The 55,576-nt window shown below is 71.9% G+C and carries 54 protein-coding genes (1 of these 54 only partly in view); 38 read left to right on the top strand and 16 right to left on the bottom strand.

Translation table 11 applies throughout. The annotated features are described in order from the left end of the window. Nucleotides 1–1,182, top strand: partial view of a type VII secretion-associated serine protease mycosin gene (gene mycP / locus IE107_RS11590; RefSeq protein ID WP_189543639.1) — the 3' portion only. 6 nt of this gene lie to the left of the window's left edge; only the last 1,182 of its 1,188 coding nucleotides appear in the window; its start codon lies beyond the left edge, outside the window; it ends in the stop codon at nt 1,180–1,182. A 98-nt stretch (nt 1,183–1,280) separates the two neighbouring features. On the opposite strand, the gene IE107_RS11595 is transcribed toward mycP, so the two are convergent. Next, nucleotides 1,281–1,445, bottom strand: coding sequence for a hypothetical protein (locus tag IE107_RS11595; protein WP_189543640.1), 165 nt, complete (start codon nt 1,443–1,445; stop codon nt 1,281–1,283). Between the two features lie 12 nt (nt 1,446–1,457). Here IE107_RS11595 and IE107_RS11600 point away from each other — a divergent pair, with 12 nt between their 5' ends. Continuing rightward, nucleotides 1,458–2,234, top strand: coding sequence for an SseB family protein (locus IE107_RS11600; RefSeq protein WP_189543641.1), 777 nt, complete (start codon nt 1,458–1,460; stop codon nt 2,232–2,234). 70 nt (nt 2,235–2,304) lie between these two features. Here IE107_RS11600 and IE107_RS11605 read toward each other — a convergent pair whose 3' ends face one another. After that, nucleotides 2,305–2,667 (bottom strand): DUF1844 domain-containing protein, encoded by a 363-nt coding sequence (locus IE107_RS11605; protein WP_189543642.1) that lies wholly within the window; start codon nt 2,665–2,667, stop codon nt 2,305–2,307. A gap of 353 nt (nt 2,668–3,020) precedes the next feature. Between IE107_RS11605 and infC the strand changes: the two genes are divergently transcribed. The 9 genes from infC to IE107_RS11650 all read left to right on the top strand — a co-directional run bounded on the left by infC (nt 3,021) and on the right by IE107_RS11650 (nt 12,985). Next, on the top strand, nt 3,021–3,707 hold the full coding sequence (gene infC / locus IE107_RS11610) for a translation initiation factor IF-3 (RefSeq protein WP_229866850.1): 687 nt from the start codon (nt 3,021–3,023) through the stop codon (nt 3,705–3,707). Nucleotides 3,708–3,827: 120 nt separating this feature from the next. After that, entirely contained in the window at nt 3,828–4,022 is a 195-nt protein-coding gene (gene rpmI / locus IE107_RS11615; RefSeq protein WP_189543644.1) for a 50S ribosomal protein L35, read from the top strand. Nucleotides 4,023–4,129: 107 nt separating this feature from the next. Further along, the gene (rplT, locus tag IE107_RS11620; RefSeq protein WP_189543645.1) at nt 4,130–4,513 is read left to right on the top strand and encodes a 50S ribosomal protein L20; all 384 of its coding nucleotides are present in this window, start codon (nt 4,130–4,132) and stop codon (nt 4,511–4,513) included. Between the two features lie 128 nt (nt 4,514–4,641). Beyond that, nucleotides 4,642–5,472 (top strand): TrmH family RNA methyltransferase, encoded by an 831-nt coding sequence (locus IE107_RS11625; protein WP_189543646.1) that lies wholly within the window; start codon nt 4,642–4,644, stop codon nt 5,470–5,472. A 103-nt stretch (nt 5,473–5,575) separates the two neighbouring features. Beyond that, nucleotides 5,576–6,739, top strand: coding sequence for a sensor histidine kinase (locus IE107_RS11630; RefSeq protein WP_189543647.1), 1,164 nt, complete (start codon nt 5,576–5,578; stop codon nt 6,737–6,739). Between the two features lie 143 nt (nt 6,740–6,882). Continuing rightward, the gene (pheS, locus tag IE107_RS11635) at nt 6,883–8,010 is read left to right on the top strand and encodes a phenylalanine--tRNA ligase subunit alpha (protein WP_189543648.1); all 1,128 of its coding nucleotides are present in this window, start codon (nt 6,883–6,885) and stop codon (nt 8,008–8,010) included. Further along, nucleotides 8,010–10,523 carry a phenylalanine--tRNA ligase subunit beta gene (gene pheT, locus IE107_RS11640; RefSeq protein WP_189543649.1) on the top strand — a complete coding sequence of 838 codons (2,514 nt, stop codon included), beginning with the start codon at nt 8,010–8,012 and terminating at the stop codon, nt 10,521–10,523. Before pheS ends, pheT begins: the two co-directional genes overlap by 1 nt. A gap of 425 nt (nt 10,524–10,948) precedes the next feature. Beyond that, nucleotides 10,949–12,298 (top strand): NsdA family TPR-like regulatory protein, encoded by a 1,350-nt coding sequence (locus IE107_RS11645; RefSeq protein WP_189543650.1) that lies wholly within the window; start codon nt 10,949–10,951, stop codon nt 12,296–12,298. A gap of 156 nt (nt 12,299–12,454) precedes the next feature. Then, nucleotides 12,455–12,985 (top strand): NUDIX domain-containing protein, encoded by a 531-nt coding sequence (locus tag IE107_RS11650; RefSeq protein WP_189543651.1) that lies wholly within the window; start codon nt 12,455–12,457, stop codon nt 12,983–12,985. Nucleotides 12,986–13,056: 71 nt separating this feature from the next. On the opposite strand, the gene IE107_RS11655 is transcribed toward IE107_RS11650, so the two are convergent. Continuing rightward, nucleotides 13,057–13,917 carry a 3-hydroxybutyryl-CoA dehydrogenase gene (locus IE107_RS11655; protein WP_189543652.1) on the bottom strand — a complete coding sequence of 287 codons (861 nt, stop codon included), beginning with the start codon at nt 13,915–13,917 and terminating at the stop codon, nt 13,057–13,059. 189 nt (nt 13,918–14,106) lie between these two features. Between IE107_RS11655 and IE107_RS11660 the strand changes: the two genes are divergently transcribed. After that, entirely contained in the window at nt 14,107–15,399 is a 1,293-nt protein-coding gene (locus tag IE107_RS11660) for a glycoside hydrolase family 10-like protein (RefSeq protein WP_189543653.1), read from the top strand. A 98-nt stretch (nt 15,400–15,497) separates the two neighbouring features. Here the strand turns inward: IE107_RS11660 and IE107_RS11665 are convergent, their stop codons facing one another. Both IE107_RS11665 and IE107_RS11670 read right to left on the bottom strand, forming a co-directional pair. Further along, a complete protein-coding gene (locus IE107_RS11665) occupies nt 15,498–15,710 on the bottom strand; it encodes a DUF1918 domain-containing protein (protein WP_189543654.1) in 213 nt (70 codons plus the stop codon). A gap of 85 nt (nt 15,711–15,795) precedes the next feature. Then, nucleotides 15,796–16,794 carry a DMT family transporter gene (locus tag IE107_RS11670; RefSeq protein WP_189543655.1) on the bottom strand — a complete coding sequence of 333 codons (999 nt, stop codon included), beginning with the start codon at nt 16,792–16,794 and terminating at the stop codon, nt 15,796–15,798. On the opposite strand from IE107_RS11670, the gene IE107_RS11675 reads away from it, so the two are divergent. Both IE107_RS11675 and IE107_RS11680 read left to right on the top strand, forming a co-directional pair. Beyond that, on the top strand, nt 16,793–18,262 hold the full coding sequence (locus IE107_RS11675) for an aminotransferase-like domain-containing protein (protein WP_189543656.1): 1,470 nt from the start codon (nt 16,793–16,795) through the stop codon (nt 18,260–18,262). The two genes, IE107_RS11670 and IE107_RS11675, sit on opposite strands and share 2 nt — an antisense overlap. A 145-nt stretch (nt 18,263–18,407) precedes the next feature. Further along, nucleotides 18,408–18,983, top strand: a complete 576-nt coding sequence (locus IE107_RS11680) for a histidine phosphatase family protein (protein ID WP_189543657.1) — start codon at nt 18,408–18,410, stop codon at nt 18,981–18,983. A gap of 322 nt (nt 18,984–19,305) precedes the next feature. On the opposite strand, the gene IE107_RS11685 is transcribed toward IE107_RS11680, so the two are convergent. From IE107_RS11685 to IE107_RS11700, 4 genes are all read right to left on the bottom strand, one after another. After that, nucleotides 19,306–20,049, bottom strand: coding sequence for a Clp protease N-terminal domain-containing protein (locus IE107_RS11685; RefSeq protein ID WP_189543658.1), 744 nt, complete (start codon nt 20,047–20,049; stop codon nt 19,306–19,308). A gap of 78 nt (nt 20,050–20,127) precedes the next feature. Continuing rightward, nucleotides 20,128–20,637, bottom strand: a complete 510-nt coding sequence (locus tag IE107_RS11690) for a hypothetical protein (protein WP_189543659.1) — start codon at nt 20,635–20,637, stop codon at nt 20,128–20,130. Between the two features lie 106 nt (nt 20,638–20,743). Then, nucleotides 20,744–21,241, bottom strand: coding sequence for a peptidylprolyl isomerase (locus tag IE107_RS11695; RefSeq protein ID WP_189543660.1), 498 nt, complete (start codon nt 21,239–21,241; stop codon nt 20,744–20,746). A gap of 256 nt (nt 21,242–21,497) precedes the next feature. Continuing rightward, nucleotides 21,498–22,238 carry a VOC family protein gene (locus tag IE107_RS11700; RefSeq protein ID WP_189543661.1) on the bottom strand — a complete coding sequence of 247 codons (741 nt, stop codon included), beginning with the start codon at nt 22,236–22,238 and terminating at the stop codon, nt 21,498–21,500. Between the two features lie 124 nt (nt 22,239–22,362). Here IE107_RS11700 and IE107_RS11705 point away from each other — a divergent pair, with 124 nt between their 5' ends. The 7 genes from IE107_RS11705 to IE107_RS11735 all read left to right on the top strand — a co-directional run bounded on the left by IE107_RS11705 (nt 22,363) and on the right by IE107_RS11735 (nt 29,362). After that, nucleotides 22,363–22,959, top strand: coding sequence for an ArsR/SmtB family transcription factor (locus tag IE107_RS11705; protein WP_189543662.1), 597 nt, complete (start codon nt 22,363–22,365; stop codon nt 22,957–22,959). Beyond that, nucleotides 22,959–24,293: an MFS transporter gene (locus tag IE107_RS11710; protein ID WP_189543663.1), complete on the top strand. Its 1,335-nt coding sequence runs from the start codon at nt 22,959–22,961 to the stop codon at nt 24,291–24,293. Before IE107_RS11705 ends, IE107_RS11710 begins: the two co-directional genes overlap by 1 nt. A gap of 238 nt (nt 24,294–24,531) precedes the next feature. Next, entirely contained in the window at nt 24,532–25,560 is a 1,029-nt protein-coding gene (argC, locus tag IE107_RS11715; RefSeq protein ID WP_189543664.1) for an N-acetyl-gamma-glutamyl-phosphate reductase, read from the top strand. Beyond that, nucleotides 25,557–26,711 (top strand): bifunctional glutamate N-acetyltransferase/amino-acid acetyltransferase ArgJ, encoded by a 1,155-nt coding sequence (gene argJ, locus IE107_RS11720; protein ID WP_189543665.1) that lies wholly within the window; start codon nt 25,557–25,559, stop codon nt 26,709–26,711. The genes argC and argJ overlap by 4 nt, the downstream gene beginning before the upstream one ends. After that, nucleotides 26,708–27,622, top strand: coding sequence for an acetylglutamate kinase (gene argB / locus IE107_RS11725; protein WP_189543666.1), 915 nt, complete (start codon nt 26,708–26,710; stop codon nt 27,620–27,622). Before argJ ends, argB begins: the two co-directional genes overlap by 4 nt. Then, on the top strand, nt 27,619–28,815 hold the full coding sequence (locus IE107_RS11730) for an acetylornithine transaminase (protein ID WP_189543667.1): 1,197 nt from the start codon (nt 27,619–27,621) through the stop codon (nt 28,813–28,815). Before argB ends, IE107_RS11730 begins: the two co-directional genes overlap by 4 nt. A gap of 10 nt (nt 28,816–28,825) precedes the next feature. After that, complete coding sequence (locus IE107_RS11735; protein WP_072484461.1) at nt 28,826–29,362, top strand: arginine repressor; 537 nt, start codon at nt 28,826–28,828, stop codon at nt 29,360–29,362. Between the two features lie 24 nt (nt 29,363–29,386). On the opposite strand, the gene IE107_RS11740 is transcribed toward IE107_RS11735, so the two are convergent. After that, nucleotides 29,387–30,088 (bottom strand): L,D-transpeptidase family protein, encoded by a 702-nt coding sequence (locus IE107_RS11740; protein ID WP_189543668.1) that lies wholly within the window; start codon nt 30,086–30,088, stop codon nt 29,387–29,389. Nucleotides 30,089–30,144: 56 nt separating this feature from the next. Beyond that, on the bottom strand, nt 30,145–30,753 hold the full coding sequence (locus IE107_RS11745) for a pyridoxamine 5'-phosphate oxidase family protein (RefSeq protein ID WP_189543669.1): 609 nt from the start codon (nt 30,751–30,753) through the stop codon (nt 30,145–30,147). A gap of 284 nt (nt 30,754–31,037) precedes the next feature. On the opposite strand from IE107_RS11745, the gene argH reads away from it, so the two are divergent. The 3 genes from argH (at nt 31,038) to IE107_RS11760 (ending at nt 34,540) form a co-directional block, all read left to right on the top strand. Continuing rightward, on the top strand, nt 31,038–32,471 hold the full coding sequence (gene argH, locus IE107_RS11750; protein WP_189543670.1) for an argininosuccinate lyase: 1,434 nt from the start codon (nt 31,038–31,040) through the stop codon (nt 32,469–32,471). 113 nt (nt 32,472–32,584) lie between these two features. Beyond that, nucleotides 32,585–33,556, top strand: coding sequence for an aldo/keto reductase (locus IE107_RS11755; RefSeq protein ID WP_189543671.1), 972 nt, complete (start codon nt 32,585–32,587; stop codon nt 33,554–33,556). Between the two features lie 84 nt (nt 33,557–33,640). After that, nucleotides 33,641–34,540: a sigma-70 family RNA polymerase sigma factor gene (locus tag IE107_RS11760; RefSeq protein ID WP_189543672.1), complete on the top strand. Its 900-nt coding sequence runs from the start codon at nt 33,641–33,643 to the stop codon at nt 34,538–34,540. Here IE107_RS11760 and IE107_RS11765 read toward each other — a convergent pair. Beyond that, nucleotides 34,530–35,063, bottom strand: a complete 534-nt coding sequence (locus IE107_RS11765) for an HAD domain-containing protein (RefSeq protein WP_189543673.1) — start codon at nt 35,061–35,063, stop codon at nt 34,530–34,532. The genes IE107_RS11760 and IE107_RS11765 overlap by 11 nt on opposite strands. A gap of 83 nt (nt 35,064–35,146) precedes the next feature. Here IE107_RS11765 and IE107_RS11770 point away from each other — a divergent pair, with 83 nt between their 5' ends. Both IE107_RS11770 and IE107_RS11775 read left to right on the top strand, forming a co-directional pair. Continuing rightward, on the top strand, nt 35,147–35,698 hold the full coding sequence (locus tag IE107_RS11770) for a TetR/AcrR family transcriptional regulator (RefSeq protein WP_189543674.1): 552 nt from the start codon (nt 35,147–35,149) through the stop codon (nt 35,696–35,698). Next, nucleotides 35,695–37,239, top strand: coding sequence for an MFS transporter (locus tag IE107_RS11775; RefSeq protein ID WP_189543675.1), 1,545 nt, complete (start codon nt 35,695–35,697; stop codon nt 37,237–37,239). Before IE107_RS11770 ends, IE107_RS11775 begins: the two co-directional genes overlap by 4 nt. 92 nt (nt 37,240–37,331) lie before the next feature. Here IE107_RS11775 and IE107_RS11780 read toward each other — a convergent pair whose 3' ends face one another. Beyond that, nucleotides 37,332–38,003 carry a lysophospholipid acyltransferase family protein gene (locus tag IE107_RS11780; protein WP_124718788.1) on the bottom strand — a complete coding sequence of 224 codons (672 nt, stop codon included), beginning with the start codon at nt 38,001–38,003 and terminating at the stop codon, nt 37,332–37,334. Between the two features lie 234 nt (nt 38,004–38,237). On the opposite strand from IE107_RS11780, the gene IE107_RS11785 reads away from it, so the two are divergent. From IE107_RS11785 to IE107_RS11795, 3 genes are all read left to right on the top strand, one after another. Then, nucleotides 38,238–39,410: a glycerophosphodiester phosphodiesterase gene (locus IE107_RS11785; RefSeq protein WP_189543676.1), complete on the top strand. Its 1,173-nt coding sequence runs from the start codon at nt 38,238–38,240 to the stop codon at nt 39,408–39,410. A 94-nt stretch (nt 39,411–39,504) separates the two neighbouring features. Further along, complete coding sequence (locus tag IE107_RS11790) at nt 39,505–40,083, top strand: sigma-70 family RNA polymerase sigma factor (protein ID WP_189543677.1); 579 nt, start codon at nt 39,505–39,507, stop codon at nt 40,081–40,083. A gap of 36 nt (nt 40,084–40,119) precedes the next feature. After that, nucleotides 40,120–40,623 carry a GNAT family N-acetyltransferase gene (locus tag IE107_RS11795; protein ID WP_189543678.1) on the top strand — a complete coding sequence of 168 codons (504 nt, stop codon included), beginning with the start codon at nt 40,120–40,122 and terminating at the stop codon, nt 40,621–40,623. Nucleotides 40,624–40,705: 82 nt separating this feature from the next. Here the strand turns inward: IE107_RS11795 and IE107_RS11800 are convergent, their stop codons facing one another. Next, nucleotides 40,706–41,143: a hypothetical protein gene (locus IE107_RS11800; RefSeq protein WP_189543679.1), complete on the bottom strand. Its 438-nt coding sequence runs from the start codon at nt 41,141–41,143 to the stop codon at nt 40,706–40,708. A gap of 2 nt (nt 41,144–41,145) precedes the next feature. After that, nucleotides 41,146–41,505 carry a hypothetical protein gene (locus IE107_RS11805; protein ID WP_189543680.1) on the bottom strand — a complete coding sequence of 120 codons (360 nt, stop codon included), beginning with the start codon at nt 41,503–41,505 and terminating at the stop codon, nt 41,146–41,148. 598 nt (nt 41,506–42,103) lie between these two features. On the opposite strand from IE107_RS11805, the gene IE107_RS11810 reads away from it, so the two are divergent. The 8 genes from IE107_RS11810 to IE107_RS11845 all read left to right on the top strand — a co-directional run bounded on the left by IE107_RS11810 (nt 42,104) and on the right by IE107_RS11845 (nt 53,405). Further along, complete coding sequence (locus IE107_RS11810) at nt 42,104–43,162, top strand: methionine ABC transporter ATP-binding protein (RefSeq protein ID WP_189543681.1); 1,059 nt, start codon at nt 42,104–42,106, stop codon at nt 43,160–43,162. Beyond that, nucleotides 43,159–43,830, top strand: a complete 672-nt coding sequence (locus IE107_RS11815) for a methionine ABC transporter permease (RefSeq protein ID WP_189543682.1) — start codon at nt 43,159–43,161, stop codon at nt 43,828–43,830. Before IE107_RS11810 ends, IE107_RS11815 begins: the two co-directional genes overlap by 4 nt. Nucleotides 43,831–43,903: 73 nt before the next feature. Then, complete coding sequence (locus tag IE107_RS11820) at nt 43,904–44,770, top strand: MetQ/NlpA family ABC transporter substrate-binding protein (protein WP_189543683.1); 867 nt, start codon at nt 43,904–43,906, stop codon at nt 44,768–44,770. A 141-nt stretch (nt 44,771–44,911) separates the two neighbouring features. Beyond that, entirely contained in the window at nt 44,912–45,559 is a 648-nt protein-coding gene (locus tag IE107_RS11825) for a GNAT family N-acetyltransferase (RefSeq protein ID WP_189543684.1), read from the top strand. Between the two features lie 107 nt (nt 45,560–45,666). Then, on the top strand, nt 45,667–46,905 hold the full coding sequence (cbiE, locus tag IE107_RS11830; protein ID WP_189543685.1) for a precorrin-6y C5,15-methyltransferase (decarboxylating) subunit CbiE: 1,239 nt from the start codon (nt 45,667–45,669) through the stop codon (nt 46,903–46,905). Nucleotides 46,906–47,238: 333 nt separating this feature from the next. Next, nucleotides 47,239–50,946 (top strand): nicotinate-nucleotide--dimethylbenzimidazole phosphoribosyltransferase, encoded by a 3,708-nt coding sequence (gene cobT, locus IE107_RS11835; RefSeq protein WP_189543686.1) that lies wholly within the window; start codon nt 47,239–47,241, stop codon nt 50,944–50,946. Between the two features lie 289 nt (nt 50,947–51,235). After that, the gene (cobA, locus tag IE107_RS11840) at nt 51,236–52,486 is read left to right on the top strand and encodes a uroporphyrinogen-III C-methyltransferase (RefSeq protein ID WP_189543687.1); all 1,251 of its coding nucleotides are present in this window, start codon (nt 51,236–51,238) and stop codon (nt 52,484–52,486) included. A 100-nt stretch (nt 52,487–52,586) separates the two neighbouring features. Continuing rightward, a complete protein-coding gene (locus IE107_RS11845; protein ID WP_189543688.1) occupies nt 52,587–53,405 on the top strand; it encodes a TrmH family RNA methyltransferase in 819 nt (272 codons plus the stop codon). Between the two features lie 4 nt (nt 53,406–53,409). Here the strand turns inward: IE107_RS11845 and IE107_RS11850 are convergent, their stop codons facing one another. Then, a complete protein-coding gene (locus IE107_RS11850) occupies nt 53,410–54,747 on the bottom strand; it encodes a serine/threonine-protein kinase (protein ID WP_189543689.1) in 1,338 nt (445 codons plus the stop codon). A gap of 592 nt (nt 54,748–55,339) precedes the next feature. Between IE107_RS11850 and IE107_RS11855 the strand changes: the two genes are divergently transcribed. Then, on the top strand, nt 55,340–55,546 hold the full coding sequence (locus IE107_RS11855) for a hypothetical protein (protein ID WP_189543690.1): 207 nt from the start codon (nt 55,340–55,342) through the stop codon (nt 55,544–55,546). Nucleotides 55,547–55,576: the final 30 nt, after the last annotated feature.

A 55,576-nucleotide genomic window follows, 5' to 3' on the forward strand; every position in this document is an offset into this window, starting at 1 on the left:
CGCCGCCACCGCGCCCTGGGCGCGGTCTGCGCCGCCACCGCGTTCGCGCTCCTGCCCGCGCTGCCCGCCAGGGCCGATGCCATCCGGGACCAGCAGTGGGGCCTCCAGGCGCTCCACACCGACAAGGCGTGGCAGACCACGAAGGGCCGCGGGATCACCGTCGCCGTCGTCGACACCGGAGTCGACGGCAGCCTCCCCGACCTGGCCGGCCAGGTGCTCCCCGGCAAGGACATGATCGGTTTCGGCGCCCGCCGCGGCGACCGCTCCTGGGCCCGGCACGGCACCGCCATGGCGGGCATCATCGCCGGCCACGGCCATGGAGCGGGGCGCGACGACGGAGTGCTCGGCATCGCGCCCGAGGCGAAGATCCTCCCGGTCCGGGTCATCCTCGAAGCCTCCGACCCGGCCCGCGCCAAGGCCCGCGCGTCACGCGGCACGGCCCTCGCCGACGGCATCCGCTGGGCCGCCGACCACGGCGCCGACGTCATCAACCTCTCCCTCGGCGACGACAGCAAGTCCGCACACCCCGAGCCGGGCGAGGATGCCGCCATCCAGTACGCGCTGAAGAAGGGCGCCGTGGTCGTCGCCTCCGCCGGCAACGGGGGCGAGAAGGGCGACCACATTTCGTACCCCGCCGCCTACCCCGGCGTGATCGCGGTCACCGCCGTCGACCGGTACGGCACCCACGCGGCGTTCTCGACCCGCCGCTGGTACGCCACCGTCAGCGCCCCCGGGGTCGACATCGTCGTCGCCGCACCCGACCACCAGTACTACGTGGAGTGGGGCACCTCCGCCGCCTCCGCGTTCGTCTCGGGCGCGGTCGCGCTGGTCCGCGCCGCGCACCCGGGACTGACCCCCGTCCAGATCAAGCAACTCCTCACGGAGACCGCTCGCAGCGCCCCGGCGTCCGGCCGCGACGATGCCCGGGGGTACGGAATCGTCGACCCCGCCGCGGCGATCGAGGCCGGAGCCGCGCCGAGCCGAGCCGGTCTGAGCGCCGAATCCGCCGAGACCGGCTACCGGAAGCGGTACTTCGGCACCGGCCCGGCTCCCGAGCGCCACGAAAGCAGCCCCGCGGGCTGGCTCGCCGTCGGCGCGGGCGGCCTCGGAGCGGTGCTGCTGGCCCTGGCCGTGGTGCTCTGGCGCGACAGGGGCCGAGGCCCGGCCGCCGTACGGGGCTGAACGGGCCCGGACCGCGCCGGCCTGACGAGGCCCGGACCACCTCTCCGCACTCCCGGCGCCCCGCGTCCGCGCCGCGCGGTGGTGCCCGCCGCGCCCGCTCACCGTGCGGTGCCGAGCACTCCCACCGCGACCTTCGCCACCGCCTCGACCAGCGCGGTCCCCGACACTCCTCGTCGCTCCTCGTCGCCGGGGCCGACGATACGGACCCGGTCGCGGGGCCGGCCCGATGCCGACCTGTCGGCGGGGCGGGAAAGCCCAGGCACTACGCTCGCCCTGTGGCGCAGAAGAACATTCCGGACCCCGGATACTCCGACGACGACGGCACGGCCGACCCGGCACTGACCGAGGCGCTGGCCGCCTGGGCCGAGGACCGCGAGGCCGTCGGCCCGGTACTCGAAGCCCTCAAGGGCACCAGGCTCCTGGTCCCGGTCGTCGCCGTGCTCGGGGAGGTGGAGGAGGACGACGGGGCGAGCCGCGAAGCGTCCGGCAAGGGCGGCGGTGGGAGACGGGGGAGCGGACTGCGTCGCGAGAAGACCAGCGACATGGCGGTTCCCACCCTCCAGGCAGGGGACCGCCGAGCCCTGCCCGCCTTCACCTCGACCGAATCACTGGCCCGCTGGGACCCGCAGGCCCGCCCCGTCGCCGTACCCCTGCACCAGGCGCTGCAGGCCGCCGCGCACGAGAAGGCGGACACGGTCGTCCTCGATCTCGCAGGGCCGGTCGCCTTCGAGCTGACCGGCCCCGCACTGCTCGCCCTCGCCGAGGGCCGCACCAGCGCCGACCCGCTGGACGACCCGGCCGTCACCTCGGCGGTGCGGAACGCGGTCGCCGCCGAGCCGGCCGTGCTCCGGGCCCACCTCGGCCCCGGCCGGGCCGACGGCACCCTCGCCCTCGTCCTCGCCCCCGGCGCGGACCCCGCCGAAGCGGCCCGCCGGGTCGCGGAACTGCTGGCGGCCGACGAGGTCCTGCGCGCCCGCCTGGTGCGCGGACTGGACCTGGCGCTGCTGCCGGCCGACGCCGCCGCGCCGGGCGAGCCCCTGTTCACCCGCTGAGCGCGGTACTACGCGGTGAGCCCCCTGCCCGGACCGGGCAGGGGGCTCACTCGTGGGGACGGGGAGGCGCTCAGCCGAAGACCGGGCCGGTGTACTTCTCGCCGGGGCCCTGACCGGGCTCGTCCGGCACCAGCGAGGCCTCGCGGAAGGCGAGCTGCAGCGACTTCAGGCCGTCCCGCAGCGGGGCCGCGTGGAAGGAGCTGATCTCGGTGGCGCTGGCGTCCAGCAGGCCGGCCAGTGCATGGACCAGCTTGCGGGCCTCGTCGAGGTCCTTGTGGTCGTCGCCGTCCTCGGTCAGCCCGAGCTTCACGGCGGCGGCGCTCATCAGATTGACCGCGACCGTCACGATCACCTCGACCGCGGGCACCTCCGCGATGTCGCGGGCCATGTCGTCGAAGCCGGGGGAATCACTGGTGGGGGTCGCGTCACTCATGCGCCATACGATAGGCCCACGCCGGAGCCTTCCCGCGCGCGGGAACGGTCACGGACGGCGAGGAGACAGCGGGTTAGCGCACGCCCGGGGGAGCTGCTAGCCTTGTGTAACGACCGGCTGGGCAGCTATGTGCCTGGCCCACAAGTGGAGGCTCCGATCTCCCACCTGGCCGTCCTTCAGGGCGGCGGGTCATCCGGTCAGGCGGTGACCATCGTTCCGTACGGACGATGGGACCGCCCGATGCGCCCCGCGGTTGACCGCGGTGGTTCCGGTTGTTCCAGGAGCCCCGCCTGTGTCCCGTCCGGGGCATTTTTCTTGCGCTGGTGCGGTTGGTCTCACGAAACAGACGTTACGTGGCTGTCCGCCAGGCGGCCGCGTGGTGCTACCGAGGAGGATCCATCAGCGCCGAGCCCCGCATCAACGACCGGATTCGCGTTCCCGAGGTGCGACTTGTCGGTCCCAGCGGCGAGCAGGTCGGGATTGTTCCGCTTGCCAAGGCCCTGGAACTCGCACAGGAGTACGACCTCGACCTGGTCGAGGTGGCGGCGACCGCCCGTCCGCCCGTGTGCAAGCTCATGGACTACGGGAAGTTCAAGTACGAGTCGGCCATGAAGGCCCGTGAGGCGCGCAAGAACCAGGCGCACACGGTCATCAAGGAGATGAAGCTCCGGCCGAAGATCGACCCGCACGACTATGACACCAAGAAGGGTCATGTCGTCCGGTTCCTCAAGCAGGGCGACAAGGTCAAGATCACGATCATGTTCCGTGGTCGTGAGCAGTCCCGCCCTGAGCTGGGCTTCCGACTGCTCCAGCGTCTGGCTTCGGACGTGGAGGAACTCGGCTTCATCGAGTCCAACCCGAAGCAGGACGGCCGGAACATGATCATGGTTCTGGGCCCGCACAAGAAGAAGACCGAAGCCATGGCCGAGGCCCGCGAGGCCCAGGCCGCCCGCAAGGCGGGGCGTCAGGGTTCCACCCCCGACGCCGAGGCTGCGCAGGCCCAGCCCGAGGCTCCGGCCGAGACACCTTCCGAGGCGTGACCTCAAGGGGCCGCCATCCAGGCGGCCCCGGGTCCCCCCGGAAATCCACCAAGATCTGACGCCCCTGCTGCCCGGTGCCCGCACCGCGAGGGGCGCCACTGACGAGGAGAGAACGGCGCGATGCCGAAGAACAAGACGCACAGCGGTGCCAGCAAGCGCTTCAAGGTCACCGGCTCCGGCAAGGTGCTCCGTGAGCGCGCAGGCAAGCGCCACCTTCTTGAGCACAAGTCGTCCAAGAAGACCCGCTCGCTGACCGGCACGGTCGTAGTGGCTCCGTCCGACGCCAAGAAGATCAAGAAGCTTCTCGGCAAGTGAGTCCGCGGCCCGCGGTGAACCCGTGGGCGGCGCACTCGACAGACCGGGACCAATTCGTTTCCGGGCCGTGTGAGTCCAACCACGGCCCCGCTACAAGGAGTTAAAAAGTGGCACGCGTCAAGCGGGCAGTAAACGCTCACAAGAAGCGCCGGGCAATCCTCGAGCAGGCCAGCGGTTACCGGGGTCAGCGCTCCCGCCTGTACCGCAAGGCGAAGGAGCAGGTCACCCACTCCCTCGTCTACAACTACAACGACCGCAAGAAGCGCAAGGGCGACTTCCGTCAGCTGTGGATCCAGCGCATCAACGCCGCTGCCCGTCAGAACGGCATGACGTACAACCGCCTCATCCAGGGTCTGAAGGCCGCCAACATCGAGGTGGACCGCAAGATGCTGGCCGAGCTCGCGGTCAACGACAGCAACGCGTTCGCCGCCCTCGTCGAGGTTGCCCAGAAGGCCCTCCCGAGCGACGTCAACGCCCCGAAGGCCGCCTGATCCAGGTCGCACTTCCTGTCTTCTGAGCCGGACCCGCAGGCGCTCGCCGTCTGCGGGTCCGGTGCGTTGCACGACACATTTCCGCAACTCCGTCACCTCCGTACGCGCAGAGAGGCTCGCCGCCGACCATGGGCACCCCCGAACTGATCTCCCCGCGATCACCGCGCGTCGCCGCCGCCCGGCGGCTGGCCAAGCGCAACTTCCGCGGCAAGGAGCGCAGGTTCATCGCCGAGGGGCCGCAGGCCGTGCGCGAGGCCGCCGAGCACCGCGGCAGCGACGGCGGGCCGACACTGATCGAGCTGTTCGCCACTGTCGAGGCGGCCGAGCGGTACGCCGACATCGTCGCCGCCGCCCACGCGGCCGGCGCCCGGGTGCACCTCGCCGACAGCGATGTGCTCGCCGATGTGTCGCAGACCGTCACCCCGCAAGGCCTGATCGGCGTCTGCCGCTTCCTCGACTCGCCGTTCGACGCGATCCTCGCCGCCAAGCCGAAACTCGTCGCCGTCCTCGCCCACGTACGCGACCCCGGGAACGCCGGTACGGTGCTGCGCTGCGCCGACGCCGCGGGGGCCGACGCCGTCGTGCTCACCGATGCCTCGGTGGACCTCTACAACCCGAAGTCCGTGCGGGCCTCGGTCGGTTCGCTCTTCCATCTGCCGGTGGCCGTCGGCGTTCCGGTCGAGCAGGCCGTGCAGGGTCTGCGGGCGGTGGGCGTACGGATTCTCGCCGCCGACGGCGCGGGCGACGACGACCTCGACGACGAGCTCGACGCGGGCACCATGGGCGGTCCGACCGCCTGGGTCTTCGGCAACGAGGCCTGGGGCCTGCCGGAGGAGACCCGGGCGCTGGCCGACGCCGTCGTACGAGTGCCCATCCACGGCAAGGCGGAGAGCCTCAACCTCGCGACGGCCGCGGCGGTCTGTCTGTACGCCTCCGCGAGGGCCCAGCGCCCGAGGTGATCGCGCCTCCGCGCCACCGCAGGGTGTCGCTCCGTCACCGACGACTAGTAGGGTGGCGAACTCGGGGGCCCACTGCACCGGTTCGAGAGGTGGGGTACGGGATATGGCTGTCGGCATGAGCAGGCCGCGCGAGGCACATGCGGCCGTCGTGCGCGCCTGTGAACCCCCTGGCACGGCCGGTGAACCGGACGGGAGCCGGGAGCTCGGAGCCGTCGGCACGGGCATCGATCCCGACGACCTGCCCGACGGCCTGGTCGTCGCCGACGAGACGGGCCGGGTCATCTGCTTCAACTCCGCCGCCGCCCGGATCACCGCGGTGCCCCGGGCCGCGGCCCTCGGCCGTTCCCTGGAGCACGCACTGCCGCTGGAGGACCTCAAGGGCCGCCGCTGGTGGCCCCTGACCGATCCCTACGGCGGCCTCGCCACCCGGGTCGGCCAGCCCGAACGCAATCTGCTGCTGCCCGGCGGCCGGGAGGTCCTGGTCTCCGCCCGCTACGTGCGCGAGCACCCGACCGGTCCGGTGCGCCGCGTGGTGATCTCGCTGCGCGGCACCGAGGCCCGCCGCCGCAACGAGCGCAGCCACGCCGAGCTGATCGCGACGGTCGCCCATGAGCTCCGCTCCCCGCTGACCTCCGTCAAGGGCTTCACCGCGACCCTCCTCGCCAAATGGGAGCGGTTCACCGACGACCAGAAGCGCCTGATGCTGGAGACGGTCGACGCCGACGCCGGCCGTGTCACCCGGCTCATCGCCGAGCTGCTGGACATCTCCCGGATCGACTCCGGACGCCTGGAGCTGCGCCGCCAGCCCGTGGACCTCTCCGCCGCGGTCGAACGCCACATCCAGGCCCTCACCGCGAGCGGTCAGACCCCCGACCGCTTCCTCGTCCGCACCTGCCAGCCGCTGCCCACGGTCTGGGCCGACCCGGACAAGGTCGACCAGGTGCTCGGCAACCTGCTGGAAAACGCGGTGCGCCACGGCGAGGGAACCGTCACCATCGAAGTCGCACCCGCACCCGCGAAGAGCGACGAGAAGGGAACGGCCGTCACCGTGAGCGACGAAGGCCCCGGCATCCCCGAGGAGTCGATGGGCCGTGTCTTCACCCGCTTCTGGCGGGGGAGCAAGCGCGGTGGCACGGGCCTGGGCCTCTACATCGTCAAGGGCATCGTCGAGGCGCACGGCGGTACGATCACGGTCGGGCGCGGCCCCGGCGGCGGCGCGGAATTCCGATTTATCCTGCCCGTGAGTGCGCCGGCCTACATGGTCTGAGCGGCCCACGGGCCTCCACACATCCTCCGGCCCTTAGACTCGACCTTTGGCACCTTTGCGTCCTCCAGTCGTCGATCGGGGCCATGGGGGTCCGGGGCATCCCCGGTAAGCGCAGTACCAGCCAATCGGAAGCACGGGAAGAGATGTCGGCACCGAACAAGTCGTACGACCCAGTCGAGGTCGAGGCACTGAAACCGGAAGAGATCGAGCGCATGCGGGACGAGGCGTTCGCCGCCTTCGCCGCCGCCGGTGACCTCGACGCGCTCGCCCAGGCGAAGACCGCGCACACCGGGGGCACCTCGCCGCTGTCGCTCGCCAACCGCGAGATCGGCGCGCTGCCGCCGCAGGCCAAGGCCGAGGCCGGCAAGCGCGTGGGCCAGGCCCGCGGCGCCGTCGGCAAGGCCCTCGCCGCCCGCCAGGCGGAGCTGGAGGCCGAGCGGGACGCCCGCGTGCTGGTCGAGGAGGCGGTGGACGTCACGCTGCCCCACGACCGCACCCCGGCCGGTGCCCGCCACCCGCTGACGACCATCATGGAGCGCGTCGCCGACGTCTTCGTGGCCATGGGCTACGAGATCGCCGAGGGCCCCGAGGTCGAGGCGGAGTGGTTCAACTTCGACGCCCTGAACTTCGTGCCCGACCACCCGGCCCGGCAGATGCAGGACACCTTCTTCGTCCAGGGTGCCGACGGCGCCAGGAACGACGAGTCCGGTGTCGTGCTGCGCACCCACACCTCGCCGGTCCAGGCCCGTTCCCTGCTCGACCGCGAGCCGCCCGTCTACGTCGTCTGCCCCGGCCGCGTCTACCGCACCGACGAGCTCGACGCGACGCACACCCCGGTCTTCCACCAGATCGAGCTGCTGGCCGTCGACGAGGGCCTCACCATGGCCGACCTCAAGGGCACCCTCGACCACATGGTCCAGGCGCTCTTCGGCCCGGACATGAAGACCCGGCTGCGGCCGAACTTCTTCCCGTTCACCGAGCCGTCCGCCGAGATGGACATGGTCTGCTTCGTCTGCCGCGGCGCGTCCGTCGGCAACCCGGACCGTCCCTGCCGCACCTGCGGCAGCGAGGGCTGGATCGAGCTCGGCGGCTGCGGCATGGTCAACCCCAAGGTGCTCATCGCCTGCGGCGTCGACCCCCAGAAGTACAGCGGATTCGCCTTCGGGTTCGGCATCGAACGGATGCTGATGTTCCGCCACAACGTAGAAGACATGCGAGACATGGTCGAGGGTGACGTCCGGTTCACCCGGCCGTTCGGGATGGAGATCTGATGCGCGTCCCGCTTTCCTGGCTGCGGGAGTACGTCGACCTGCCGGCGACGGAGACCGGCCGTGACGTACAGGCCAAGCTCGTCGCCGTGGGGCTGGAGGTCGAGACCGTCGAGCAGATCGGCGCCGGCCTCAAGGGCCCGCTGGTCGTCGGACAGGTACTGACCATCGAGGAGCTGGAGGGCTTCAAGAAGCCCATCCGCTTCTGCACGGTCGACGTCGGCGACGCCAACGGCACCGGCGAGCCGCAGGAGATCGTCTGCGGCGCCCGCAACTTCGCCGTCGGCGACAAGGTCGTCGTGGTCCTCCCGGGCGCCGTGCTGCCCGGCGACTTCGCGATCGCCGCACGCAAGACGTACGGCAAGACCTCGCACGGCATGATCTGCTCCACCGACGAGCTCGGCATGGGCGACGACGGCACGCACGGCATCATCGTGCTGCCGCCGGAGCACGAGGCCGGCACCGACGCGATCGAGCTGCTCCAGCTCGTCGACGAGGTCCTCGACATCGCCGTCACGCCCGACCGCGGCTACTGCCTCTCCATGCGCGGCGTCGCCCGCGAGACCGCCATCGCGTACGGGCTGCCGCTGCGCGACCCGGCGCTGCTGGACGTGCCCGCGCCGAACGCGTACGGCTACCCGGTCAAGGTCGGCGACCCGATCGGCTGCGACCGGTTCACCGCCCGCACCGTCGTCGGCCTGGACCCCGAGGCCCGGTCCCCGATCTGGCTGCAGCGCCGGCTGCAGAAGGCCGGGATGCGCCCGATCTCGCTCACCGTCGACATCACCAACTACGTGATGCTGGAGCTCGGCCAGCCGCTGCACGCCTACGACCGCACCCGGATCGACGGGCCGATCGGGGTGCGCCGCGCCCAGCAGGGCGAGAAGCTCACCACCCTCGACGGCACGGTCCGCGTCCTGGACGGCGAGGACCTGGTCATCACGGACAACCGCGGTCCGATCGGCCTCGCGGGCGTCATGGGCGGTGCCGACACCGAGATCGCGGACATCCAGGACGGCGAGCACCGCACCACCGAGGTCGTCATCGAGGCCGCGCACTTCGACGCGATCTCGATCGCCCGGACCGCGCGCCGCCACAAGCTGTCCTCCGAGGCGTCCAAGCGCTTCGAGCGCGGCGCCGACCCGCAGGCCGCCGCGGCCGCCGCGCAGCGCACCGTCGACCTTCTGGTGCTGCTCGCCGGCGGCACCGCCGAGGCCGGGGTCACCGAGCTCAGCGCGCCGTCGGCGCCCCGCACCATCGCGATGCCCGCCGACCACCCCGACCGGGTGGCCGGTGTGGCCTACGGCCGCGAGACCGTCGTGCGCCGCCTCCAGGAGGTCGGCTGCGACGTCTACGGACAGGACGAGCTGATCGTCACCGTGCCGTCCTGGCGCCCCGACCTCAGCGAGCCGAACGACCTCGCCGAAGAGGTCATCCGCCTGGAGGGCTACGAGAACCTCCCGTCCACCCTCCCGACCCCGCCGTCCGGCCGCGGGCTCACCGACCGCCAGCGGCTGTACCGCAGGGTCGGCCGGGCGCTCGCCGGAGCCGGCTACGTCGAGGCGCTGAACTACCCGTTCATCGGCGACGCCGTCCTCGACCAGCTCGGGCTCGACGCCGACGACGCCCGCCGCCGCACCGTCAAGCTCGTCAACCCGCTCTCCGACGAGGAGCCGGCGCTGCGCACCACGCTGCTGCCGGGCCTGCTCGGCGCACTGCGGCGCAACGACGGCCGCGGCAGCCACGACCTCGCGCTCTTCGAGACCGGTCTGGTCTTCAGGCCGACCGGCGCCGAGACCAAGGCCGTCCGGCTGCCCGTCGACCGCCGTCCCACCGACGAGGAGATCGCCGGGCTGGACGCCTCGCTGCCGCGTCAGCCGCGCCGCGCCGCGGTCGTGCTCGCGGGCGCCCGCGAGCAGGCCGGCTGGTGGGGCAAGGGCACCCCGGCGACCTGGGCGGACGCCGTCGAGGCCGCGCGGAGCATCGCCCGGGAGGCCGGCGTCGAGGTGACCGTCCGCGCCGACCAGCACGCCCCGTGGCACCCGGGCCGCTGCGCCGCGCTGTACGTCACCGTGAACGGCGAGGAGACGCTCTTCGGGCACGCGGGCGAACTCCACCCGCGGGTCGTCAAGGCGCTCCACCTGCCCGAGCGGACCTGTGCCGCCGAGGTCGAGCTCGACGTCCTGGAACAGGCTGTCGACGGCGTGCTCCGGGCGCCCCGGATCTCCGCCTTCCCGGTGGCGACCCAGGACGTCGCGCTGATCGTCGCGGAGAACGTCCCGGCCGCCGACGTGGAGCGGGCGCTGCGCGAGGGCGCGGGCGAACTGCTCGAATCGGTGCGGCTGTTCGACGTCTTCACCGGTGAGCAGATCGGTGCGGGCCGCAAGTCCCTGGCGTACGCGCTGCGTTTCCGCGCGGCGGACCGCACGCTGACCGTCGACGAGGCGACGGCCGCGCGCGACGCGGCGGTGGCCCTCGCCGCCGAGCGGACGGGCGCGGTGCTGCGGGGCGCGTAGCGTCCCGCGCCGACACGGCGAGGAGGGGCGCATCCGGCGCGACCGGGTGCGCCCCTCCTGTGTGCTCGCCGAGAGGTGAGGACCGCACCCGGGTCCCGGCGCGGACCGGGAGGACCCGGGGTCCGAGCCGACCCCGCAGCCACCCTCCGATCCGTGGGCAGTGGGCCGTGCGGTCCGGCACCGTCCGCGCTGCCACGGAGTGTCGGGCAGGTCGGCAGGGCGGACGGTGCGGGTGCGGGTCGTCGTGCCGTACGAGGGGGAGCAGACGACCCGTCCGCCTCTCGCGAGACGACTGATTCAACCGACCCCCGCGTCGGCGCAACAGGGTGCGCAGCGGGACGGTTCGGGCATTGCGTTCACACCCCGTGTGAATCGTGCTGCACTGGTGCGACACGCCTCGGCGTGCCGAACCACCGGAGGGGCACATGGGGGCAACGGAGCCCAACATCCTGCTGGCTGCCCTGATCGAGGAGGCAGGCGTCTCCCGGGCGGGTCTCGCCGCGCACATCAACCGGGCCGGCCGCTCCCGCGGGCTGCGCCTGCGGTACGAGCACACGGCCGTGGCCCGCTGGCTGAAGGGGCAGCGTCCGCGCGGCCAGGTGCCCGACCTGATCTGCGAGGTGCTCGGGAACCGGCTGACCAGGCCCGTCTCGCTGGATGACATCGGTATGGCGACCCCGGGCACCGGCGCGGCCGGGCCCGCCTCCTCGCTCACCGGCTTCGTCGACCGGGCCACCGCGCTGTGGCGTTCCGACGAGGCACAGCGCCCGCAGGGCCTCGCTCCCGCCGCCGTCACCGGCACCTCGGCGGTGATGCCGGTCTGGGAGTGGGAGAACCCGCCGGAGGACGCCGATGTCTCGCGCGGCGGACCGGGCCGCGTCTCCATGGCCGACATAGTGATGTTGCGCGCGGCCCGTGCCCACTACGAACTGATGTACCGCCGGGCAGGCGGAATCGCGACCCGATCCCGCATCGTCGGCTTCCTCAACGCCGAGACGGCCCCGCTGCTGCGCGGCGGCTGCACCGACGCGATGGGCCGTCGGTTGCACCGGGCGGCGGGCGGTCTGGTGGCGGTCGCGGGGATCTGCGCCTACGACTCCGACGCGCACGGGCCGGCCCAGCGCTACTTCCACCAGGCGCTGCGGCTGGCCAAGTCCAGCGGGGACAAGGGGTTCGGCGGCTATGTGGTCGCCCTGCTGGTCAACCAGTCGCTCCACCTCGCCGACTACCGGCAGTCCGTGGCCTTCGCCCAGGCGGCGCTGCGGGGCGCCGGAGGCCACATCAGCCCCGCGCTCGCCGCCGACCTGTACGCGATGCAGGCCAAGGCGTACGCCCGCCTCGGCGACGCGAGCGGCGCCCTGGAGTGCATCCGGCGGGCCGAGTCGGAGGCCGAGCGGATCAGGCCGGGCCATGAACCGGACGAGACGGGGTACGTCCAGCCGGGCCTGGTCGATGTGCAGGTGGCCGAGGCGCTCCTCGGCATCGGTGATCTGCCGGGGGCCAGGGAGCACGCGGCCAAGGCCGTGCGGATCCCGGCGCACGACCGGGGCCGGGTGCACCGGCTGGCCATGCTGACCCATATCGAGCTGCGCCAGGGCGAGGCGGACCGGGCGGCGGCCACGGCCGCGGAGATGGCGGAGCGGGCCAGGGGCATGGAGTCGCGGCGGCTGCGCGAGCGGCTGCGCGCCGTGCGCGCGGATCTGGTGGCGAGCGGCTGCGCCGACGCGGGGCGGGCGGCCGAACTGATCGACGGGGCGTTGCGCGTACCGCTGTGAGCGCGTACCCGGCGCATACGTACGTGCCCGGCGCATACGTACGTGTCCGGCGCGGCCCCGCGCGCCCCCGTTCGTGGCCAGGAGGACCGGTACGTTCCGTTCCGATGCCGCTCCTGCTGCGATGTTGCCACCTACTTGTCGAAAGGTGGCAGAAACGTGCAATGGGCGAATCTGAACGAACAAACTGTGTATGAGAACCGCTGGTTCCGGGTCAATCTGGCGGATGTGGTCGTTCCCGGTGGCCGCCGTCTCGACCACTATCTGATCCGGCTCCGCCCCGTCGCGGCGGCCACCGTCGTCAACGAGGCCGACGAGGTGCTCCTGCTGTGGCGGCACCGGTTCATCACGGACAGCTGGGGCTGGGAGTTCGCCGCGGGCGTCGTCGAGGACGGTGAGGACGTCGAGGCCGCCGCCGCACGGGAGATGGAGGAGGAGACCGGCTGGCGCCCCGGGCCGCTGCACCCGCTGCTGACGGTGGAGCCGTCGAACGGCCTCACCGATGCCCGGCACCACCTCTACTGGTCCGAGGAGGCCGGCTGGACCGGCCCGCCCGGCGACGCCTTCGAGTCCTCGCGCCGCGAGTGGATACCGCTCGAGCTGGTGCCCGACATGATCGCCCGTGGCGAGGTCCCGGCCGCGGGCATGGCGGCCGGGCTGATGATGCTCCATCACTTACGGCTCGGCTGAGCCGTCGCCGACCGCGAACGGGGCCGGACCGGGGATCGCCCGGCCCGGCCCCGTACGGGCACGAAGGAGGATCAGGAGTACGGGTAGAAGCCCGAGCCGGTCTTGCGGCCGAGCCTGCCCGCGTCCACCATGCGCTGGAGCAGCGGGGGAGCGGCGTACAGCGGCTCCTTGAACTCCGCGTACATCGAGTCGGCGACCGAGGCCACCGTGTCGAGGCCGATCAGATCGGAGAGCTTGAGCGGGCCCATGGGATGGGCACAGCCGAGCTCCATGCCGTTGTCGATGTCCTCACGGCTGGCGATCCCCGACTCGAACATCCGGATTGCGGAGAGCAGATACGGAATCAGCAGCGCGTTGACGACGAAGCCCGAGCGGTCCTGGGCGCGGATCGGGTGCTTGCCGAGCACGTCCTGCACCAGGGCCTCGGAGCGCTTCACCGTCTCGTCGGACGTCGTCAGCGCGGGGATCAGCTCGACGAGCTTCTGCACCGGCGCCGGGTTGAAGAAGTGGATGCCGATGACCTGGTCCGGGCGGGAGGTCGCCACGGCCAGCTTCACCAGCGGGATGGAGGAGGTGTTCGAGGCGAGGATCGCGTCCTGCCGCGTCACCACCTGGTCGAGCACCTGGAAGATCTCGGTCTTGACCTGCTCGTTCTCGACGACGGCCTCGATGACGAGATCGCGGTCGGCGAACTCGCCCAGGTCCGTGGTGAAGCTCAGCCGGGCGAGTGTCTCGTCGCGCTCCTCGGCAGTGATCTTGCCGCGCTCGGCGGCCTTCGAGAGAGAGTTGTGCAGCCGGGTGCGGCCGATCTCCAACGCCTCGCCGGTGGTCTCGGCCACGAGGACCTCGAGACCGCTGCGCGCGCACACCTCCGCGATACCCGCGCCCATCTGGCCACAGCCCACCACTCCGACGCGTGCAATGTCGGCCATAGAGTCCGTCACCTCGTGCCTTTCGCTGTTCTGCGTGTCGCAGGTTCCCGTCTGATTCCGGTGCCCGCCCCGACTCCCCGACGTTACTCCGCGCCCCAGGGGTCATCGTGGGCCGGGGCGGGCATGCTCTGCGTTGCGCCCTGATACCCGGGTGACGGAAGCGGACAGAGAGACGGCAGGTGCAGCGAAATGCGGCAATTGGGCCGAAGAGGCTTTGTGACGGGTGCGGCCGGGGTGGTGGCGGGGGTGGTGAGCGGTGTCACCGCGGCGGGTGAGGCCGTCGCTGTTCCGCCCCGGCGGACCGGCGCCGAGCGGATCGGGGCGACCGCCCGTACGGGCGGCCGCCATGTCGCACGGCGCGAGCTGCGCGGCATGTGGGTCGCCACCGTCGCCAATCTCGACTGGCCCTCGGCGCCCGGTCTGACGGCGGCCGCGCAGCGCGCCGAGCTGATCGCGTACCTCGACGAGGCCGTGGCCCGGCGGCTGAACACCGTCATCCTCCAGGTCCGGCCGACCGCCGACGCGCTGTGGCCCTCGCCCTACGAACCGTGGGCCCAGTACCTCACCGGCGTCCAGGGCAAGGACCCCGGCTGGGATCCGCTGGGCACCGCCGTCAGCGAGGCACACCGCCGAGGCCTGGAACTGCACGCCTGGTTCAACCCGTACCGGGTCGCCAACCACACCGACCCGTCCCGGCTGGTCGCCACCCACCCGGCCAGACGGCACCCCGACTGGGTGCTGCCGTACGGCGGGAAGCTCTACTACAACCCCGGAATCCCCGAGGTCCGCCGCTTCGTCCAGGACGCGATGCTCGACGCGGTCCGCCGCTACGACATCGACGCCGTGCACTGGGACGACTACTTCTACCCCTACCCGGTGGCCGGACAGCTCTTCGACGACGACGCCACGTACGCCAAGTACGGCGCGGCCTTCCCGGACAAGGCGGCCTGGCGGCGCGACAACACCGACAAACTGGTGCGCGAGACCGCCGAGCGGATCAAGAAGATCAAGAAGAACGTCCAGTTCGGGATCAGCCCGTTCGGGGTCTGGCGCAATGCCGCGACCGACCCGCTCGGCTCCGACACCAGGGCGGGGGTGCAGACCTACGACGATCTGTACGCCGACACCCGCGGCTGGGTCAGGAAGGGCTGGATCGACTACATCTGCCCGCAGATCTACTGGAACATCGGCTTCGCCGCCGCCGACTACGCCAAGCTGCTGCCCTGGTGGAGCGAGACCGTGCGCGGCACGGGCGTCGACCTGTTCGTGGGGGAGGCGCTCTACAAGGCCGGCGACCCCGCCCAGCCCGCCGCCTGGCAGGACCCGGCCGAACTCTCCCGGCACCTGGCCTTCGCCGCCGGGTACGACCAGGTGCGCGGTCACGTCTACTTCTCCGGGAAGAACGTGGTCACGGACCGGATCGGAGCCATGGACCGGGTGGTCGGCGACCACTACCGCAACCGGGCGCGCCCGCCCCGCTGACAGCAGCGGAGCGGACGCGGTGTCGGGGCGGGCCGCCGGGGAACCGGCCGGCCCGCCCGCGGCCCGGGGCGAAGAGCAGTGCCGCCCGCCGGAGGCCGCTACGGAGTCTCCGGAGCCTGCTTCCGGCCGTGGGTGTGCTGTACGACGCTGTCGGGACCGGGTGAAACCAGGTGTTCGTGTCCGTCCTTGAAGCGGACGCGGTACGGGGGAGTGCCCCCGGCACCGAGCACTTCGACGATCTCTGCGACCTTGTCGTGCTGCCCCACGGTCCTGCCGTGTATCAGCAGCCGGTCGCCCGTGTGTGCCTCCATCGGGACTGACCTCCTCACGGGTGGCGATCCATGTCGACAAGTCTATGACCGAAAGGCGACTTCGCCCGGTGGAGCGGTCCCGGCCTCACCGCGGACGCCGGGTCCGCCCCGCCCGCTGGGTAGCGGCGATGCAGACGAGCACTGCGAGGGCCGCCACCGGTGCCGCCGCCGCGATCGTCTCCCCGAGCAGGAAGAACGACCACACCAGGGTCAGCAACGGCTGGGCGAGCTGGAGCTGGCTGGCTCGGGGCACCCCGATCTCGGCCATCCCCCGGTACCAGACGTACAGGCCCAGGAAGGTCGAAACGACCGCCACCCAGACCAGGCCGATCACCCCGTGCGCCGTCAGCCGGACCGGCTCGGCCGGCAGCGCGACCGCCGCCCCCGCCACCGCGAGCGGCAGACAGAGCACCAGTGCCCACCCGACCACCTGCCAGCCAGGCATGACCCGGGCCAGCCTGCCCCCCTCCGTGTACCCCGCCGCACACACCAGCAGCGCACCGAACAGATACAGATCGCCGCCGGACAGCTCGCCCCCGCTCTGCTGCACCGTGAACGCGATCACCACGGCGGCGCCGGCCAGCGCCGCGGCCCAGAAGGCGCGCGGCGGCCGCGCTCCCGTCCGCAGCGAGGAGAACACCGCGGTGGTCAGTGGCAGCAGCCCCACGACCACGGCCGCGTGCGAGGTCGTCGAGGTCTGCAGCGCCAGTGTGGTCAGCAGCGGGAAACCGATCACCACCCCCGCGGCGACGACGACGAGCCCGGCCCAGTGCCGGCGGTCCGGCACCGCGACGCGTCCCAGCAGCAGCGCACCGCCCGCGATCACCGCGGCGAGCAGGGTGCGCAGCGCCACCAGCGACCAGGGGCCGAAGCTCTCCAGGCCCCAGACCGTGGAGGGAAAGGTCAGCGAGAAGGCGAGGACGCCGAGTCCGGCGAGAAGGATCCCGCCCCGGTTCGCCCCGGAGGCGGTGGTGCGGCCCGTCCCGCTGTCGGCCGCAGGGTCGGCCCCGTGGCCGGCAGCGGCGCCGGTCGGCGAACCAATCGCTATCGTGTTCTTGCTGGTAGCGCTATCCTCGACTCTCATGCACGAGCGTAGCAGTGTCGCTGAACTGGTCAAATCTCTCCGGAGTGAGCTGAACCGCTACTCACCTGGTGGAAAGCTGCCGTCCAGTCGGGCTCTCGTGGAGCGCTTCCGGGTCAGCCCGGTCACCGTCTCCCGGGCGATCGCCCAGCTCGTCGCCGAGGGCCTCGTGGTCACCAGGCCCGGCTCGGGTGCCTTCCGGGCGGAGCCCCGTGCCGACGTGCCCCCGCCGGGCGACACCTCCTGGCAGGAGGTCTCCCTCAGCGGCGACGGCGGCCCCGAGGCGGTGCCGCGCACCGTCGACGCCTCCGGGGTCCTGGTCACGCTCGCCGCCCCGCCGCCCGGGGTCATCGAGCTGAACGGCGGCTACCTCCACTCCTCGCTCCAGCCGGAGCGGGCGCTCGCCGCCGCCCTCGCCCGCGCCGGCCGCCGCCCCGGCGCCTGGGGCCGGCCGCCCACCGACGGCCTGACCGAACTGCGGTCCTGGTTCGCCCGGGAGATCGGGCCCGCGCTCACCGCCGCCGATGTGCTGATCACCGCGGGCGGCCAGAGCGCCCTGGCCACCGCACTGCGCGCCCTCGCCCCGCCCGGCGCCCCGCTGCTGGTCGAGTCACCCACGTACCCCGGCATGCTGGCGGTCGCCCGCGCCGCCGGACTGCGGCCCGTGCCGGTGCCGGTCGACGCCGACGGCGTACGGCCGGAGCTGCTCGACGCCGCGTTCCGGGCCACCGGCGCCCGTGTCTTCGTCTGCCAGCCGCTCTTCCAGAACCCGACCGGCGCGGTACTCGCCCCCGGCCGGCGTGCCGAGGTCGTCCGGATCGCCCGCGCGGCGGGCGCGTTCGTCGTCGAGGACGACTTCGCGCGCCGACTGGTCCACGAGGACGCCGGGCCGCTGCCCGCACCGCTGGCCGCCGACGACCCGGACGGGGTGGTCGTCCATGTCCGCTCCCTCACCAAGATCGCCTCGCCGAGCCTGCGGGTGGGTGCGCTCGCCGCCCGCGGGCCGGTGCTGGGCCGGCTGCGGGCCATCCAGGTCGTCGACAGCTTCTTCGTCCCCCGGCCGCTCCAGGAGGCCGCGCTCGAACTCGTCGGGTCTCCGGCCTGGGGCCACCATTTGCGTGCCGTGGCGACCGGGCTGAAGAACCGCCGCACCGCCATGACGACGGCCCTGAGCCGGGAACTGCCCGCCCTCTCGCTCCCGCACATTCCCGCCGGGGGCGGCAGTCTGTGGCTGCGGCTGCCCGAGGCGGAGGCCGGTACGGACGAGTCCGCGGTGGTCTCGGCGGCCCTGCGGGCGGGCGTCGCGATCGCGCCCGGCCGCCCGTACTTCTGCGCGGAACCCCCGTCCCCGCAGATCCGGTTGAGCTTTGCCGCGGCCGCCGGGGCGGCCGAGATCGCCGAGGGGGTCCGTCGGCTGCGCACCGCCTGCGACGAAGTGCTGACCGGTTCCGCGGGTGGTTTCCGGCCCTGACCGGGTGGCCCGTACGGTCCCTGAGAAGGCTGCTTCCAGCCAATCGAGGGCAGGCGCCGCCGGATCCGCGGCGGGCCCGGCCGGGCCGGAAGGAGTCGTGAAGGCCCTCTTGACCGGAAGGGTGTTCGGATCCACGATCACCGCCATGACTTCCAGAGTCTCGTTGGTCGCCGCGGCACGCAGCTCCGCCCTGCTCGCCGAGCGCTTCGACGACGACCGGCCGCTCGACCACACCGGTCTGTACGAGATACGGCTCGCCGCGCCCGCTCTCATGCCGCTGGGCGCCGCCGAGTTGCGCTACTGCTCGCCGACTCCGCGCAGCCGCGCGACCGGCGACGCGCTCGGCTTCGCCCCGCTCGTCCAACCGGCCCTGCGCGACTGCGACATGGGCCGCTGGCGCGGCTGCACCCTCGCCGACGTCACCGCATGCGAACCCGCAGCGGTCGACGCCTGGCTCGCGGACCCGCGCTCCGCCCCGCACGGCGGTGAACCGCTGCTCGCGTTCATCTCGCGGATAGGGGGCTGGCTGGACACCCGCCCCGCATGCGACGGCGCCATCGTCGCCGTCGCCGAACCGGCGGTCGTCCGGGCGGCGCTCGTCTACGCGCTCAAGGCGCCGCCCTCGGCGTACTGGAACGTGGACGTCGGGCCGCTCTCCACCGTGACGCTCACGGGTGTGCCGGGCCGCTGGAGTCTCAGGCTCGAAGCGGGAGTGCGCTGAAATTTTCTGAAGGACTTTCCGGAGAATTCCGGGGAGCGCGAGGAGCCGGGCGCGGCGGTCGCCGTACAGTCCGCGGGCCCGTGGTCCGCTTCCGGAGCGGTCGGGCCGAACGGTGTCCGCGTCCGCTCCGGGAACGGGAGGTCCTGGTCAGCGTCCGGTGAGCGAACAAGGGCGACCGCTCGGGGCACCCCGGCACCGGTCGGCCGGGGGCCGTACGGGCCTCGCCGCCCCGGTCGCCGCGCACTGGCCGGAATTCGTTGCGGTGGGGCCGGCGGCGAGCAGCGCCGGGCCGCCGGGGCGTCCGGCGGACCCGGCGCCTCGTTCAGCCGTCCTCGCGCGAGCCGGTGAGGAGGGAGAGGGCCTCGGCGATGCCCGCCTCGGCGGTCGCCTTGTCGATACCGAGACCCGTCAGCACGCCCGCACCGTCCTCCTGCTCCAGCAGAGCGAGCAGGATGTGCTCGGTCCCGATGTAGTTGTGCCCCATCCGCAGGGCCTCCCGGAACGTCAGCTCCAGTGCCTTGCGGGCCGCGGCGTCGTACGGGACGAGATCCGGCAGCTCGCCGTCGACGGCGGGCCGCAGCGCCTCGGTCGCGGCCCGGCGGGCGGCCTCCAGTGTGACGCCCTGCGCCGTGATGAACGCGGCGCCCAGCCCTTCCGGCTCGCTGAGCAGCCCGAGCACCAGGTGCTCGGTGCCCACTTCGTCGTTGTGGGCCGCGCGGGCCTCGTTCTGCGCGGCCATCACGACGTTTCTGGCGCGCTCGGTGAAGCGGCTGAAACCCTGGCTGGGGTCGAGATCCGACACCTCGCCGGGATCCTTGGCCACGAACCGCTTCTGGGCCGCCTGCCTGGTCACCCCCATGCTCTTGCCGATCTCGGTCCAGGAGGCGCCCGAGCGCCGGGCCTGGTCGACAAAGTGGCCGATCAGATGGTCCGCGATGTCACCGAGGTGGTCCGCGGCGATCACTGCGTCGGAGAGTTGGTCGAGGGCGTCGGTGTGCACCTTCTTGATGGCCTCGATCAAGTCGTCGAGGCGTACGGGATGCGTCGGGCGTACGGGATTCACCATGTGTCAACCGTAGGTTGACGGCCCCTCGCTGTCAACCGTCGGTTGACAGCGAGGCCGATGGGGCGATGCGCCGCGGCATCAGCAGGGCGACTCCGATGCGTTGCAGAAGACGCATGCCTCCCAGTACGCCGGCGCGCACAGCACGCGGTGCCGTACGCACGAGGCCATGGCGGCCTCCTCCGGGCCGGGAAAGGGGGAAAGGGCGTTCTGTGGCTCGGCGTCGGCGGGGTCGAACGCCTCGACCATCTCCCGGTACTGCCGCAGGAACCCCTCGGCGAAGGGTGGTTCGTACCCCAGCTCGTCCCACCGGTGCCTGCGCAGGGCCAGATCGATCAGCCGCAGGACGAAGTCCTTCGCCGCGGCCTGCTCACCGGGGGAGCTGCCCCAGTCGATCTCCTCCAGGTCGAACCCGACCACCCCCCGCCCCACGGCACTCTGGTCCTGCAGGATCAGCAGGGTGGCGAAGCGGTACTCCCAGACGCTCTCGGCAAGATCGGACACGGCCAGCACGAGCACGTCGACGAAGACGTCCGTGCTCCCGTTGGACATGGACAGACTGCGGCCCCCGCCGTGGAATGTGTTCCCCATCCCGACACCGTAGCGAGCGGGGGCAGGGGCCGTGCGGCCGCCGGTACGACAGAGCGCGCCGCCCGGCGGGAAATGCCGGGCGGCGCGCTCGTTCAGCGGGTGCGGGTCAGAGAGTGCCGCAGTCCGCGATGGTGATCTTCGCGGACGGGCGGCCGCTCTGCGAGCCGAGCGCCTCGATCTTCTTGACCAGCTCCATGCCGGCCTCGTCGTCGACCTCGCCGAAGACCACGTGCTTGCCGTCCAGCCACGACGTCACGATCGTCGTGATGAAGAACTGCGAGCCGTTGGAGTTGGGGCCGGCGTTGGCCATGGACAGCTGGCCCGGCTTGGTGTGCTTCAGCTGGAAGTTCTCGTCCGCGAACTTGGCGCCGTAGATGCTCTGGCCGCCGGTGCCGTCGCCCCGGGTGAAGTCACCGCCCTGCAGCATGAAGTCGGGGATGATGCGGTGGAACGAGGAGCCCTTGTAACCGAAGCCCTTCTCGCCCGTCGCCAGCGCGCGGAAGTTCTCCGCGGTCTTGGGAACGATGTCGTCGAACAGCTTGAACGTGATCCGCCCGGCGGGCTCGTCGTTGATGGTGATGTCGAAGTAAACCTTGCTCGTCATGGAACCATCCTGACATCGACTCGTTCGGCGCGTACGGGCGGGCACGGCTGTCGGGCCCGCTCGGGCGGCGTCCGCCCGCTCGTGGCGCTCCCGCACGCGTGCCACGGCCTTTTCCGGAGCCCGGCCCGCGGTCCCGCGCCGGGACCCGTGGACGGGTGCACCTGGAAATACCCGCCCCTTCTGTTCCGGTCACCGGGGGAGTCGGGCGCCCGGACCGGCGACCGCTCACGTGCCGGGGTGCCGTCAGGGCTCCTCGTCAGGACGGGGCGAGGACGCAGAACTCGTGGCCCTCCGGGTCGGCCAGGCACGTCCACGGGACGTCGCCCTGGTCGAGGTCGAGGTCGGTGGCGCCGAGGGCCCGCAGCCGGGCGACCTCCGCTGCTCCGTCGTCACCGGGGTAGGGCAGCAGGCCGAGATGGACGCGGTCCGGCACGGTCTTCACGCCGGGCGTACGGAGGAACTCGAGATACGGGCCGATGCCCCTGGCGGAGCGCAGGACCGCACGATCGTCGGTCACCTCGTGCAGGGACCAGTCCGTCGCCTCACCCCAGAACCGGGCCATGGCCCGCGGATCCGCGCAGTCGACCACCACCGCGGCGATCGGCCCGGTGTCCCGGTAGATCTCCCGGGGCTCCAGCACGCAGAACTCGTTGCCCTCGGGGTCGGCGAGGACTGTCCACGGTACTTCGCCCTGGCCCACGTGGGCGGGCGTCGCACCGAGAGCCCCGAGGCGTGCGACCAGCTCCGCCTGATGGGCCGCCGAGGTGGTGGCGAGATCGAGGTGCACACGGTTCTTCGTCGTTGTCCTGGGTTCCGCGACGGGGACGGCGTCGACGCAGACGGCGACCGGGTCCGGCCGGACGGGGTCGCCGCCCGGCCCCACATGGGTGGTCACGCCGGTTTTGCGGGCACTCCAGCCGAGTGCCTGCGCCCAGAACCGGCCGACCGCCGAGTCGTCGAGAGCCTTTATGTTCACCTGAACAGGTCGCAGTGCCATGCCGGTGATCCTATGCACCCGCTCTGCGACGGCATCCGCACGCGCAGTCACCCGAGAGCAACCGCAAAGAAATCTTCGCAAGTAAATCTTTGCAAGCTTCTCTTTGCGGTCTACCGTGCTGGGTATGACAGAGATTCCTGCAGAGAAGGCCGTCGTACTCGACGCCAAGGGCCTGCGTGCACTGGCGCACCCGGTGCGTGTTCAGCTCCTCGGTCTGCTACGGCTCCATGGTCCGGCCACCGCCACGCAGCTGGCCGAGCGCCTGGGCCTGAACTCCGGGGCGACCAGCTACCACCTGCGGCAGCTGGCGGCGGCCGGTTTCGTCGCCGAGGACACCGAGCGGGGCAATGCCCGGGAGCGGTGGTGGCGTTCGGTGCACGAGCGCACCCGGTTGGAGATCGACGAATTCGCCGAGCGGGAGCCCGAGGCGGCGCTGGCCTATCTCCAGTCGATCCACAACACCTACACCCTGCGCAGCCAGCAGGCACTCAACGGCCTGCAGACAATGCCGCGGACATGGCGGGAGGCGTTCGACATGAGCGATGACGCGCTGCGGCTCACCCCCGCGCAGGCCCGGGAGATGCGGACGGAGATCTGGTCGGTGATCGACCGGTACCGGCGGGCGGACGGGGCGCAGGAGCCCCGGGGCGCCGAGCGGGTCTGGGTGAATGTGCATGTGCTGCCGGAGGTCGAAACCACCGAGCAGGACGCGGGCAACTGATGGCGGCCGCAGGGGCACAGAAGGCCGGTCTCACGCGGATGCGGCCACTGGCCGGGCTGCTCGCGGCGCTGCTGATCGCGCAGAGCGGCACCCGGATCTCGGCCATCGCCATCCCGTGGTTCGTACTCACCACGACCGGCAGCGCCACCCAGGCCGGGTTGGTCGCGTTCTGCGAGATGGGCCCGTACGTGGTGATCAAGGCGTTCACCGGGCCACTGGTCGATCGGGCCGGTCCGCGCCGCGTCTCCTGGGCTGCGGACGTCGTCAGCGCTGCTGCCGCCCTGCTGATCCCGTTGCTGCATCTCCAGGGCGTGCTGTCGTTCGGAGCGCTGCTGGCACTGGTCGCCGTCATCGGTGCCGTGCGCAGCCCCGGGGATCTGGCGAAGGAGGTCATGGTCCCGGAGGCGGCGGAGCGCTGCGGGCTGCCGCTGGAGCGGGCGACCGGTCTGGAGGGTGTGGTCGAGCGGCTGTCCGGGACCGTGGGTCCCGCCGCCGGAGGTGCCCTGGTGGCGCTGGTCGGGCCGATGGCCGGCCTGGGCGTCAACGCGGCCTGCTTCGCGGCGGGGGCACTGATCGTCGCCGTCGTTCTGCCGCGCGGCATGGGGCGGCCCCATGAACGCAGCGCGACGCAAGGAGCGGACGCGGGCACTGTGGAGGCCGGCTACTGGCGCAGCCTTCGACAAGGCTTCGCGTTCCTCTCCCGGGAGCGGCTGCTGCTGACGCTCAACGCGATGATCGGTGTCACGAATCTGCTGGACGCCGCATGTGTTGCGGTGTTCATACCCGTGTGGGCGAAGGAGTCCGGCCATGGAGCGGGCGCGATCGGACTGATCATGGTGGCGTTCAGCATCGCGGCGACCGCGGGAAGCCTTGCCGCGGCTGCGGTGGCGCACCGGCTGCGGCGCCGTCCGGTGTTCTTCCTCGGCTGGCTGGTCGCGGGGGCGCCGCGGTTCCTCGTTCTCGCGTCCGGGGCGCCACTGTGGGTGGTGGCGGTGGTCGTCGGCGCCGGCGGTTTCGGAGGTGGCTTCATCAACCCGATCGTCGGGGCGGTCACGTACGAGCGGATCCCGCCGGAGCTGCTGGGGCGTGTCCGCGGCATCGGTCAGGCCATGTCCTGGGCCGGGATTCCGCTGGGCGGCCTGCTCGCCGGCGTCGCCGTCACGGGCCTCGGCCTCACGCCGGTGCTGGTGGTCGCGGGCATCGTGTACTTCCTGACCACCAACCTCGCCGGTTTGCGTCCGGAATGGCGTGAGATGGACCGTCACCGCGGCAAGGGGCGAGCCGATTCGGCGGGGCCGCTCGCATCCGCCGACGCCGCCCAGCCGGCCTCATAGGGCCGGCCGCGCCGTCGCCCCGACCGGCGGTCACCCTGCGGTGCTCGCGGAGCGGCACCGCAGGGCGGACGTCCTCAGCCCTCCTGCGGGCCGACCTGGACGCTCGGCGCGGCCGACTCCAGAGCCAAAGGGCCGATTGAAGCGCCAAGTCTCGACGACAACCGCCGAACCGCCCGGCAAGCTTTGCATAAAAGTGCATGCATGCGTATAGTCATGCCATCGATGAGGAGGTTTTTCGATGGTGGTACGCGCAGCAGTGGCAGGGGCGAGTGGATACGCCGGCGGGGAGCTGCTCCGCCTCCTGCTGGTTCACCCCCAGGTCGAGATCGGGGCACTCACGGCCAACTCCAACGCCGGGCAGAAGCTCGGCGCGCTGCAACCGCATCTGCGGCCGCTCGCCGACCGGGTGCTCCAGCCGACCACCCCCGAGGTCCTCGCCGGGCACGACGTCGTCTTCCTCGCCCTTCCGCACGGACAGTCCGCCGCCGTGGCCGAGCAGCTCGGTGACGAGGTGCTGGTCGTCGACATGGGTGCCGACTTCCGGCTGAAGGACGCGGCGGACTGGGAGAAGTTCTACGGTTCCCCGCATGCCGGCACCTGGCCCTACGGTCTGCCCGAACTGCCGGGCGCACGTGCGGCACTCGCCGGTTCCAAGCGGATCGCGGTGCCCGGCTGCTACCCGACCGCCGTCTCTCTCGCACTCTTCCCGGCATACGCGGCCCGGCTGGCCGAGCCGGAGGCCGTGATCGTCGCCGCGTCCGGCACCTCAGGGGCGGGCAAGGCGGCCAAGCCGCACCTGCTCGGCTCCGAGGTGATGGGCAACATGTCCCCCTACGGTGTCGGCGGCGCCCACCGGCACACCCCCGAGATGATCCAGAACCTCAGCGCGGCGGCCGGGGAACGGGTCACGGTCTCCTTCACGCCGACCCTGGCGCCGATGCCGCGCGGGATCCTCGCCACCTGCAGCGCGAAGGCCAGGCCCGGGGTCACCGCCCAGTCCGTCCGTGAGGTGTACGAGAAGGCGTTCGCCGACGAACCCTTCGTCGAACTGCTCCCCGAGGGGCAGTGGCCCGCCACGGCATCCGTCCACGGTTCCAACGCCGTACAGATCCAGGTCGCCCACGACGAGGCGGCGGGCCGGATCATCGTGATCAGCGCCATCGACAACCTCGCCAAGGGCACCGCCGGCGGCGCCCTGCAGAGCATGAACATCGCCCTCGGACTTCCCGAGGACACAGGTCTTTCCACGATCGGAGTCGCACCGTGAGCGTCACGGCAGCACAGGGGTTCTCCGCGGCGGGCATCGCCGCGGGAATCAAGGAGAGCGGTAACCCGGACCTGGCCCTCGTGGTCAACCACGGTCCGCGTCGCGCCGCCGCGGGCGTCTTCACCTCCAACCGAGTCAAGGCCGCCCCCGTCCTCTGGTCGGAGCAGGTGCTCAAGGGCGGCGAGGTCACCGCCGTCGTCCTCAACTCCGGTGGTGCCAACGCCTGCACGGGGCCGAAGGGCTTCCAGGACACCCACGCCACCGCCGAGAAGGCCGCCGAGGTGCTAACCGGCCACAACGCCGGTGAGATCGCGGTCGCGTCGACCGGGCTGATCGGCACGCTGCTCCCGATGGACAAGCTGCTGCCCGGCATCGAGCAGGCCGCCGCCGCCCTCAGCGAGCACGGCGGCGAGAAGGCCGCCATCGCGATCATGACCACCGACACCGTCCACAAGACCGCCGTCGCGGGCGGCGAGGGCTGGACCGTGGGCGGCATGGCCAAGGGGGCGGGCATGCTCGCCCCGGGCCTCGCCACCATGCTGGTCGTCCTCAGCACCGACGCCGACGTGGACGCCGCCGGACTCGACTCCGCGCTGCGCGCCGCCACCCGCACCACCTTCGACCGGGTCGACTCCGACGGCTGCATGTCGACCAACGACACCGTGCTGCTGCTGGCCTCCGGGGCGAGCGGAATCACCCCGGACCAGGGCGAGTTCGCCGAGGCCGTACGGACCGTCTGCGCGGACCTGGCCCGCCAGCTCATCGGCGACGCCGAGGGCGCCTCGAAGGACATCCGGATCGAGGTCGTGGGCGCCGCGACCGAGGACGACGCCGTCGAGGTGGGCCGTTCCATCGCCCGCAACAACCTCCTCAAGTGCGCCATCCACGGCGAGGACCCCAACTGGGGCCGGGTCCTCTCCGCGATCGGCACCACGAAGGCCGCCTTCGAGCCCGACCAGCTGAACGTCGCCATCAACGGCATCTGGGTCTGCAAGAACGGCGGCGTCGGCGAGGACCGCGACCTGGTCGACATGCGCTACCGGGAGGTCAGGATCACCGCCGACCTCGCGGCCGGCACCGAGTCCGCCGTCATCTGGGCCAACGACCTGACCGCGGACTACGTCCACGAGAACAGCGCGTACAGCTCATGAGCGCGGCGCGGAAACACACCGCACTCCCGAAGGCGCAGATCCTCATCGAGGCACTGCCCTGGCTGACCCGGCACAACGGCAAGACCGTCGTCATCAAGTTCGGCGGCAACGCCATGATCGACGACGAACTGAAGGCGGCCTTCGCCCAGGACGTGGTCTTTCTGCGCCAGGCCGGCCTCAAGCCCGTCGTGGTGCACGGCGGCGGCCCGCAGATCAGCGCCCAGCTCGACAAGCAGGGCCTGGTCAGCGAGTTCAAGGCGGGTCTGCGCGTCACCACGCCCGAGGCGATGGACGTCGTGCGGATGGTGCTGGCCGGACAGGTCCAGCGCGAACTCGTCGGCCTGCTCAACGAGCACGGCCCGCTCGCCGTCGGCATGACCGGCGAGGACGCCCACACCATCACCGCCACCCAGCACCGGCCGAACATCGACGGCGAGCTCGTCGACATCGGCCGGGTCGGCGAGATCACCGCCATCGACACCGGGGCGATCCAGGCGCTGCTGGACGACGGCCGGATCCCGGTGGTCTCCTCCATCGCCCGCTCCGCCGACGACAACCATGTCTACAACGTCAACGCCGACACCGCGGCCGCGGCGCTCGCCGCCGCGCTGAACGCCGAGACGCTGATGGTCCTCACCGACGTCGAGGGGCTCTACGAGGACTGGCCCAACAGCGACGACGTGATCAGCCGTCTCACCGCGGCCGAGCTGGAGAAGCTGCTGCCGGAGCTCTCCAGCGGCATGGTGCCGAAGATGCAGGGCTGCCTGCACGCCGTGCGCAACGGCGTCGAGACCGCCCGCGTGATCGACGGCCGGGTCCAGCACTCGATCCTGCTGGAGATCTTCACCGACGAAGGAATCGGCACGATGGTCGTGCCCGACGCACAGCCCGACGCGCAGGGGGAGTCATGAGCAACCAGGAGCTCGCGCAGCGCTGGAGCCAGGCGCTGATGGACAACTACGGGACCCCGAAGCTGTCCCTGGTCCGAGGCGAGGGCGCCCGGGTGTGGGACGCCGACGGCACCGAGTACCTCGACTTCGTCGGCGGGATCGCGGTGAACGCGCTGGGGCACGCCCACCCCGCTGTCGTCGAGGCCGTCTCCACCCAGATCGCCTCCCTCGGCCATGTCTCCAACCTCTTCGTCGCCGAACCGCCCGTCGCCCTCGCCGAACGGCTGCTCCAACTCTTCGGCCGGACCGGCCGCGTCTACTTCGCCAACTCGGGCGCCGAGGCCAACGAGGCCGCCTTCAAGATCGGCCGGCTGACCGGGCGGACCCACATGGTCGCCACCGACGGCGGCTTCCACGGCCGGACCATGGGCGCGCTCGCGCTGACCGGCCAGCCCGCGAAGCGCGACCCGTTCCTCCCGCTGCCCGGTGACGTCACGCACGTCCCGTACGGCGACGCGGAAGCGCTGCGGGCCGCCGTCACCACCGACACCGCGCTGGTGATCATCGAGCCGGTCCAGGGTGAGAACGGTGTGGTCGTACCGCCCGCCGGGTATCTGGAGGCCGCCCGGGAGATCACCCGCGCCACCGGCACCCTGCTGGTGCTCGACGAGGTGCAGACCGGCATCGGCCGCTGCGGCCAGTGGTTCGAGCACCAGGCCCACCAGGGCATCGAGCCCGATGTCGTCACCCTCGCCAAGGGCCTGGGCGGCGGACTGCCGATCGGCGCGACCGTGGCCTTCGGCCCGGCGGCCGAACTGCTGAAGCCGGGTCAGCACGGCACGACCTTCGGCGGCAACCCGGTCGCCTGCGCCGCCGGGCTCGCCGTTCTGGACACCCTGGCCGCCGACGGCGTCCTGGCCCGGGTCAAGCGGCTCGGCGAGCGGATCCGGGAGGGTGTGGAGGATCTCGGCCATCCGCTGGTATCCCATGTCCGCGGCTCCGGACTGCTGCTGGGTATCGTGCTCACCGAGCCGCTCGCGCCCCAGGCGCAGCAGGCGGCTCAGAGCGCCGGAATCCTGGTGAACGCACCCGCCCCCGATGTTCTGCGGCTCATGCCGCCGCTGATCATCGGCGACGCGGAAGTGGACGCGTTGCTCCAGGCACTGCCCGGCGCTCTCGACGCGGCACAAGGGGACGGACGATCCGGAGAATGAGGCGACGACGATGACCGAGGCGCAGGAAACCGAGTACGGCGGGCCGTCCGTGCCGCAGACCCGCACCGCACGCCACCGCCGGATCGTGGACATCCTGAACCGGCAGCCGGTGCGCTCGCAGAGCCAGCTGGCCAAGCTCCTCGCCGACGACGGGCTGAGCGTCACCCAGGCGACGCTCTCCCGCGACCTGGACGAGCTGGGTGCGGTGAAGATCCGCAACACCGGCGGCGAGCTGATCTACGCGGTGCCCAGCGAGGGCGGCTTCCGCACCCCGCAGGCACCCCTGGGCGGGTCGGCGAAGGAGGAGCGGATGCGGCGGCTCTCCGCCGAACTGCTCATCTCCGCGGAGGCATCGGCCAACCTCGTGGTGCTGCGCACCCCTCCGGGAGCGGCACAGTTCCTCGCCTCGGCCATCGACCAGGCCGAACTGCACGACATCCTCGGCACCATCGCGGGTGACGACACGCTGATGCTGATCAGCCGTGACCCGGCGGGCGGTCAGGCGCTCGCCGATCATCTGCTGCGACTGGCCCAGAACGAGCGCTGAGCGGGCCGGTGCCGCAGGCTTTCGTCAGTAGCGCGTGATCGCGGTCGGGCCCGAGCGGGTCCCGATCGCGATGTGCGGACGGCGGACCGGGTCCACCCAGTCGAGGATCCGGTCCATCGCGGCCGCCGGTACGGAGACGCAACCGGCGGTCGCGCCACGCCCGTTGACGTGGAGGAAGATGCCCGCGCCACGGCCGCGCACCGGTCGTTCGTAGTTGAACCCGATGAGGAGCGCGCGGGCGTACTGCGTCGGATACGCGATCAGATGCTCCGCCTCGCCCGCCCGGCAGTCCCGGGGCCGAGGCTCCACCCAGCGGTTGTAGTCCCGCGCCGCGTTGTCCTGGCACCACCACGACCGGTCGTTGACCCGGCGGTACGGATGGACGGTGCCGGCCGGTGCGGGCTTGATCCCGAAGGCGTACGGCAGGTCGTACAGGCCGGTCGGCGTGGTGTTGGTGCCCTGTGTGCGCGAGGCCCCCTCGGCCAGGCCGTTCGCACCGAATCGGGCGGACGTCGATCCGCCCTTCACCCAGACCCCCCGGCGCAGATTCCACCAGGTGACGGTGCCCGTGGTGGAGCCCGCGGCCGGGGCCTCGGCCGTGATCAGCTGAGTGCCGCCGCCGGTGTCGGCCATCCGCTGGGGGAGCGGCGGCGCGGCGGCGGGCCGGGCCGCGACCGAGCCCGCCAGCGCGAGCAGTACCGAGAAGGCCACCAGAGATCTGCGCATGCCCCGGACGGTAGGCCCTGTGCCCGGCCGCCGCCCGTGGTTCTGCTCCGTACGGCTCAAAGACGTTCCGCCGGGCCGGACCGGGGCATGGCCGGCAGCGGGAGCGGCAGCCCCGGAAGCCCGTCGATGCTCGTCGCGATGTGCTCCTTCTTCTCGAAGTACGCACCGAGCGAGGCGTCGTCCTCGCGGGCGAAGCGCTGGGCGTGCAGCGGCCGGTCCTCGTCGTACGACATGAACGGCACCCCGTAGCCGCAGGAGTCCCGGATCAGTTCGGCCCGTACCACGATGACCGCGCGCAGCCCGTGGAGCCCGGGGTCCACGTCCGGGAAGCGGGCCAGCAGCGCGCCGAACCGCGGATCGTCACGGAAGACCGGCTCGCCGCGGCCGTGGATCCGCACGATGTTCGGCGGCCCCTGGAAGGCGCACCACATCAGCGTGATCCGACCGTTCTCACGGAGGTGGGCGACGGTCTCGGCGTGGCTGCCGGCGAAGTCCAGGTAGGCCACGGTCAGCTCGTCGAGCACGGCGAACGAACCGCTGACCCCCTTGGGGGAGAGGTTGACCGTGCCCTCGCCGCCCAGGGGCGCCGTCGCGGTGAAGAAGATGCGCTGCTCTTCGATGAAGGTCCTGATCCGTCCGTCGATCCGTTCATGTGTTTTCCCCATGGGGGTCATTGTCGGCGCCAACTCCGTTGGTGGCCAGGTGGTTTCACCTGGCGGGATGCCTCTTCGGGGGTGCGGGGCGACGGTCGCGGCTTTGACAAAACATGCATTGGTCTGCATAGTTATGCCTATCGGTGATCGCACCGTGAGCGGAGAGACGCGCGACCGGGCGGGAGTCCGGGAAGCGTGACCTCGCCCGTCCCCCAGCAGTTACGTCTCCGCCTCCCCGGCCCTCCACGCGGGGAGGCGGCCGCACACACCACCCTGTTCTTCCCGAGGAGCACGCAGTGAGCAACGGCAACGGCAACAGCGACGTACGCCTCTGGGGCGCCCGCTTCGCCGACGGTCCGGCCGAGGCGCTGGCCAAGCTGTCCGCCTCCGTCCACTTCGACTGGCGGCTCGCGCCGTACGACATCGCCGGTTCCCGTGCCCACGCGCGCGTGCTGAACAAGGCGAGCCTGCTCACCGAGGACGAGCTGAGCCGCATGCTCGCCGGTCTCGACCAGCTCGAAGCCGATGTCGCCGACGGCTCCTTCACCGGCACCGTCGCCGACGAGGACGTCCACACCGCGCTGGAGCGCGGACTGCTGGAGCGCCTCGGCCCCGACCTCGGCGGCAAGCTGCGGGCCGGCCGGTCCCGCAACGACCAGATCGCCACGCTCTTCCGGATGTACCTGCGTGACCACGCCCGGATCATCGGCGGCCTGATCGCCGAACTGCAGGGCGCGCTGGTCGGCCTCGCCGAGGCGCACCCGGACGTCGCGATGCCCGGCCGTACGCATCTGCAGCACGCCCAGCCGGTGCTCTTCGCCCACCATGTCCTGGCCCATGCCCAGTCCCTGTCCAGAGACGCCGAGCGGCTGCGCCAGTGGGACGAGCGGACCGCCGTCTCGCCGTACGGCTCCGGCGCCCTGGCCGGGTCGTCCCTCGGCCTCGACCCGGAGGCGGTCGCCGCCGACCTCGGCTTCGAGCACGGGTCCGTCGGTAACTCCATCGACGGAACGGCCTCCCGCGACTTCGTCGCCGAGTTCGCCTTCATCACCGCGATGATCGGTGTGAACCTCTCCCGGATCGCGGAGGAGGTCATCATCTGGAACACGAAGGAGTTCTCCTTCGTCACCCTGCACGACGCCTTCTCCACCGGCTCCTCGATCATGCCGCAGAAGAAGAACCCGGACATCGCCGAGCTGGCCCGCGGCAAGTCCGGCCGTCTGATCGGCAACCTGACCGGCCTGATGGCCACGCTGAAGGCGCTCCCGCTCGCGTACAACCGTGACCTCCAGGAGGACAAGGAGCCGGTCTTCGACTCCTGCGACCAGCTGGAGGTCCTGCTGCCCGCCTTCACCGGCATGATGGCCACCCTCACCGTCAACCGCGAGCGGATGCAGGAGCTGGCCCCGGCCGGCTTCTCGCTCGCCACCGACATCGCCGAGTGGCTGGTCAAGCAGGGCGTGCCCTTCCGCGTCGCCCACGAGGTCGCCGGTGAGTGCGTCAAGGAGTGCGAGCAGCACGGCATCGAGCTCGACGAGCTGACCGACGAGCAGTTCGCCAAGATCTCCGGGCACCTCACCCCCGAGGTCCGCACGGTCCTCGACGTGCCCGGGGCACTCGCCTCCCGCAGCGGCCGCGGCGGTACGGCCCCGTCGGCCGTGGCCGTCCAGCTGGCCGAGGTGAAGGCCGATCTCGCCGCCCAGCAGAGCTGGGCCACCGCGAAGAACTGAACAGGGCGGGGACGGCATCGGGGCGGGGAGCGGTCGTACGCTCCCCGCCTTCCGGTTTCGGTGAGCTGGGTTACGTTGACGGTGAGCGCACCCGACCCACGAGGAGCCCGACGATGCCTTTCGCCCGGCTGGCCACAGCGACCACACCGACCGCCCACATCGGGCTCGGCCTGGCGGCGGTCGGCAGGCCCGGCTACATCAACCTCCACCGCGACCGCGATCTGCCCGCCGACCGCAGCGTCGAGGCGATGCGCGACCGCACCCACGAGCTGCTCGACGCCGCCTACGCGCAGGGCGTCCGCTACTTCGACGCGGCCCGTTCCTACGGCCGTTCGGAGGAGTTCCTGTCCAGCTGGCTGACGGCGCACCCCGAGGCGGACGATGTCGTCATCGGCAGCAAATGGGGCTACACCTACACCGCCGACTGGAAAGTCGACGCCGAGGCGCACGAGGTCAAGGACCACAGCCTCGCCACGTTCCTGCGCCAGCGGGCCGAGACCCACGCCCTGCTCGGCGACCGCCTCGACCTCTACCAGATCCACTCGGTCACCGCCGACAGCCCGGCCCTCACCGACAAGGAGCTGCACGCCCGGCTGGCCGCGTTCGCCGCGGAAGGGGTCAGCATCGGTCTCTCGACCACCGGCCCCGCCCAGGCCGACGCGATCCGGGCCGCCCTCGCCGTCACCGTCGACGGCGAGCCGCTCTTCCGCACGGTCCAGGCCACGTACAACGCCCTGGAGACCTCGGCCGGGACGGCGCTCGCCGAGGCCCACGCCGCCGGCCTCACCGTGATCGTCAAGGAAGCCATGGCCAACGGGCGGCTCGCCGGCACGGAGGCCCCCGCCGTGATCCAGGAGATCGCCGCCGACGCCGGCCTCGGCAGCGACGCGGTGGCCCTGGCGTTCGTGCTGCACCAGCCCTGGGCCGGGGTGGTGCTCTCCGGTGCGGCGACCGTCGACCAGCTCGCCGGAAATCTGCACGCCCCGGTCGTCGACCTCGACGAGGAGCGGCGCGCCCGGCTCGACGCGCTGGTGGAGGAGCCCGAGGCGTACTGGCGGCACCGCGCCGGGCTGCGCTGGAGCTGACCGCAGACCGCCGGGGCCGGCCCGTCACATCGGCGGCGTTCCGCGCGTCAGTGCTGTGACGGAACACGACGGAGGAATGTGACTGTGGACGGACATGAGTTCCTGGCGGAGCGCTTCGAGGAGAACCGGAATCAGCTGAAGGCCGTGGCCTACCGGATGCTCGGCTCGGCGAGCGAGGCGGAGGACGCCGTCCAGGAGGCCTGGATCCGGCTCAGCCGTTCCGACGACCGGGCGATCGAGAACCTGGGCGGCTGGCTGACGACGGTGGTCGGGCGGGTGTGCCTGGACATGCTCCGCTCCCGCCGCTCCCGCCGCGAGGAGCCCCTGGGCACCGGGGTGCCCGAGGAGCACGCCTCGGGCCCGGACCTCGGCGACGGGCCGGGTGCCGACCCCGAGCAGCAGGCGCTGATGGCCGACTCGGTGGGGATCGCGATGCTCGTCGTGCTCGAAACGCTCGAACCCGCCGAGCGGCTCGCCTTCGTGCTGCACGACATGTTCGCCGTCCCCTTCGACGAGATCGCCGGGGTCGTGGACCGTACCCCGGCCGCGACCCGGCAGCTCGCCAGCCGGGCGCGGCGCCGGGTGCAGGGCGTGGAGCCGGCCCCGGACCCCTCTCTCGCCCGCAAGCGCGAGGTCGTCGCCGCCTTCCTGGCCGCCGCCCGCGACGGCGACTTCGAGGCCCTGGTGGCCGTGCTCGATCCGGACGTGGTGGTGCGGTCCGACATCGGCGTCGACGGGGTCGGTGCCCCGGCCCTGGTGCGGGGCGCCGAGGCCGTGGCCCGTCAGGCGATGATGTTCGCGCCGTTCGCGCGGTCGGCGCAGCACGCACTGGTCGACGGGGAACCGGCCGTCATCGCGACGCGCGAGGGCCGGCGGTTCTCGGTCATGGTCTTCACGGTCGTCCGGGACAGGGTCGTCGAGATGTCCGTGATCGGCGACCCGGCCCGCCTGCCCGGCCTCGACCTGACGGTCCTCAACGACTGACGGGCCCGCCCCGCGGGGAACCGTCCGCCCACGCCGCGAGCGCCGCGAAGTCGGACGGCAGCAGCCCGGCCCCGGGGTCGATCCGGCGGAGCAGCGCCTCGGTGGCCCCCTGGCCGAGAACCCACTCCTGGTCCTGCTCGGCTATCTCGTCGTCGACCCAGGCGAACGGCCGGCCGGTCGCGTACTCCACGACGTACTGCGTCTTCCAGTACGTGCCGTCCGGCGCGCTGCCGTGCATCGAGGGCCAGTCGATGTACGGCAGCGGGGGCAGCCCGAGCCGCGGCCCGATCCAGACGTTCGCCTCGTCCTTCCAGGTCGTCGCCCAGACCAGCTCGTACCGATCGGCCAGGGCCAGCAGCGCCCTGCCGTGCTCCGGGTTCAGCAGGACGGGGAGCGGCGGGCCGTAGTCCCACCCCGTCGGCCGCGTCAGATGCTTCGCATATCCATCCGGTGGCCGCGGTTGCGCGAGCGCCTCGTAGGGATTGAGCGGACCGTCGATGTCGATCAGCAGCAGCGGCTTCATGGCGCCATGGTCCTCCCTCGCCGAGGGGGCGGGCACGCCTTTTCGTTGAGACATTGTTGTCTCATATGGTTTACGCTTGTCTCATGAGTCTCGACCGTGAGCAGGTGCTGCGCAGCGCCGCCGCTCTGCTGACCCGCAAATCGACCGCCACCATGGACGAGGTCGCCAGAGCCGCAGGCATCGGGCGCGCCACCCTGCACCGGCACTTCGCCGGACGGGACGCCCTGGTCAGAGCGTTGGAGAACCTGGGCATCCAGGAGGTCGAAGCGGCGCTGGACGCCGCCGCGCTCGACGAGGGCTCCGCGCAGGACGCGCTGCGCCGCCTCGTCGCGGCCGTCGAGCCGAGCGCCGGGCTGCTTTCCTTCCTCGTCACCGAGAACCAGCTCTTCGAGGGCGAAGAGGTGAACGAGGGCTGGAACCGCCTCGACGCCCGGGTCTCCGCCTTCTTCAGGCGCGGCCAGGAGCGCGGCGAATTCCGGATCGACCTCACCCCCGCCTGGCTGACCGAAGCCCTCTACGGGCTCATCTCCTCCGCCGCCTGGGCCGTCCAGGACGGCCGGGTCGCAAGCCAGGACTTCAAGTACATGATCGTCGAGCTGCTGCTCGGCGGTGCACGCCGGAGCGTGGAGCAATGAGCCGTATCGCACAGCAGGTGGAAACCCCGAACGAGCTGCGCCGTCCAGGGCGTTGGCTCGCCCTGGCCGTGCTCGTCCTCGCCGTGCTGCTCGTGGCGATCGACGCCACCGTCCTCGGCCTGGCGACCCCGTTCCTCACCGAGGACCTCGAACCGACAGGTACCCAGCTCCTGTGGATCGGCGACGTCTACTCCTTCGTCATCGCCGGACTCCTGGTCTCCATGGGCAGCCTCGGCGACCGCATCGGCCGCAAGAAGCTGCTGCTGTGCGGTGCGACGGCGTTCGGCGCGGTCTCGGTGCTCAACGCCTACGCACACACCCCCGAGATGATGATCCTGGCGCGGGCACTGCTCGGTGTCGCGGGCGCCACCCTCATGCCGTCCACGCTCGCCCTGATCCGCAACCTCTTCCACGACCCGCGCGAGCGCAGTCTGGCCATCGGGATCTGGGGAGCGATGGCCTCGGCGGGCGCGGCCGTCGGCCCCGTGGTCGGCGGACTGCTGCTGGAGCACTTCTGGTGGGGCTCGGTCTTCCTGATCAACCTGCCGGTGATGGCGATCCTGGTGGTGGTCGGCGCCAGGATGATCCCCGAATCCAGGAACCCTGCCCCGGGCCCGTGGGACCTGGTCAGCGTGGCGCTCTCCTTCATCGGCATGATCGGCGTCGTGTACGCCATCAAGGAGCTGGCGTCGCACGGCCCGAGCTCGGGGACCGTCCTCGCGGGCCTCGGCGGCGTGGTCGCACTCTGCTGGTTCGTACGCAGGCAACTCACGCTGCCCGCACCCCTGCTGGACATGCGGCTCTTCCACCACCGGGGTTTCTCGGGCGCGGTCCTCGCCGACCTGCTGACCATCCTCGGCCTGTCCGGCATGGTCTTCTTCCTCTCCCAGTTCCTCCAACTGGTGCAGGGGCGCGGCCCGCTGGAGGCCGGCCTCGCCGAACTTCCCGCGGCCGTCGGTGCGGTCGTCGCGGGTCTGCTCGCGGGCCGGGCGGCCCGACGCTTCTCGGTGCGTTCGGTGGTGACCGGCGGTCTCGGGGCGATCGGCCTGGCGCTCGCCGCGGTCACCCTGATCCACGGGGAGACCGCCTACCCGCTGATCGGCGCGGTGCTGCTCGTCGTCGGAACGGGTGCGGGCTTCGCCTTCACCGTCACCTCCGACGTGATCCTCTCCAGCGTCCCGCAGGAGCAGGCGGGTTCCGCCGGCGCGGTCTCCGAGACGGCGTACGAACTCGGCGCGGCCCTCGGCATCGCCCTGCTCGGCTCCATCGTCACCGGCGCCTACCAGACCTTCGAATCGCCCGCGGGCACCCCGCCGGCCAACGCCGCCGCGGCGCACGAATCGCTGGGCGGCGCGGTCGAGGCGACCCACGGCCTGCCGGCCCAGCAGGCACACGCGCTGCTCACCGCGGCGCAGGACTCGTTCGTGGAAGGGCTGCGGCTCGCCGCGGGGGTCGGCGCGGCGGTCCTGCTGGCCACGGCCGTCGCCGCCTGGTTCCTGCTGCGCGGTCAGAAGCTGGAGGACGGCATCGTGCACCAGTAGCCGCCCGGACACGCGAAGGGGCCCGTACCACCGAGAGAACGGGGGTACGGGCCCTTGTGCACGTCCTGCCGTCGGCGCATCGCGCCCGGGGCTCAGGCGGCCTTGGCCTTCGTGGCGTACATGTCGACGTACTCCTGACCGGACAGCCGCATCACCTCGGCCATCACGGAGTCGGTCACCGCCCGCAGCACATAGCGGTCGCGGTCCATGCCCTCGTAACGGGAGAACTCCATCGGCTCGCCGAAACGGACCGTCACCTTGCCGGGACGGGGCAGGCCGGCCCCGCCGGGCTGCAGCTTGTCCGTGCCGATCATCGCGAACGGCACCACCGGCGCGCCCGTCATCAGCGTCAGCCGGGCGATGCCGGTACGGCCCCGGTACAGGCGGCCGTCGGGGGAGCGGGTGCCCTCGGGGTAGATGGCGAACGCCTTGCCCTCCTCCAGCACCCGACGGCCCGTCATCAGCGCCGCGACACCGCCGCGGCCGCCGTCCCGGTCCACCGGGATCATGCCGCAGCCGGTGAAGAACCAGGCCATCGCCCGGCCCTTGAGCCCCTTGCCCGTCACATACTCGTCCTTGCCGATGTAGAACACCGGCCGGTCGCAGCAGATCGGCATGATCATCGAGTCGATGAACGTCAGATGGTTGCCCGCGAGAATCACCGGACCGTCCCCGGGGATGTTCTCCACACCCTCCACCTGGGGGCGGAACATCAGGCGCAAGATCGGTCCGAGCACTGCCTTGATGAGTGCGTGTCGGGACAACGGTTCCTCCGGTGTAGTGGCCGGGCCGGCCGAGGAGCGGGATCGAGACGGTCCATGCAGGTGAGGACGATACTCGCGGTTACTCGCTGATCGCACATCGGGTTCACGGAGCGGATACGCGGCGTTGACATGAGTTTCCGCCATGTTCGTCCAGGAGCTGCCTCCAAGACGGTACCGCTGCCTACGCTCGGGCCCCGCCCGACAGGTGCCAGACATCACACGCGAGGAGCATTCATGACTGAGCGCGCGCAGGCCGGTCCCGGCCGCAGAACCATGCTGGGAGCGGGAGCCGCCGTACTGGGCACGGCCGCCCTCGGACTGGCCGGCGGTCCGGCCGCCGCCGGCACCGCGTCGAACACCCCGGGACACCGCGGCGGCCACGGCTTCCGCCTCGACCTGCCGGTGCCCACCGTCATCGGGCACCGCGGCGCCAGCGGCTACCGGCCCGAGCACACCCTCGGCTCCTACCAGCTGGCCCTCGACATGGGCGCGCACATCGTCGAGCAGGACCTGGTGCCGACCAAGGACGGCCACCTGGTGTGCCGTCACGAGAACGACATCACCGCCACCACCGATGTCTCCGCCCACCCCGAGTTCGCGAGCCGCAGGACCACGAAGAAGGTCGACGGCGTCCTGCTCACCGGCTGGTTCACCGAGGACTTCACCCTCGCCGAACTGAAGACACTGCGCGCCAAGGAGCGCATCCCCGGCACCCGGCAGAAGAACACGCTCTACGACGGCCGCTGGGAGATCCCCACCTTCGAGGAGGTGCTGCGCTGGGCCGACCGCGAGGGCCGCAGGCGCTCAAAGCCCGTCTGGCTGTACGTCGAGACCAAGCACCCCACCTACTTCCGCGGTCTCGGTCTCGGCCTCGAAGAGCCGCTGGCCAAGCTGCTGCGCCGCTACAACCGGAACCGTCAGCACTCGCCGCTCATCCTCCAGTCCTTCGAGCCCAGCAGCATCCAGCGGCTGGCCCGGCTCGTCGCGACCCCACGCGTCGTCCTGCTCTCGGGCGCGGCATCGCGCCCCTGGGACTTCGTGACGTCCGGTGACCCGCGCACCGTGGCGGACCTGGTGAAGCCCGAGGGACTGAAGTGGATGGCCTCCTTCGCCCAGGGCATCGGCCCCACCCTGGACCTGGTCATCCCCAAGGACGCCTCCGGGCGGCTCACCGCACCGACCACGCTGGTCGAGGACGCGCACGCCCAGGGCCTGGTCCTGCACCCCTACACCATGCGCAACGAGAACACCTTCCTGCCCGCCGACTTCCGGCGCGGGACGGACCCCAACGCCTACGGCGACGCGTTCGGCGCGTTCCAGGCGTACTTCGCGACGGGCATCGACGGCGTCTTCTCCGACAACCCGGACACGGCCCTGCTCGCCGCGGCGGACTTCGCCGCGAAGTGACAACCGCGTCAGCACCCGGCCGGGGCGTGCCCCGGTCGGGTGATGCTCGCCCGGCACGGCAACCGGCCGCGGGCGCGGGCGCGTCGGCCGGGACATGACGCTTCTCGATCTTGCTCCCGCAGTTCCCGCCCGCACTTCCGCTTCGGCGTCCGCCTCCCTGGTCCGCGCCCTGCATCCGCTGGTGAGCGCCGAGGCCATGGCGGAGGCGGCCGCCTCGGCGACGGGGGCGGCGGTCGAACCGGCCGATCTCGAACAGGCCGTCTGGCTGCGGCTGCTGGAGCGGCTCGCGGGGGAGGGCCCGCCGGTGGACCCGGCCCGCTGGGTACGCGAGGCCGTACGCGGAGAGGCCCGCAGGGCCCGCCGTACCGTCCGGCACGAACGTCCCTACCGCGACGACACCGCCGCGGACCCGGCCGGCTGCCCCGAGCGGCTCGCCCTCGGCGCCGACGAACGCCGGGTGCTGCGCGCGGCGGTGGACCGGCTGCCCGGCCGGTGCGCCCGGCTGCTGGCGGCGATGCTCGCGCCCAGCGATCCGACCTACCGGGAAATCGCAGGGAAGTTGGGTATGTCACAGGGGAGTTTGGGCCCGATCCGTTCCCGTTGCCTTGGATGTCTGCGCAGAATGCTCGCGGCGGAGGTTGCTGCTCCTGAACTGCGGGAAAAGGAGCGTTAGACAACCGGTGGATCAGGTGGGCGGAGGCATGCGCGGATGGGCATGAGCGTGATCATCTCGACGGCGACGGCACAGGACGCCGAACAGATCTTGAAACTCCAGTACCTCTGCTTCCAGAGCGAGGCGGAGCTGTACGGGAACTACCGGATCGACCCGCTGGTCCAGACCCTCGACTCGCTGCACGCCGAGATCGCCACCAACCTGGTGTTCGTCGCGCGCCTGGGTGACGAGGTCGTGGGCTCGGTCCGGGGAGCCGTCGGCGCGGACGGCACGGGGGAGATCGGCAGGCTCTGCGTCCACCCCCGGCTCCAGGGCCACGGACTCGGTGCCCGGTTGCTGCGGGCGGCGGAGTCGGGACTCGCCGAGGAGCGGTCGGCCACCCGGTTCCGGCTGCACACCGGTCATCGCAGCGAGAGCAATCTGCGGCTCTACCGACGGGCTGGCTACGCCCCCGTGGGCAACGAGACCGGCCGGGACGGCGTCCTGATGATCCTGCTGGAGAAGGACGCCGCCAAGCCCGCGTACGTGGCCAGCGCCTAGGGGTTTTTCGTTCGGATCGGGCCGGATCAGGGAGCGGGGTCCGGTGCGTGCGATCGCAAGGCGGACCAGGGTCGGACAGGCCCTAGTTCTGTTTCGCCCGGCGCAGCCACATCATCCCGGTGACCGGCAGGATCACCGGGATGAACAGGTACCCCATGCCGAAGTCGGACCAGACGGTGGCGTCCGCGAACGCCGAGGGCTCCGCCATCGTCCAGGCCCCGACGACCAGCACGCCCAGCAGCTCGGCGGCGCAGCACACCAGCGCGGTCCGGCGCGCCTTCTCGCCCCCGCGCACCAGCGAGTACGTGATGAACCCGTATACGAGCGCGGCGACGGCCGACAGCACGTAGGCGAGCGGCGCCCTGTCGAAGTCCAGGATCATCTGGACGATCGAGCGGGAGGCGGCCGCGACGGTGAACACCCCGTAGAACCAGACCAGTACGCGGCCGGGCCCCGTGCCGAGGTCGAAGGGCTGCTTCTCGCCGGTGGCCGCCGCGGGAGTGCGTTCGGTGTCGGTCACGGTCAGTTTCCCCAGATGTCGTAGAGCCGTACTTCGAGGACGGCCAGCACGACGGCGCCCGCCGCCACCGTCACCGAACCCCACCGGGTCCGCTCGGTCAGCGAGAGGAAACCGGCCGCGGGGACCGCCAGGAAGGCCCCGATGAGATAGGCGATGAAGATCGTCATGCCCTGCTCGGGCCGTTCGCCCCGGGACAGCTGCACGATGCCCACCACCAGCTGGGCCAGCGCCAGCAGCGAGACCACGGCCATTCCGATGAAGTGCCAGTCCTTGGTCGGCTGGTCGCGGTAGGCGGCGAATCCGCACCAGGCGGCGAGGGCGAGCGCGGTCACGGCGACCGCGATCGTCAGGGCGTCAAGCATGAGCCGAGGGTATTACGGAGCGATCGGTCCCCTGTGTGCGCCCCCGGTCGCACCGGACCCCGGGCCGGACGGGGGCCGGCGAGAGGACCGTGGCCTTGGCCACAGCCCAGGGCTGCGCCGGACCGGTCGCGGATACGGTCATCGACGCCCTGTTCCGTGTATCGATGCAGGTCACAGCTGTGGGAGCAGAGAGTGCGGCGAACAGTCGAGCCGGAGCGCGCCACCGTCCACGTCTGTCCGCTATTCGGACAGGCGGGTCGGGCGGAAGGTTATGTCTGTTTTACTTGGGACATGACCACGACGAGCAGCCGCATCCTTGCGACCGAGGCGATCACGACGCCCGGTGCTCGTTGTATGTGTCGAATGCGCACCTTCTGAGGGCCCCCCGCTCCTCGCGCCCCGAAGCGAGACCGAGCCCGGCCGTCCGCACCCAGCGGAACGAGCCCTCCCCGGCACCGCCGTCCGGCCGCCCGCCGCCCCGAGCCGTGCCGGGACCCCGCTCGGAACGTCCGATCAAAACGTCCGAATCAGTCTCATCAGACGAATGCCCCGTGCCCGGCGGACACCGCGCCGCGCACTCGACAGTGACGGAAACCCTGTGATCACCACTTCGGGCCTCACGAAGGTCTACCAGTCGCGCGGCCGGGAGGTCACCGCCCTGGACGGCGTCGACCTGCACGTCCGCGAGGGCGAGGTGTACGGCGTCATCGGACAGAGCGGCGCCGGCAAGTCCTCCCTGATCCGCTGCATCAACCTCCTGGAACGCCCCACCTCCGGCACCGTCACCGTGGCCGGCCAGGACCTCACCTCACTCGCCGGACGCGGCCGCCGGGCCGGCCAGGAACTGCGCGAGGCACGCAGCCGCATCGGCATGGTCTTCCAGCACTTCAACCTGCTGGCCTCCCGCACCGTCCAGGCCAACATCGAACTCCCGCTGGAGATCCTCGGTGTCTCCGGCCGGGACCGCTCCCGCAAGGCCCTCGAACTCCTCGGCCTGGTCGGCCTCGCCGACAAGGCCAGGGCCTACCCCGGCCAGCTCTCCGGCGGCCAGAAACAGCGCGTCGGCATCGCCCGCGCCCTGGCCGGCGACCCCAAGGTGCTGCTCTCCGACGAGGCGACCTCGGCCCTCGACCCCGAGACCACCCGCTCCATCCTCCAGCTGTTGCGCGACCTCAACCAGCAGCTCGGCCTGACCGTCCTGCTCATCACACACGAGATGGACGTCGTCAAGACGATCTGCGACTCCGCCGCGCTGATGCAGAAGGGGCGCGTCGTCGAGTCCGGCACCGTCGGCGAACTGCTCGCCACCCCCGGTTCCGAGCTGGCCCACGAACTGTTCCCCGTCGGCGGTACGGCCTCCGGCCCCGAGTGCACGGTCGTCGACGTCACCTTCCACGGCGACGCGGCCGGCCGGCCGGTGATCTCGCAGCTCTCGCGCACCTACAACATCGACATCTCGATCCTGGGCGCCGCGATGGACACCGTCGGCGGCAAGCAGATCGGCCGGATGCGCATCGAACTGCCCGGCCGCTTCGAGGAGAACGTCGTCCCGATCGGCTTCCTGCGCGAGCAGGGCCTCCAGGCCGAGGTGGTGGCGGACGTCCCCGCCGTCCCCGTACAGACCCCCGCCCCGCTCACCAAGGAGGTGGCGAAGTGACCTGGTCCGAAATGCAGCCGCTGCTCACCCAGGGGACCATCGACACCCTCTACATGGTGCTCTGGTCCACCGTCGTCACCGTGCTCGTCGGACTGCCGCTCGGCGTTCTGCTGGTCCTCACCGACAAGGGCGGACTGCTCCAGAACACCCCGGTGAACAAGGTCATCGGCGTGATCGTGAACATCGGCCGCTCGCTGCCGTTCATCATCCTGCTCATCGCCCTGATCCCCTTCACCACCTGGGTCGTCGGCACCTTCATCGGCCCGACCGCGATGATCGTCCCGCTCTCCGTCGGAGCCATCCCGTTCTTCGCCCGGCTCGTCGAGACCGCCGTCCGCGAGGTCGACCACGGACTCGTCGAGGCAGTCCAGTCGATGGGCGGCTCCATCCCGACGATCGTCCGCAAGGTCCTGCTGCCGCAGGCGCTGCCCTCGGTCGTCTCGGGCGTCACCACCACCGTCATCGTGCTCATCGGCTACTCCGCGATGGCCGGCGCGGTCGGCGGCGAAGGACTCGGCTCCAAGGCCGTCACCTACGGATTCCAGCGCTTCGACAATCAGTTCATGCTCATCACCGTCGCGGTGCTGATCGTCATCGTGACCGCGGTCCAGCTGATCGGCGACCTGGCCGTACGCCTGCTCGCCCGCCGGGGCCGCACCGCCTCCTGAGACCTCCTCTCCGCTCACAAGCCCGAACTCCTTGTCCGGGTGCACCACTCACCACCAGAAAGAGGCACTTTTCGTGCGTAAGAACATCAAGATCGCCGCGGCTGCCGCCGCCACCGCCGCCATCGCCCTCGGCCTCACCGCCTGCGGCACCTCGTCCGACCCGGGCGCCAAGAGCGAGACCGGTGCCAAGGCCGACACCTCCAAGGCGCTCGTCGTCGCCGCGTCCCCGACACCGCACGCCGACATCCTGGACTTCGTCAAGAAGAACCTGGCCGAGAAGGCGGGCCTCAAGCTGGAGGTCAAGGAGTTCACGGACTATGTCCTGCCGAACACCGCCACCGAGACCGGCCAGGTAGACGCCAACTTCTTCCAGCACCAGCCCTACCTCGACGACTTCAACAAGAAGAAGAACACCCACCTCGTCTCCGTCGGCACCGTCCACCTGGAGCCCCTCGGCCTGTACTCCAGGAAGGTCAAGGACCTCAAGGGCATCAAGGCCGGGCAGACCGTCGCCGTCCCCAACGACACCACCAACGAGGGCCGCGCCCTCCAGCTCCTCGCCGAGAACGGCCTCATCACCCTCAAGGACGGCGTCGGCACCAGCGCCAAGCTGAGCGACATCACCGACAAGAAGGGCCTGGAGTTCAAGGAGCTGGAGGCCGCCACCGTGCCCCGCGCCCTGAACGACGTCGACGCCGCCGTCATCAACGGCAACTACGCGATCGAGGCCGGCCTCAAGCCCGCCAAGGACGCCCTCGTGCTCGAAAAGGCCGACGGCAACCCCTACGCCAACATCGTCGCCGTGAAGAAGGGCAACGAGCAGGACCCCCGCGTCCAGAAGCTCGTGAAGCTCCTGCACTCCGACGAGGTCAAGAAGTTCCTCGAGGACACCTACCAGGGATCCGTCGTCCCGGCCTTCGGCACCGCCGCCAAGTCCTGACACCCGTACGGCATTTGTCCGAGGAGCCCCGCGCCCCCGTTCAGTGGGGGCGCGGGGCTCCGTCGTGCGGACCCGCCCATGCGCGACATCGGGCCGATGCTGCATGCTGTGCCTTTAACGGTCTTCGGTATGGAGCTGCGCATGACTTCCACCTTTCCGGACATCTCCATCAGCACGGATCGGTTGGTGCTGCGCCCCTTCGACATGGCGGACGTCCCCGCGTACATCGAGATGATGAACGACGAACTCGTCACCGCCTGGACCGAAGCGCCCCACCCCTACACCCAGGTCGACGCCGAACGCTGGGTCCGCAGGATCGCACCCGCCCAGCGCACCAGCGGTGACGGCATCGCCCTCGCCGTCACCGAATTCCTCACCCAGCGGCTCGTCGGCTCGGTCCGGCTCCGCAACACCGACTGGCGCACCCTCTCCACCGAGGCCGCCTACATCACCGCTCCCTGGGCCCGCGGCGAGGGCTACGCCACCGAGTCCGTGCTGGCCGTGGCCCAGTGGCTCTTCCGCGACCAGGGCTTCGAACGCCTCGAACTGCGCACCGCCGCCGACAACACCGCCTCCCAGCAGGTCGCCCAGAAGCTCGGCTGCATCAGCGAGGGCGTCCTGCGCAACGCCCGCATAGCGCGCACCCGGACCGAGAACGGCACGGACGGCGGCTGGACCGACATCAGGACCGACCTGATCGTCTGGGGCCTGCTGCCCGAGGACCTCGAGGGCGTCGCCGAGCAGCTCGCCGACGCGGGCGGCTACGGCGCCTACAACGACTGGAACTGACCGCCTCGAAGGGGCCCTGACGCCCTGCCGGTACGGACCGGGTACTCTCACCCTGCCCCACCTCACCTCCATCCCCACCTGCGACGACTCCAGGAGACTGACGACAGATGGCCGATCGGGTCACCGTGATCGGCTGGGACGGCTCGCCACTGACCGGAGCGGCCACGGCCGCCCTCTCGGCCGCCACGCTCGTCGCCGGAGCCGCCCACCACCTCGCACTCCCCGAAGTCCCGGCGCACGCCGAACGGATCCGCCTGGGCTCCATCGACCTGGCCGCCCGCCGGATCGCCGGCCACCGGGGCAGCGCCGTGGTCCTCGCCGACGGGGACCCCGGTTTCTTCGGCGTCGTACGCAACCTCCGCGCACCCGAACACGGCCTGGAGGTCGAGGTCGTCCCCGCGGTGTCCTCGGTCGCCGCCGCGTTCGCCCGCGCCGGAATGCCGTGGGAGGACGCCCAGACCGTCGTCGCCCACCCCCGCACCCTGCGCCGCGCCGTCAATGTCTGCCGCGCCCACCACAAGGTCGCCGTCCTCACCTCGCCCGGCGCGGGCCCCGCCGAACTCGCCCTGCTCCTCGAAGGCGTCCACCGCACCTTCGTCATCTGCGAGGAACTCGGCACCGCCAGGGAACGGGTCACCGTCGTCACCTCCGACAAGGCGGCCGACCACGTCTGGCGCGACCCCAACGTGGTCATCGTCATCGGCGGCGGTCCCGAACCGCAGGCCGCCGGCGCCTGGATCGCCGGCCGTCACCCCGCCTACCCCCGTGGCGTACGCGGCTGGGCACTGCCCGCGGACGCCTACCCGGGCGGCGGCGCCGAGGGCGGACAGGACAGCGGCGAAGGCGAGTCCCCGGGACTCCGCGCCGCCCAACTGGCCCACCTGGGTCCCCGGACCGGCGACCTCCTCTGGGACATCGGCTCCGGCAGCGGAGCCCTGTCGGTGGAGGCCGCCCGCTTCGGCGCGGCGGTCCTGGCCGTCGACAGCGACCCGGCCGCCTGCGCGCGTACCGCGGCGGCGGCGCGGGCGTTCGGGGTCCAGCTCCAGGTTGTCGAGGGCCGGGCCCCGCATGTGCTGGAACGGCTGCCGGAACCCGATGTCGTACGGATCGGGGGCGGCGGGGTCCCCGTCGCCACTGCCGTCACCGAACGGCGGCCGGAACGCATCGTCACCCATGCCTCGACACGGGACGAGGCGGAGGCGCTCGGCGCCGCCCTCGGCGCGAACGGATACACCGTCCGGTGTTCGCTCCTCCAGTCCGTCGAACTGGACACGGCCGCGTGGTCGGAGCGCGAACGATCGGTCGCGTTCCTCCTCTCGGCGCTGCGTTCCGACCTCGCCCCGTGACCCGGACGGCGTACAGCGGGAGGTAGGCTGACCGATCGTTGCACCGCGCCTGGGCCTTCGTCGCTTCGTTCGTCAATGTCCGGAAAAGGGGACCGTTTTGGTCCCCGTTGTGGTACGGCAGAACCGGGGGACGCGCGACGTGGCGCAGTCCACAGCGGGCCGTGGCGAAATGAGCTGCCGCGGCGGCGAACGGCCGCGAGAATGCAGTATGTCCGCGACCGATTCGTGCCGCGCGGCGAGCCCGCTCGTTCTTGTTGACGAGCGCGGGCGTGCCGTGTCCGGGCGTCCCGGGCGAAGGGCCGAAGGAGCACTGACGATGGGCGAGGGGTACGCATGAGTGACACCGGCCAGATCCCGGGCGAGGGACTGCCGGAGAACGCAGGCACGGCGGAGCAGCCGGGCGTCGCCGCCCCGGATGCCTACGCCTACCTCGCTCCTTCCGAGCATGTCTCCGAGGACGACGACCTCCTCCTGATGCCGAGCCCGCAGGGCGCCTGGAGCGACCCGCAGGCCGTACCGGCCCCGGGCCAGTACCCCGAGGGTGCCGCCGCCCAGGCACCGCTGCCGGGACAGGGCGCCCATCAGGCCCCGCCCGTGGCACAGCCCCATGCCCAGCCGGCCGGCGAGACCCCCGCGCAGCCCCAGGGCCCCGTCCAGGTCCAGGTGCAGGAGCCTGTCCAGGCACAGACCGCCGACGTGTACGCGGCCCAGCGGGCGGTGGCGGAGCCGCTGCCCGAGACCCAGGGGACCCATGAGTCCGGCGGCCGCGACTCCGGTTCGGTCGACCTGAGCGGCGTACGCATTCCGTCGCCTGCTCCGGCCCCCGCCCCGGCGGCCCAGGCACAGCCGCAGGCGCCGGTGCGCCGTCCGCTGCACCGCGGCCCGGTCGCCGCCGACGGTTCGCCGACCTACGGAGGGACGCCGACCGGCGGAGTGGTGCGTTCGCTCGCCGACCGCGGACCCGCAGGCGCGCCCCAGGCCCGGCCCCAGGTCCCCGTACGGCATGCCGGTCCGCCGACCGCCGGCCCGGAGTACTTCGAGATGCCGACCGAGGACGCGTCCGCGCTGCCGGGCCCGCAGCTCGGGGAGATCCTGCCGCAGGGCGGCAGCCCGTGGGGGGCGCAGCCACCGCAGCCGGAGGCCGCCCCGGTGGCCGCGGAGCCGGTCGTCGCGGGACAGGCCGGTTCGGAGCCGGTCGCCGAGGCGGCGCAGGCGGCCCAGCCGGTTCAGGCCGCTCCGGTCGCGGAACCGGAGGCGGCTGCTGCTCCGGCCGCCGAGCCGCTGCCGGCCGCGGCCGGCACGCCCGCCGAAGTCTCTGCCGAAGGCCCGGTCGAAGCCGAAATCTCCACCGCGGCCTCCGCCGATGCCGGGGCGCCCGCCGAAGCGATCGCGCCGCAGGACACCGCGGAGGCCGTACCCATGGGCCAGTTCGTGCCCGTGGAGGGGTCGGTGCCGACGACTCCGCACCTGGCCCCGACGCCTGTCGCGGAGCAGACCGCCGAGGTGGCGCCCGCGCCTGAGGTGGCGCCCGCGCCTGAGGTGGCGCCCGCGCCTGAGGTTGCGTCCATGCCCGAGGTTGCGTCCACGCCTGAGGCGGCGTCCACGCCCGAGGTGGCGTCCATGCCTGAGGCGGCGTCCATGCCTGAGGTGGCGTTCACGCCCGAGGTGGCGTCCACGCCCGAAGCCGAGCGCGTGCCGATCGCGATGGAGCCCGTGCAGGTTCCTCAGCCGGAGATTGCGGAGGCCGGGGGCGCCGTCGAGCCCACCGCGCATGCCGAGCCCACCGCGCATGCCGAGCCCGTCGCGCATGCCGAGCCGGTGGCGCATGCCGAGCCGGTCGAGCCCGTCGCGAGCGCCGAGGTCGTCGAGGCCGCCGAGCCCGTTGTGAACGCCCGGCCCGTTGTGAACGCCGAGGCCACCGAAGCTGTCGTGAAGGACGACCCGGTCGAGAACGTCGTGCCCGCCGAGGCCTCCGCGGTCGCACCCGCCCCCGTTCCTGCCTCCGGGGCCGAGGCCCTGACGGTGCCCGAGCCGGAGGCCGAACAGGGCCCGGAGGTCATCGAGACCCCGGACATCACGGCCTCCGCGGACACCGTGGAAGCCGTCCCCCTCGCGGAGCCCGCAGTGGCGGCCATGGCGACGCAGGCCCCGGAGACCGCGCAGGTGGAATCCGTACAGCCCGAGGCCCGGCCCCAGGAGCCCGCCGATGCGGCCCGGGCGCCCGAGCCGGAAGCCGCTGAAGCGGAGGCCCCCGTGGCGTCCGAGGCCGACGAGGCGTCCGAGGCCGATGAGGCCGCGGCTCCCGCCGGACCGCCGGCCCCCGGCTACGACGACGCCGAGCGCGAGGCGGTGCTCCGCGTCATGCGTGAGCGCCGCGACATCCGCAACGGCTTCCGCAGCGACCCCATCCCGCACGAGGTCCTGCTCCGCGTCCTCGAAGCCGCGCACACGGCACCCAGCGTCGGCCATTCGCAGCCCTGGGACTTCGTCGTCATCCGCTCCGCGGAGACCCGTCGCTCCATGCACGAACTTGCACAGCGTCAGCGCGACGCCTACGCCAAGTCGCTGCCCAAGGGCCGGGCCAAGCAGTTCAAGGAACTGAAGATCGAGGCCATCCTCGACACCCCGGTGAACATCGTCGTCACCGCCGACCCCACCCGTGGTGGCCGGCACACCCTCGGCCGGCACACCCAGCCGCAGATGGCCCCGTACTCCTCCGCGCTCGCCGTCGAGAACCTCTGGCTCGCCGCACGCGCCGAGGGCCTCGGGGTCGGCTGGGTCAGCTTCTTCGACGAGCGCGAGATGGTCCGCGCCCTGGGTCTGCCCGAGCACCTCGAAGTCGTCGCCTACCTGTGTGTCGGCTACGTCGACGAGTTCCCCGAGGAGCCCGAGCTGATGCAGGCGGGCTGGTCCAAGCGCCGCCCGCTGTCCTGGGTCGTCCACGAGGAGACGTACGGCCGTCGCGCCCTGCCCGGCGAGGAGCCGCACGACCTGCTCCAGGAGACCATCTCCAACATCCGCCCGCTCGACGCCAAGGCGCTCGGCGAGGCATGGGAACGCCAGAAGCGGATGACCAAGCCGGCCGGTGCGCTCGGCATGCTGGAGATCATCTCGGCCCAGCTGTCCGGGCTCTCCCGGATGTGCCCGCCGCCGATCCCGGAGCCCGCGGCCGTCGCGATCTTCGCGGGCGACCACGGGGTGCACGCCCAGGGCGTCACGGCCTGGCCGCAGGAGGTCACCGGCCAGATGGTCGCCAACTTCCTCGGCGGCGGCGCGGTCTGCAACGCCTTCGCGGCCCAGGTCGGCGCCGAGGTGTGCGTGGTCGACGTCGGCGTTGCCATGGAACTGCCCGCGACGCCCGGCCTGCTGCCCCGCAAGGTGCGCGCCGGAACGGCCGACTTCACCACCGGCCCCGCGCTCACCCGCGAAGAGGTGCTCGCGGCGGTCGAGGTCGGCATCGAGACCGCCCGCGACCTGGTCGCGGCAGGCAACAAGGGCCTGCTCATCGGCGAGATGGGAATCGCCAACACCACGGCGTCGGCCGCATTGATCTGTGTGTACACGGGCATGGACCCGGCCGAGGTGACCGGTCGGGGCACCGGCATCAACGACGAGATGCACGCCCGCAAGGTGGACGTGGTCCGCCGCGCCCTCGAATTCCACCAGCCCGACCCGGCCGACCCGATCGGTGTCCTGGCAGCGGTCGGCGGCCTGGAGCACGCCGCCATGGCCGGATTCCTGCTGGGCGGCGCCTCGCTCCGTACGCCGGTCATCCTCGACGGCGTGAGCGCGGGCGCCGCGGCCCTGGTCGCGCGGGCGATCGCTCCCGAGGCCCTGGCCGCCTGCATCGCCGGCCACCGCAGCGCCGAGCCCGGCCATGTGGCCGCGCTCAACAAGCTGGGCCTGCGCCCGCTGGTCGACCTCGACCTCCGCCTCGGCGAGGGAACGGGCGCACTGCTGGCGCTCCCGATCGTGCAGAGCGCGGCGCGCGCGATGCACGAAGTGGCGACCTTCGACTCGGCGGGCGTCACCGAGAAGTAGACGTCACCGGGAAGTACACGGGCGTCGTCGCCGGCGAGCGGCACGTCACCGAGAAGCGGTGCCCGGCCATCCTCGGCCCGGACCGGCGCCCCGGGCGCCCGGTCCGGGCCGAGCCACGGTTCCGGCCCGGTCCCGGCCCCGCCCGGCGGCCTCCAGCCGCTCCACCGGCCCGCCACACCCCCCTGACGCACCCCGTATCGTGGACCCGCACCCCACAAAGCCGCACGTCACAGCCGCTCCATCGCCGCAGTGGCCCGCATCCCGCATCGCACGAGGAGTCCGCACCGACATGGCCGAGCACGCCGATCACCCCGCGTACCCCGTCGGACTGCGCCTGAGCGGGCGCCGCGTCGTCGTCGTCGGCGGTGGCCAGGTCGCGCAGCGCCGCCTGCCGGCGCTCATCGCGGCGGGCGCCGACATCACCCTCGTATCACCGTCCGCGACCCCGTCCGTCGAGGCGATGGCCGACGCCGGAGAGATCCGCTGGGAGCGCCGCCGGTACCGGGACGGAGACCTCACCGACACCTGGTACGCGCTCATCGCCTCCGACGACGACGCCACGAACGACGCCGCGTCCGCCGAGGCCGAGCGCACCCGCACCTGGTGCGTGCGCAGTGACAACGCCGATGTGGCCACCGCCTGGACCCCGGCCACCGGACGCAGCGAGGGCGTGACCGTCGCCGTCCTCTCCACCGACGCCCAGGGCCGCGATCCGCGCCACTCCGCCGCCGTCCGCGACGCCATCGTCGAGGGGCTGCGCGACGGCACGCTCGCCGCCCCGCACCACCGCACCAGGCCCGCCCCCGGTGTCTCCCTGGTCGGTGGCGGTCCCGGCGACCCCGACCTGATCACCGTGCGCGGGCGGCGTCTCCTGGCCGAGGCCGACGTCGTCATTGCCGACCGGCTCGGCCCGCGCGACCTGCTCGACGAACTGCCGCCGCACGTCCAGGTGATCGACGCGGCGAAGATCCCGTACGGCCGCTTCATGGCGCAGGAGGCCATCAACCAGGCGCTCATCGAGCACGCCAGGGCGGGCAAGGCCGTCGTACGGCTCAAGGGCGGCGACCCGTTCGTCTTCGGCCGGGGCATGGAGGAGGCCCAGGCACTCGCCGCCGAAGGCATCCCGTGCACCGTCGTCCCCGGCATCTCCAGCTCGATCTCCGTGCCCGGGGCGGCCGGAATCCCCGTCACCCACCGGGGGGTCGCCCATGAGTTCACCGTCGTCAGCGGTCATGTCGCGCCCGACGACGAACGTTCACTGGTCGACTGGGCAGCGCTCGCACAGCTGCGCGGCACCCTCGTGCTGCTGATGGCCGTCGACAAGATCGGCGCCATCGCGAAGGCCCTCGTCGCCCACGGCAAGTCCCCGGACACCCCGGTCGCCCTGGTCCAGGAGGGCACCACCGCATCCCAGCGCCGCGTCGACGCGACCCTGGCGACCGTCGCCGAACGGGCCGCCGCCGAAGACGTACGTCCCCCGGCCGTCATCGTCATCGGTGATGTCGTCGCGGTCGGCGCCGCGCCGCTCCCCGCCGAGTAGCCGGACGGGACACCGCCCGCACCCCCGCAGAGTAACCAGCGGTAACGGATCTTCTTCCGAGCCGTTGGCACCACACAACGGACAAGGCAGTATCGAACCCGTGGCTGATCTCATCACCGTCGACGACCCCGACGACCCCCGACTGCGCGACTACACCGGGCTGACCGATGTCGAACTCCGGCGCCGGCGGGAGCCCGCCGAGGGCCTCTTCATCGCCGAGGGCGAGAAGGTGATCAGACGCGCCAAGCACGCCGGGTACGAGATGCGGTCCATGCTGCTCTCGGCGAAATGGGTCGACCTGATGCGCGACGTCATCGACGAGGTCCCCGCCCCGGTGTATGCGGTCAGCCCCGAGCTCGCCGAGCGCGTCACCGGCTACCACGTCCACCGCGGTGCCCTCGCCTCGATGCAGCGCAAGCCGCTGCCCACCGCCGACGAGCTGCTGACCACGGCCCGCAGGGTGGTCGTCATGGAGGCCGTCAACGACCACACCAACATCGGGGCGATCTTCCGCAGCGCCGCCGCGCTCGGCATGGACGCCGTACTGCTCTCCCCGGACTGCGCCGACCCGCTCTACCGGCGTTCCGTCAAGGTATCGATGGGCGCGGTCTTCTCCGTCCCCTACGCCCGCCTCGGTACCTGGCCCAAGGACCTGGAGACCGTACGGGAAGCGGGCTTCAGGCTTCTCGCGCTGACCCCGGACGAGAAGGCCGGAAGCATCGACGAGGCGGCACCGCACCGGATGGACAAGGTGGCGCTGATGCTGGGCGCCGAGGGCGACGGACTGTCCACCCGGGCGCTGGTCGCCGCCGACGAATGGGTACGCATCCCCATGGCCCACGGCGTCGATTCGCTCAACGTGGGAGCGGCCGCGGCGGTCGCGTTCTACGCGGTGGCATCGGGCCGCCCGGAGAACTGACCGGCTACGGGAGCTGCCTGCTCTGCGGCGGGCCGTCGACCTGGGCCTGGGTCCGGGTCTCCTGCCGGCCCGGATCCAGGCCCAGCCCGCGGGAGGGCCCCTGGCAGCCCTGAGCCGCCGCGATGCCGAGCGCCACCAGCAGCGTCACCACCACGAAGACGACGAGCCGCTGCCGCAGCAGGCGCGGATTGGCGGGCCGCAGTCCCGTCGACGTCGTACGGGTCCCGGGCCGCGTGCCCGGCCGGCCGTTCGTCCCGTGCGTACCCTGCGGGCGCCTGCCGGACCGGGTGGTGCTGCGCGGCGGCTGCTGCCGGGGGCGCGAACCTCCGGTCCGGGGCGAACCGGCCCGCGACGACGAGGACGGTCTGCTGCCCTGGGGCTGCTTCTGCTTCTGCTGACGGGGCGCGGGAGGAGCCGCCCGCCGCGTCTGCTGCTCGGTGTACGGGCCGTCGAGGCGACCGGTCGGCCGGTCCAGCTCCTGTGCCGAACGCTGCACGGGCGGCCGGCTCTCGTGCAGCCCCTGAGCCTCCCGCGCCGCGATCTCCTTGAGCCGCATGGAGAGTTGGAGCGTGCTCGGCCGCTCCTCGGGATCCTTGGCCAGGCAGGCGCTCACCAGCGGTGCGAGCGCGTCGTGCACATCGCGCAACTGGGGCTCCTCGTGCACCACGCGGTACAGCATCACCTCGGAACTGCCGTGCCCGAAAGGCGAATCGGCCGTGGCCGCGTACGCCAGTGTGGCGCCGAGCGAGAACACGTCGGTCGCGGGCGTCACGGCCGCGCCGCGCACCTGCTCGGGCGCGAGGAATCCCGGCGAGCCCACCGCCGTACCGACATGGGTGAGGGTGGAGGCCCCGGTCGCCCAGGCGATCCCGAAGTCGATGATCCGGGGGCCCTTGGGGGAGAGGAGAATGTTCGACGGCTTCAGGTCGCGGTGGACGACACCGGCCTCGTGCACCGCCACCAGGCCCTCGGAGAGCGCCGCCCCGATCGAGGCGACCTCGGCTGCCGACAGCGGTCCCTCCTCGGCCACCTTGTCGTGCAGCGAGGGCCCCGGGACGTACTGCGTGGCGAACCACGGACGGTCCGCCTCCAGGTCCGCGGCCACCAGACGCGCCGTGCAGCCGCCACGGATCCGCCGGGCGGCGGACACCTCGCGCGCGAAACGGGAGCGGAACTCCTGGTCCTCCGCCAGATCCGGGCGGATCACCTTCAGCGCCACCCGTTGTCCCCGCCGGTCCGAACCCAGGTAGACGACACCCATGCCGCCCGCCCCGAGCCGCCGGTGCAGCCTGAACGAGCCGACGACACGCGGGTCCTCGCGCCGGAGCCGCATCATCGCCATGTCTGCCCATCCCCGCTGCCTGGTCCGCCTGACGAGGCACAGCTTACGTACCCGGCGCCCGGGGTGCTCAGAGGCCGCGCCCTCGCCGGTCGATCGATTGTCGGTGCGCGGCGCGGCCCATGACGGGGCGTGCCTCCGGCGCGGGTCCCGCGCCGGGCGCGTCCGTGCCCCAAGGCGGTTGCGGTGACGGGAGGTTGGAGCCGCGACGGCCCAGGCGGCGGTACGGCGCGGACTTCGGCCCGGACGGACACGGGCGTACACCGGTGGCCGGTGGCCGGGGTCCGGGGGCGCGGAGGGTGAGTGATGTCACGGGGGCCACGGCCTTGCACAGCGCCACTGTGCCCAACCGCTACGGCGTCGCGGGAAGTTCGCCGCACCCCCTCCGGGATGTCCCCGGGATCAGGCACCCGGTCTCCACCCAGGGGAGTACATCCATGGCCCGGGGCTCATCCTCGGGGAGGCCCGGCATTCGGTACGCGGGCATGACGCCCTTTGCCCCGCGCGTCCCTAATGTTGAGGTCAAGCGGCGGGCGCAGCACTCGTCCCCCGAGGTCACACGCCCGCCGCCCCATATCGAGTCAGGAGAGGAACCATGGCGGACACGGCACCGCGGACCATGATCCGCACAGGACGCAGGGTCCATGCCCCGTTCGGGAGCCGCCCGTCGTCCGGCACCCGCCACCCACTGGTGGCGACGGCGATGGTTCTTCCTCTGGCGGCCCTGCTCGTAGTCGTCTTCGGCGGCTGGGACGCAGTGGTCACACAGGCGTCGTCCGTGGGCGCGATGCTGGGGCGCTGAGCGGCGCCCCGGGTCCGGAAGAGCGGTCCG

The sequence above is a fragment of the Streptomyces gelaticus genome, from assembly GCF_014649535.1.
Lineage (GTDB): Bacteria > Actinomycetota > Actinomycetes > Streptomycetales > Streptomycetaceae > Streptomyces > Streptomyces gelaticus.

Bases quoted from the DNA above. Each gene is read 5' to 3' on its own strand.
- IE107_RS11605 (WP_189543642.1), bottom strand. From the start codon at position 2,667: ATGAGTGACGCGACCCCCACCAGTGATTCCCCCGGCTTCGACGACATG.
- rpmI (WP_189543644.1), top strand. From the start codon at position 3,828: ATGCCGAAGAACAAGACGCACAGCGGTGCCAGCAAGCGCTTCAAGGTC.
- IE107_RS11625 (WP_189543646.1), top strand. From the start codon at position 4,642: ATGGGCACCCCCGAACTGATCTCCCCGCGATCACCGCGCGTCGCCGCC.
- IE107_RS11630 (WP_189543647.1), top strand. From the start codon at position 5,576: ATGGCTGTCGGCATGAGCAGGCCGCGCGAGGCACATGCGGCCGTCGTG.
- pheS (WP_189543648.1), top strand. From the start codon at position 6,883: ATGTCGGCACCGAACAAGTCGTACGACCCAGTCGAGGTCGAGGCACTG.
- pheT (WP_189543649.1), top strand. From the start codon at position 8,010: ATGCGCGTCCCGCTTTCCTGGCTGCGGGAGTACGTCGACCTGCCGGCG.
- IE107_RS11645 (WP_189543650.1), top strand. From the start codon at position 10,949: ATGGGGGCAACGGAGCCCAACATCCTGCTGGCTGCCCTGATCGAGGAG.
- IE107_RS11655 (WP_189543652.1), bottom strand. From the start codon at position 13,917: ATGGCCGACATTGCACGCGTCGGAGTGGTGGGCTGTGGCCAGATGGGC.
- IE107_RS11660 (WP_189543653.1), top strand. From the start codon at position 14,107: ATGCGGCAATTGGGCCGAAGAGGCTTTGTGACGGGTGCGGCCGGGGTG.
- IE107_RS11665 (WP_189543654.1), bottom strand. From the start codon at position 15,710: ATGGAGGCACACACGGGCGACCGGCTGCTGATACACGGCAGGACCGTG.
- IE107_RS11675 (WP_189543656.1), top strand. From the start codon at position 16,793: ATGCACGAGCGTAGCAGTGTCGCTGAACTGGTCAAATCTCTCCGGAGT.
- IE107_RS11670 (WP_189543655.1), bottom strand. From the start codon at position 16,794: ATGAGAGTCGAGGATAGCGCTACCAGCAAGAACACGATAGCGATTGGT.
- IE107_RS11680 (WP_189543657.1), top strand. From the start codon at position 18,408: ATGACTTCCAGAGTCTCGTTGGTCGCCGCGGCACGCAGCTCCGCCCTG.
- IE107_RS11685 (WP_189543658.1), bottom strand. From the start codon at position 20,049: ATGGTGAATCCCGTACGCCCGACGCATCCCGTACGCCTCGACGACTTG.
- IE107_RS11690 (WP_189543659.1), bottom strand. From the start codon at position 20,637: ATGGGGAACACATTCCACGGCGGGGGCCGCAGTCTGTCCATGTCCAAC.
- IE107_RS11695 (WP_189543660.1), bottom strand. From the start codon at position 21,241: ATGACGAGCAAGGTTTACTTCGACATCACCATCAACGACGAGCCCGCC.
- IE107_RS11700 (WP_189543661.1), bottom strand. From the start codon at position 22,238: ATGGCACTGCGACCTGTTCAGGTGAACATAAAGGCTCTCGACGACTCG.
- IE107_RS11705 (WP_189543662.1), top strand. From the start codon at position 22,363: ATGACAGAGATTCCTGCAGAGAAGGCCGTCGTACTCGACGCCAAGGGC.
- IE107_RS11710 (WP_189543663.1), top strand. From the start codon at position 22,959: ATGGCGGCCGCAGGGGCACAGAAGGCCGGTCTCACGCGGATGCGGCCA.
- argC (WP_189543664.1), top strand. From the start codon at position 24,532: ATGGTGGTACGCGCAGCAGTGGCAGGGGCGAGTGGATACGCCGGCGGG.
- argB (WP_189543666.1), top strand. From the start codon at position 26,708: ATGAGCGCGGCGCGGAAACACACCGCACTCCCGAAGGCGCAGATCCTC.
- IE107_RS11730 (WP_189543667.1), top strand. From the start codon at position 27,619: ATGAGCAACCAGGAGCTCGCGCAGCGCTGGAGCCAGGCGCTGATGGAC.
- IE107_RS11735 (WP_072484461.1), top strand. From the start codon at position 28,826: ATGACCGAGGCGCAGGAAACCGAGTACGGCGGGCCGTCCGTGCCGCAG.
- IE107_RS11740 (WP_189543668.1), bottom strand. From the start codon at position 30,088: ATGCGCAGATCTCTGGTGGCCTTCTCGGTACTGCTCGCGCTGGCGGGC.
- IE107_RS11745 (WP_189543669.1), bottom strand. From the start codon at position 30,753: ATGGGGAAAACACATGAACGGATCGACGGACGGATCAGGACCTTCATC.
- IE107_RS11755 (WP_189543671.1), top strand. From the start codon at position 32,585: ATGCCTTTCGCCCGGCTGGCCACAGCGACCACACCGACCGCCCACATC.
- IE107_RS11765 (WP_189543673.1), bottom strand. From the start codon at position 35,063: ATGAAGCCGCTGCTGCTGATCGACATCGACGGTCCGCTCAATCCCTAC.
- IE107_RS11770 (WP_189543674.1), top strand. From the start codon at position 35,147: ATGAGTCTCGACCGTGAGCAGGTGCTGCGCAGCGCCGCCGCTCTGCTG.
- IE107_RS11775 (WP_189543675.1), top strand. From the start codon at position 35,695: ATGAGCCGTATCGCACAGCAGGTGGAAACCCCGAACGAGCTGCGCCGT.
- IE107_RS11785 (WP_189543676.1), top strand. From the start codon at position 38,238: ATGACTGAGCGCGCGCAGGCCGGTCCCGGCCGCAGAACCATGCTGGGA.
- IE107_RS11790 (WP_189543677.1), top strand. From the start codon at position 39,505: ATGACGCTTCTCGATCTTGCTCCCGCAGTTCCCGCCCGCACTTCCGCT.
- IE107_RS11795 (WP_189543678.1), top strand. From the start codon at position 40,120: ATGGGCATGAGCGTGATCATCTCGACGGCGACGGCACAGGACGCCGAA.
- IE107_RS11805 (WP_189543680.1), bottom strand. From the start codon at position 41,505: ATGCTTGACGCCCTGACGATCGCGGTCGCCGTGACCGCGCTCGCCCTC.
- IE107_RS11825 (WP_189543684.1), top strand. From the start codon at position 44,912: ATGACTTCCACCTTTCCGGACATCTCCATCAGCACGGATCGGTTGGTG.
- cbiE (WP_189543685.1), top strand. From the start codon at position 45,667: ATGGCCGATCGGGTCACCGTGATCGGCTGGGACGGCTCGCCACTGACC.
- cobT (WP_189543686.1), top strand. From the start codon at position 47,239: ATGAGTGACACCGGCCAGATCCCGGGCGAGGGACTGCCGGAGAACGCA.
- cobA (WP_189543687.1), top strand. From the start codon at position 51,236: ATGGCCGAGCACGCCGATCACCCCGCGTACCCCGTCGGACTGCGCCTG.
- IE107_RS11850 (WP_189543689.1), bottom strand. From the start codon at position 54,747: ATGGCGATGATGCGGCTCCGGCGCGAGGACCCGCGTGTCGTCGGCTCG.
- IE107_RS11855 (WP_189543690.1), top strand. From the start codon at position 55,340: ATGGCGGACACGGCACCGCGGACCATGATCCGCACAGGACGCAGGGTC.